This window comes from Caballeronia sp. BR00000012568055 (genome assembly GCF_029439455.1).
GTDB lineage: Bacteria > Pseudomonadota > Gammaproteobacteria > Burkholderiales > Burkholderiaceae > Caballeronia.
The window spans coordinates 1-49,951 of record NZ_JAQFVG010000300.1 but is presented as its reverse complement, the minus strand read 5'-3'; the positions used below and the strand labels follow the sequence as shown (position 1 = coordinate 49,951).

Sequence of the window (49,951 nt, the reverse complement as noted above, 5' to 3'; positions counted from 1 at the left end):
AACTATCTTCACGTATCGACTGCGTTTCAAGACTCAAACCACCCGTCTGAACCGCCCCAGCAAAACATCCTGTTCCCGCTTCCTTCGCGTTCGTTGAATCGCGAAGGAACGGAATTCTAGTGGCCGCACGCCTTACATGCAAGGGGGTTACCGAGAAAATTTCAGCGATGTTTGAACGCCGGTTTCCGCTTTTCGACGAAAGCCGCCATTCCTTCCTTTTGATCTTCCGTAGCGAATAGCGAATGGAACAGCCGGCGCTCGAAATGCACGCCCTCGGAAAGCGTCGTTTCGTACGCGCGGTTGACTGCCTCCTTCGCCATCATCACGGCCGGAAGCGAGAATCCGGCGATGATCGTTGCTGCTTCGACGGCTTCGTCGAGCAATCGGTCGGTGGCGACTATGCGGGACACTAAGCCCGCTCGCTCTGCTTCGTTCGCGTCCATCATGCGGGCTGTGAGGCACAGGTCCATCGCTTTGGCTTTCGAGACTGCGCGCGGGAGTCGCTGGGTGCCGCCCGCGCCGGGAATGACGCCGAGCTTGATCTCCGGCTGACCGAACTTGGCTGTGTCGGCGGCAATAATGATGTCGCACATCATCGCGAGTTCGCAGCCGCCGCCGAGTGCGAAGCCGGCAACCGCTGCGATGATCGGCTTGCGGATCGTGCGGATCGTTTCCCAGTTGCGGGTGATGTAGTCGGTCTTGTAGACATCCATATACGAGTACTTCGACATCATCCCGATGTCGGCGCCCGCCGCGAACGCCTTTTCGCTGCCAGTCAACACGATCGCGCCAATGTCTTCATCGGCATCGAAGGCTTTAAGGGCTGTGCCGAGTTCGTCCATCAGCGCGTCGTTGAGCGCGTTCAACGCCTTCGGACGGTTCAACGTAATCAGTCCAACCCGACCTCGTGTCTCGACCAGCAGATTCTCGTAAGTCATTCAATTCTCCTCTCGATCCTCAGGTAAGCCCTAATAAAAAGACGTCGTCACGGCATCTCGATAATGCTACCATCACCAACCAACCGGTCGGTTAATTAATCGACCCGTACCCGTCCCACGATCTTCTCTTCCGACCATGACACATCCGCTATTCACGAAGCATCAAGCGACGCTCGACAAAGGGCTCGCCGCCATTGAAACGCGCGGCTACTGGAGTCCGTTTGCCGAAATGCCCAGTCCCAAAGTGTACGGGGAAACGGCCAATGCTGACGGAGAGGCGGCCTTCAAAGCTCATCTCGGCCAAGCGTTCGAGATCGATCAACCTTCGAGTGGCGAAACGGTCGGAAAGGAGCGTTCGCCCTTCGGCATCGCGCTCGACATTCGTTATCCGAAGAGCGATCCGGACGCGCTCATTCAGGCCGCGGCAAAGGCTCAGGCAAGCTGGCGCGCCGCCGGTCCGAAAGCGTGGGTCGGCGTTAGTCTCGAGATTTTGTCCCGGCTTAATCGCGCCAGTTTCGAGATCGGTTACAGCGTCATGCATACGACCGGCCAGGCTTTCATGATGGCGTTCCAGGCAGGCGGCCCGCATGCACAGGACCGCGCGCTCGAGGCGGTCGTGTACGCATGGGACCAGTTGCGTCGCATTCCGTCCGAAGCGCACTGGGAAAAGCCACAGGGCAAGAATCCGCCGCTCGCCATGCAAAAGCGCTTCGCGATCGCGCCGCGCGGCACGGGACTGGTGCTCGGCTGCTGCACTTTCCCGACCTGGAACGGCTATCCCGGACTCTTCGCCGATCTCGCCACAGGCAATGCCGTGATCGTCAAACCGCATCCGGGCGCGATTCTGCCGCTCGCGATTACCGTTCGCATCGCGCGTAACGTGCTTCGTGAAGCCGGTTTCGATCCGAACGTCGTCACACTGCTCGCGACCGAACCGAACGATGGCGCGCTTGTGCAGGACCTCGCCGTGCGCCCCGAAATCAAACTGATCGATTTCACCGGCAGTACGCAAAACGGCACGTGGCTCGAACGTAATGCGCACCAGGCGCAGGTCTACACCGAGAAAGCAGGCGTCAATCAAATCGTGGTCGATTCGGTTGACGATCTAAAAGCGGCCGCGCGCAATATCGCGTTCTCGCTTGCGCTTTACTCGGGCCAGATGTGCACGGCACCGCAAAACATTTACGTACCGCGTGACGGCATTCGCACCGCTGAAGGCCATCTGAGCTTCGACGACGCCGCGAAAGCGCTTGCCGGTGCCGTCGAAAAACTTACTTCCGATGCATCGCGCGCCGTGGAGCTGACTGGCGCGATCCAGAACGACGGCATTGCAGCTCGTATCAACGAAGCGCGCGGCCTTGGCGACGTGCTGCTCGACAGCCAGACGCTGACGCACCCCGCTTTCGCCGATGCCCGCGTGCTCACGCCGCTGATTGTCAAACTGGACGCGCGCAACGACGCAGCCAAGTTCACGAAGGAATGGTTTGGCCCGATCTCGTTCGTCGTCGCAACCGATTCGACCGCACAGTCGCTCGATCTCGCGGGTTCGATCGCGCAGACGCACGGCGCGCTTTCCTTCTCCGTCTACAGCACCGACGACGCCGTGATCGAGTCCGCACACGACGCGGCGATCCGCGGTGGCGTGGCGCTGTCGATCAATCTGACGGGCGGCGTTTTCGTCAATCAGACGGCGGCGTTCTCGGATTTCCACGGTACGGGCGCAAATCCCGCTGCCAACGCAGCGCTTTCGGACGCAGCCTTTGTCGCCAATCGGTTTCGCGTGATTCAGAGTCGTGTCCATGTTGCGCCGAAGGCCGCGCCGGCGGAAGTCGGCCAGACGGCATAGGCAAAAACGACAAAACCGGCATAACCGGCGTTTTGTCCATTTGACCTATGCCATTCGACCGAATGGAAAGCGCCTGGCCACGCGACTAGTATCGACGTGTGACCAATCCAATCGATTACGACGAGAGATGCCATGCCCGGAAAGTCCGTCCTGTTTCACATCGACGATGAAACGCGCGTCGCTACGTTGACGCTTAATCGGCCCGATAAGCTCAACAGCTTCACGCGCGAGATGCATCGTGAGATGAGCGAAGCGCTTGGGCAGATTGAAGCGAGCGCCGCGCGCGCGCTGATTATTACCGGCGCGGGACGCGGCTTTTGTGCCGGGCAAGATCTTGCCGATCTCGACTTCACGCCCGGTTCGATGTCCGATCTCGGTGGTCTGATCGAAGAGTTTTTCAACCCGCTCGTGCGCCGGCTCGAAGCGTCGCGATTGCCCATCATCGCGGCAGTGAATGGCACGGCAGCGGGTGCCGGCGCGAATCTGGCGATGGCCTGTGATCTCGTCATCGCTGCGCGCTCGGCCAGCTTTATTCAGGCGTTCGTGAAGATCGGCCTCGTGCCGGATTCGGGTGGAACGTGGCTGTTGCCGCGTCGGGTTGGCGAGGCGCGTGCGTTGGGGCTGGCGTTGACGGGCGAGAAGCTGAGCGCGGAGAAAGCGGAAGCGTGGGGCATCGTTTGGCGCGTCGTCGAAGATGGCGAATTGCAGCAGGCCGCCGCGCAAATCGCGTCGCAACTTGCGCAGCAACCAGCGCGTGCCGTCACCGCCATCAAGCGCGCCATACGCGCCGCCGCAACCAATACCTTCGATCAGCAACTCGATCTCGAACGCGACATGCAGCGCGAACTCGGCGCATCGCCCGATTACATCGAAGGCGTTGCCGCATTCAAGGAAAAGCGCGCGCCGCGCTTCGAGGGCCTGTAATAACCGCACTCATCCGGAGAGATTCGTGACGCCTCAACAACTCGCGGAAGCAACCGCTCACGCCATGTACGAAGCGGACGCATGCTCGCGCGCGCTCGGTATCGAACTTGTGGAAGTGCGGCCGGGTTACGCGCGGCTGCAAATGGATGTGCGCCCCGATTTTTTGAACGGCCACGCGATTTGCCACGGCGGCCTCATGTTCACGCTCGCCGATTCGGCCTTCGCCTTCGCGTGCAACTCGTACAACATCAGCACCGTCGCGGCGGGTTGTTCGATCGAATTCCTGCGGCCGGTCAAAGGCGGCGATCGGCTGACGGCGGAGGCGATCGAACAGACATTGAGCGGTCGTACGGGAATTTACGACATCCGCGTCACGAACCGCGAAGGCGAAGCCGTCGCGATGTTTCGCGGCAAGTCGGCGCAAATCAAAGGCACGGTGATTCCGGCCTGAACGAAAAAAGCGGACGCATCGATCCACAAAACAAATGCGCCGCGCAACGACATGACGGAGACGACCATGACCACATCGCTGCCACTCGATCCGATCGAGAAGGCGAGCCGCGACGAACTTGTCGCGTTGCAGCTCGAACGTCTGAAATGGACGTTGAAGCATGCGTATGAGAACTCGCCGGTGTATCGGCGAAAGTTCGATGAAGCCGGCGTGCATCCGGATGAAGTGCAGTCGCTCGCGGATCTCGCGCGCTTTCCGTTCACGACCAAAAAGGATCTGCGCGATAGCTATCCGTTCGGCATGTTTGCCGTGCCGCAGGATCAGGTTTCGCGCATTCACGCCTCGTCGGGGACGACGGGCAAGCCGACGGTTGTGGGTTACACCGCGCGAGACATCGATACCTGGTCGAATCTAGTCGCGCGTTCCATTCGCGCGGCGGGCGCGCGACGCGGCGACAAGGTGCATGTGAGTTATGGCTACGGTCTGTTCACCGGCGGTCTCGGCGCGCATTACGGTGAGGAACGCGCGGGTCTTACCGTGATTCCATTCGGCGGCGGCCAGACCGAAAAGCAGGTGCAGTTGATCCAGGATTTCCGTCCCGACATCATCATGGTGACGCCGAGCTACATGCTGTCCATCGCGGATGAACTGGAGAAGCAAGGCGTCGATCCCGCGCAGTGCTCGCTGCGAGTCGGCATCTTCGGCGCGGAGCCGTGGACCAACGACATGCGACGCGCGATCGAACAGCGCATGGGTATCGACGCTGTAGATATTTACGGTCTCTCCGAAGTGATGGGTCCGGGCGTTGCGTCCGAGTGCGCGGAAACCAAAGACGGTCCGACGATCTGGGAAGACCACTTCTACCCCGAGATCATCGATCCCGACACGGGCGAAGTGCTGCCCGATGGCGAATTCGGCGAACTGGTGTTCACGTCGCTCACGAAAGAAGCGCTGCCGATCATCCGGTATCGGACGCGCGATCTCACGCGTTTGCTGCCCGGCACCGCGCGCACGATGCGTCGCATGGAAAAGATCACGGGCCGCTCGGACGACATGATGATCGTGCGCGGTGTGAACGTGTTCCCGACTCAGATCGAAGAGTTGCTGCTGAAGCGCCCCGTACTCGCGCCGCATTATCAGATCGTGCTGACGAAGGAAGGTCCGCTCGATGTGCTCACGCTGAACGTGGAGCCGTGCCCGGAATCCGCGGCCGATATCGCCACACTCGACAGCGCGAAAGAAGCGCTGACCTACGATATCAAAGCGCTGATCGGCGTGAGTGCGGTTGTGAATGTGCTCGCGGTGAACGGCATCGAGCGATCGGTGGGGAAGGCGCGACGCGTTGTCGATAAACGCGCCGCGAAGAGCTGAATTACGAGTTCGGCACCAGCAGCCACATGCGGCCGCCCTGCTTCATGCGGCCCGCTAAATCGCCGGCATCGTCGCCGAGGCCCCAGAAGTAGTCGGCGCGCACGCCGCCTTTGATCGCCGAGCCGGTGTCTTGCGCAAAGACGAGGCGGTTCATCGGCTGATTGCTGAGCGGACGCGTGGTTTGCAAGAAAACGGGTGTGCCGAGCGGAATGGCGGAAGGATCGACGGCGATCGAACGTTCGGGCGTCAGCGGCACACCGAGCGCGCCGACAGGACCATCGCCCTGACTTGCCGACATCGGATCGTTCGACGGCATCTCGCGGAAGAACACGAAGCGCGGATTCACGTCGAGCAGCGCATCGACACGCGCCGGATTTGCTTTGGCCCACGCTTTGATGCCCTGCATGGTCGCTTGCGCAGGCGTAAGTTCACCGCGATCGAGCAACTCCCTGCCGATGGACCGATACGGCTGATTGTTCGTCCCGCCGAAGCCCACTCGCATCACGCTGCCGTCTTCCATGATCACGCGGCCCGAGCCTTGCACTTGCAGGAAGAACACTTCGATCGGATCGTCCACCCAGACGAGTTCGTTGCCGGTCAACACGCCCGAACGTTCGAGCTGCGCGCGCGTCGGCAGCGTGGTGCCCGTTTTGTACCGATACGGAAATCGATACAGCGCGTACTGATATTGCCCGTGCCGCGTGCGCGAGCCATGCAGCAGCGGCTCGTAATAACCGGTCACGAGACCGTCGAGCGTGCCATCGTTATTGGCGAGTTGGAACGGCGTGAAATAGCTCTCGAAGAAACTGCGCGCCGCCGACATATCGAGATCATCGAGACCGAGCGCCGCCGCGCACGCCCGCTGCCACTTCGGTTGAGTTGCGAGCCGCGCGCAATTCTGGCGCAGCGCGGCCGTCGCGCCGATCAGCGAATCGTCATTCCAGCCGGGAACTTGCTGCCAACTCACCGCCGTCAGGCGCGACGCAGCGCGTTGCCCCGGCACGATCGGTGTCCCGCTTGGCGCACTCGCGCTCGTGCCCGGTTTCGTATAGCTGCCGCCGCCGCATGAAGCAAGCAAAACAGCGGTGACGATGGATGCGGACCAGGCCGCGACTCGTGTTGCCCGCGCCGCTCGTGTCGAGGGCTGAGCGAAACGCATACAATGCTCGTTCTTGATGGGAACCGCCATGTCAGATCTGTTCGACGAATATCCAATGCTGGTTTTTGGGCTCGAAGCGCTCGTCGCGCTCGGCCTCTTGATCTTTATCGTCGTGTGGACGGCGTCGGGAAAGAAGAAACACCAGAACCGCACGAGCGATACGGCCAAGCGCCGCTGAAACCGTTCGGCCTGCCTGACCTAGTGGAGCGTGCGCGGCATATGCAGCGCAAACTCCGCGACCGGCGCCTCGAAACGCTCACCGTCTTCCGCTACGCAGAAATACTCGCCGCGCATGGTGCCCACCGGCGTCGCGATCACCGCCCAACTGGTGTATTCGAACTGCTCGCCCGGTGGAATAAGCGGCTGATGCCCGACGACACCCAGCCCTTTCACTTCCTGCACGTGATCCTCGCTGTCCGTAATGATCCAGTGACGCGAGATTAATTGCGCCGCGACCTGGCCCGTATTGCGGATGGTCAGCGTGTAGGCGAAAGCGTATTGGCGGCTATCCGGGTCCGACTGTTCAGGCAGAAACCGCGTCTCCACGGATACGCTGAATTCGTACTGGCTCATCGTAGTTCCATTCAAAGTGCCGCGGCAGCAACGAAACGCGCCGCGCATGTGCGCCATTGCTGGTCACGCATTCTGCTTGATGCAGCGCGCGCCCGCAACATTCCAGACGATTCGACCAAAAAGCCTATGCCATTCAGCCGAATCACGCCCGCAAAAAACGCGGGGTAAAATCACCTATCCGATCGAATTCCAATCGAAATCCCAATCAAAGGCCGCATTTCGGGCCGTTACCCGCATACGTCCATGGCGCAATTTCATATCGCTCCCAGCATCCTGTCCGCCGACTTTGCCCGTCTCGGCGAGGAGGTCCGCAATGTCGTCGCAGCCGGCGCGGACTGGATCCACTTCGACGTCATGGATAACCACTTCGTGCCGAACCTGACGATCGGCCCGATGGTCCTTGAAGCCATTCGTCCGCATACGGATGTTCCCATCGACGTGCATCTGATGGTGGAACCGGTGGATCGCATCGTGCCCGATTTCGCAAAGGCCGGCGCCAATGTGATCAGCTTTCATCCGGAAGGTTCGATTCATATCGACCGGACTTTGTCGTTGATCAGAGATCACGGTTGCAAAGCCGGTCTCGTGTTCAATCCGGCGACGCCGCTGAACTATCTCGACCATGTGATGGACAAGCTCGATCTCGTGCTCATCATGTCGGTGAACCCGGGTTTTGGCGGACAGTCGTTCATTCCCGAAGCGCTGAACAAGGTGCGCGAAGCGCGTGCACGGATCAACGCGTATCAGGAGCGCACGGGCCGCAAGATTCATCTCGAAGTCGATGGTGGCGTGAAGGTTGAGAATATCGGTGAAATCGCGGCGGCGGGCGCGGACACGTTCGTCGCTGGCTCGGCCATCTTCGGCCATCCGGACTACAAGCACATCATCGACGCGATGCGAACCGAACTTGAAAAATCCGGAGCGCAGTCATGAGCGAAATCGCGGCGGCGCAGGCCCCATTCGTCAATCGGCCGATCCGCGCGGCCATCATCGATCTGGACGGCACCATGGTCGATACCGCGGATGACTTCGTCGCCGCGTTGAACGGTATGCTCGCGCGCATTGGTATCGAGCAGATCGTGACGCGTGATGAAGTGACGGGTTATATCGGCAAGGGTTCGGAGAATTTGATTCGCAGCGTGCTCGCGGTGCGCTTGCCGCACACGCAAGCTACCGCGCAGTTCGACGACGCGCTCGCCATCTATCAAAGCGAATACGCGAAGATCAACGGCAAGCATTCCACGCTCTTTCCCGAAGTGAAGGAAGGTCTTGCCGCCATGCGCGAGCTGGGCATTCCGCTGGCGTGCGTGACGAACAAGCCGCATCGCTTCGCGGTGGAATTGCTCGGGCATTTCGACATCGCGGAATACTTCAAGGTGATTCTCGGCGGCGATTCCTTGCCCGCGAAGAAACCCGATCCGCTGCCGATGACCACGGCCTGCGAACGGCTCGACGTCGATCTGAAGGAAGCAGTCGCCATTGGCGATTCGGAAAACGATGCGCTCGCAGGCCGCGCCGCCGGGCTTGCGACGCTCACCGTACCCTACGGCTACAACCACGGGAAACCTGTGCAATCGGTGAAATCCGATGGTATAGTTTCTTCGCTGCGAACCGCAGCCTTGGCGATAGCCGCAACCCTTGCGCCGCCGAGCACCACACTGACTGAATAAGTCCATCCAATTCATGTTTCTCAACAGAAAACGGAGTCTGAGCAGCATCGACCGGGGAGCCTGGCCCTGGCGTCGCTGGTCGCGCTAACCTCGCCCGAGGTTCGCTGAACGCATGATCGTTTGATCCCGCTTCAGCATCCGTTTTTTGTTTCGCTGCATCGTTCCCTAAGATTCGCTTTACGCCGCGTCCCGTGCTTGCGGGAAGTTCGCGTAGCCGTGGCCACTTCGTTTGCGCGAAGCGGCGCGGCCGCCGTATGCGATCATCTCGGAATACGACCGCCCGCAGCGCCCGCTTTTCCCGATGCCGCGCCACGCACACACGCTGAAGACGCGCGTCGATCAAGGATCGCAACATGACCGAACTCGAATTCCAATCGCTGGCCAACGAAGGCTTCAACCGCATTCCGCTGATCGCGGAGGCGCTCGCCGACCTCGAAACGCCGCTCTCGCTCTATCTCAAGCTCGCGCAGACCGAACGCAACGGGGCCAACTCGTTCCTGCTGGAATCGGTGGTGGGCGGCGAGCGCTTCGGGCGCTACTCGTTCATCGGCCTGCCGGCGCGCACGGTGGTGCGCGTGCAGAACGGCGTGTCGCAAGTCGTGACTGACGGCAACGTGATCGAAACGGACGAAAGCGATCCGCTCACGTTCATCGAAAACTTCCAGAAGCGCTTCAAGGTGGCCACGCGCCCCGGTTTGCCGCGTTTCTGCGGCGGTCTTGCGGGCTATTTCGGTTATGACGCGGTGCGTTACATCGAAAAAAAGCTGGCAGATTCCGCGCCGCACGACGATCTCAACTTGCCCGACATTCAATTGCTGCTGACCGAAGAAGTCGCGGTGATCGACAATCTCGCGGGCAAGCTCTATCTGATCGTGTACGCCGATCCGACCAAGCCCGAAGCATATGCAAAGGCCAAGCATCGGTTGCGCGAACTGCGGGCGCGTCTGCGTGTGACGGTCGAGCCGCCGGTGACATCGGCCAGTGTGCGCACCGAAACGTTCCGCGAGTTCAAGAAGGACGATTACCTCAACGCCGTCCGCAAGGCCAAGGAATACATCGCGGCGGGCGAACTGATGCAGGTGCAGGTCGGCCAGCGCCTCATCAAGCCGTTCCGCGATAACCCGCTTTCGCTGTATCGCGCGTTGCGTTCGCTGAATCCGTCGCCGTACATGTACTACTACAACTTCGGCGGCGATGTTCACGTGGTCGGCGCATCGCCGGAAATTCTGGTGCGGCAGGAGAAGCGCGCGGAGGATCGCATCGTGACGATTCGCCCGCTCGCCGGTACGCGTCCGCGCGGCAACACGCCCGAGCGAGATGCCGATCTCGCCACCGAATTGCTCAACGATCCGAAGGAAATCGCCGAACACGTCATGTTGATCGACCTGGCGCGCAATGATGTCGGCCGGATCGCGCAGACGGGTTCGGTCGCGGTGACGGACAAGATGATTATCGAAAAGTACTCGCACGTTCAGCATATCGTGAGTTCGGTCGAAGGGAAGCTGAAGCCGGGCATGAACAATTACGACGTGCTGCGCGCCACGTTTCCGGCAGGCACGCTGTCGGGCGCACCGAAGGTTCGCGCAATGGAACTGATCGACGAACTCGAACCGGTCAAACGCGGTTTGTACGGCGGCGCTGTGGGTTATCTGTCGTTCAGCGGTGAAATGGATCTGGCCATTGCCATTCGCACGGGCCTGATTCACAAGGGCAATCTCTACGTTCAGGCGGCTGCGGGCGTCGTTGCGGATTCGGTGCCGGAATCCGAATGGCAAGAGACCGAGAACAAGGCGCGCGCCGTGTTGCGCGCCGCCGAGCAAGTGCAAGACGGCCTCGACAGCGACTTCTGAGGAGATAAGACCATGCTGCTGATGATCGACAACTACGATTCCTTCACCTACAACCTGGTCCAGTATTTCGGCGAACTCGGCGAGGACGTGCACACGTATCGCAACGACGAAATCACGCTCGATGAAATCGCGAAGCTGAATCCGGCGCGCATTTGTCTGTCGCCCGGACCGAGCAATCCGCAGCACGCGGGCATCACGCTCGATGTGCTGCGCGAGTTTTCCGGCAAGCTGCCGATTCTCGGCGTCTGCCTCGGCCATCAGGCGATCGGCGAAGCGTTCGGCGGTCGCGTGGTGCGCGCGCAGACCATCATGCACGGCAAGGTGAGCCAGATCGAAACCGACTGTAAAGGCGTGTTCTCCGATCTGCCCAAACACTTCAACGTGACGCGCTATCACTCGCTGGCAATTGAGCGCGAGTCTTTGCCCGACTGTCTGGAAGTGTCCGCGTGGACGCCTGACGGTGAAATCATGGGTGTTCGTCACCGTGAGCTCGAAGTGGAAGGCGTGCAGTTCCATCCGGAATCGATTCTTTCCGAGCACGGCCATGCGCTGCTCGAAAATTTCGTGAAGCACTCGTCCACCGGCAAGCGAGCGTAACTCATGACGATCACCGCACAAGAAGCGCTGCAGCGCACGATCGAGCATCGCGAGATTTTCCACGACGAGATGCTGCACCTCATGCGCACGATCATGCGCGGCGAGATGTCGCCCGTGATGGCCGCTGCGATCATCACTGGTCTGCGCGTGAAGAAGGAAACCATTGGCGAGATTGCGGCGGCGGCAACCGTGATGCGCGAGTTCGCCAATCACGTCGAAGTCGCGGACAACTCCAATTTCGTCGATATCGTCGGGACGGGCGGCGACGGCTCGCATACATTCAACATTTCCACCGCGTCGATGTTCGTCGCGGCGGCGGCCGGCGCGAAGGTCGCCAAGCACGGCAATCGCGGGGTATCGAGTAAATCGGGCAGCGCGGATGTGCTCGAAGCGCTCGGCGTGAATATCGATCTGTCGCCGGAACAAGTGGCGGCGTCGATCCACGAAACCGGCATGGGTTTCATGTTCGCGCCGAATCATCATCCGGCGATGAAGAACATCGCGCCCGTGCGACGCGAACTCGGCGTGCGGACCATCTTCAATATTCTCGGGCCGTTGACGAATCCGGCCGGCGCACCGAATCAGCTTCAGGGCGTGTTTCATGAAGATCTGGTCGGCATTCAGGTCCGCGTGATGCAGCGTCTCGGCGCGATGCACGTGCTCGTCGTGTATGGAAAAGACGGCATGGACGAAGTCTCGCTCGGCGCGGCGACCAAAGTCGGCGAGCTGAAGAACGGCGAAGTGACTGAGTACGAAATTCATCCTGAAGATTTCGGCTTGCAGATGGTGTCGAATCGCTCGCTGAAAGTGCAGGACGCGCAGGAATCCAAGACGATGCTGCTCGGCGCGCTGAACAACAAGGCGGGCGTCGCGCGCGAGATCGTCACATTGAATGCGGGCACCGCGCTTTATGCTGCGGACGTGGTGGATTCGATCGAAGCCGGTATGCACGCCGCGCGCGAGGCGATCGTCAGTGGCGCGGCGCGCGAGAAAATCGACGTGCTCGTGAAGTTCACGCAGCAGTTCTCGAAGAAATAACGGAATCGGACATGAGTGACATTCTGGATCGCATCATCGCGGTCAAGCGCGAGGAAGTGCGTGCGGCGGAACTGAGCGCGCCGCTCGAAGAACTGAAACTTCAGGCGAGTTCGCGCGATCTGCGCGATTTCGTCGGCGCGTTGCACGCGAAACACGCTGACGGCAACGCGGCCGTAATCGCGGAAGTGAAGAAAGCGAGCCCGTCGAAAGGCGTGCTGCGCGAAAACTTCGTTCCCGCCGAGATCGCCTGTTCTTATGAGCAAGGCGGCGCCGCGTGTCTTTCCGTGCTGACGGACGTGCAGTTTTTCAAAGGCAGCGTCGCGTATCTTCAGGAAGCGCGCGCGGCGTGCAGCCTGCCGGTGCTGCGTAAGGATTTCATCGTCGATCCTTATCAGGTGATGGAAGCGCGTGCGATGGGCGCGGACTGCATTCTGCTGATCGCCGCCGCGCTGGAACTCTCGCAGATGCAGGACCTCGAAGCCTACGCGCACTCGCTCGGGCTCGCGGTGCTGGTCGAAGTGCACGACGCCGACGAATTGCGCGATTCGCTTACGTTGAAGACGCCGCTGATCGGCATCAACAATCGCAATTTGCGCACGTTTGCTACGTCTATCGATACGACGATCGGCATGCTGGAATCCGTGCCGGAAGATCGGATCGTGGTGACGGAATCGGGCATTCTGTCGCGACACGACGTCGAGCGCCTTCGTGCGATGCGCGTTCACACCTTCCTCGTCGGCGAGGCGTTCATGCGCGCGGACGATCCCGGCGCGGAACTCGCGCGCATGTTCTTCTGAATATTCTGACGAGGTCGAGAGTTGGGCATCGAAAAGGAACTCAAGCTGGCGCTTTCGCCGTCGGATCACGACGACGTCGCGCGTTTCTTTGACGAACGCACGGGTCCGGGCAAGCCGATCGCGCTCGCCAATGTGTACTTCGATACACCGGATTGCGCGCTCGCCAAGGCAAAAGGCGCGCTGCGTCTGCGTCGCACGCCGGAACAATGGCTTCAGACGTTCAAGACGCTCGGCGTGTCGCGCGCGGGGCTGAGCAATCGGCATGAATGGGAATTGCCGGTGGCGGGCGAGGCGCTCGAAATCGACAAACTGCTCGCTTCGTGCGACGAAGAAGCCGCGCACAAGGCGTTGCAGGAAGCCGCGCCCGATCTGATCGCGCTGTTCAAGACGGACTTCAAGCGCATCGTGTGGAATATCGAACGTGAAGGTTCGATGATCGAAGTCGCGCTGGATCGCGGCGAAATCACCGCCGATGTCGATGGTCAAATGCGAAGCGCGGAAATCAGCGAACTCGAACTGGAATTGAAATCCGGTGAAGAAAGCTCGCTTTCCTTGCTGGCCGCCGAACTGCGCGGCGCTTTCCCCGGTCTCGATCCGGAAGATTTGAGCAAGGCGGAACGCGGTTATCGCCTGCGCACGGAGCCGGAAGGAAAAGACGCCGAAGCATGAACCGCCAGCCTTCCCTCTTTGCTGAAACCGAACCGCAAGCCGATGCGTCGAATATCACGACGCTCGAAAGCCAGTTCAAAGCCTTGCCTGCCGATTGGCGCAAGCATCTGAAGCCGTTTATCGAGAGCCCGCGTTATGAAACGCTATGCGCGTTCGTCGATCAGGAGCGCGCGTCAGGCAAAACCGTCTATCCCGCCGATGTTTTCCGCGCCTTGCGCCTCACGCGCCCCGCCGATGTGAAAGTCGTGATTCTCGGGCAGGACCCGTATCACGGCGAAGACAAAGGTGCGCCGCAAGCGCACGGGCTCGCGTTCTCCGTGCCTGCGCCGGTGCGCCCGCCACCATCGCTGAAAAATATCTTCAAGGAAATTCAGGCGAGTCTCGGTTTCGAAGCGCCGTCGCACGGCTGTCTGGATTCGTGGGCGAAGCAAGGCGTGTTGCTACTCAACACATCGCTGACGGTCGAGCGCGATAAAGCCGGCAGTCACGCGAAGAAAGGCTGGGAGCAATGCACGGACACGCTCATCCACGAACTGGCGATGCGCCACGACGGACTCGTGTTCATGCTGTGGGGCGCGCACGCGCAAGCCAAACGCGCCTTGATCGATGGCACGGCGAAAGCGCATTGCGTGCTGGAATCGGTGCATCCGTCGCCGTTGTCGGCGTATCGCGGATTCTTTGGATGCGGGCATTTCAAGCTCGCCAACGAGTATCTGACAGAGCACGGCCGCGAGCCGATCGACTGGCGCTTGCCTTTACCTGAAGCGCAGACGTAAAAAACCCGCCTTGGCGGGTTTTTCTTCAAGCGCGAAACCAAAAACTCAAACCGCAGCAATCGCCTCACGCGCCGATGCCAACGCCGCGCCTGCCGCGTCCGGGCCCATATTCAGGCCTTCTGCGTAGATGAAGTTCACATCGGTCATGCCGAGGAAGCCGAGGAACGTCGTGAGAAACGGCGTTTGCGAATCGTTCGGCGTGCCGGCGTATTTGCCGCCACGTGCCGACACGACATAGACCTTCTTGCCCTTGACCAGACCTTCCGGGCCATTCGCGCCGTACTTGAACGTGATGCCAGCGCGCGCGATCCAGTCGAAGTACGCCTTCAGTTGCGACGAAATACCGAAGTTGTACAGCGGCGCCGCGATCACGACGATATCAGCCGCTTGCAATTCGTTGATGAGCGCTTCGCTCTTGGCGTTGATGGCCGCTTGTTCGGCGCTGCGCTGATCGGCGGGCGTGAAGAACGCGCCGAGCGTGGCGTCGTCGAGATGGGTCAGGTTGTCGGCAAGCAGATTGCGCACGACCAGCTTAGCGCCCGGATTGCTTTGTTGCAGCTTTGCCGTCAGTTCATCGGCGAGCAGCGTGGATTGAGCACCTTGCGAGCGCGCGGCGGAGTTGATTTGCAGAATCGTCGTCATGATGGCTTCCTTCCTTGAGAGGTTTCGGGCGCCGTTGGCGTCCGCTTGGGAAGCATTCTTCTTTCTTTGACGCTCCGGAAAAAGCCGCGCGCTCGTGACGCATTGTTGCATCAGCGGAACAATCGGCTGGAATCAGCCTCGGAGCCAGCGTTCGCGCCATTGTTTGGACGGTCCGCGCCCGTCGATGGCCGTCAGCACGTAGCGCGACACTTCCGGCGCGTCCAGCTTCAATTCCGTTCGACGCAGTTCGTCGCGGCGGAACGAATGCACTTCGATCTTCGCGCCCGGAAGATAACGCGACAGCAAACCGTCGAGATTCGATCCCGTCACACGCAGCCCGTCGATGGCGACAAGCACATCGCCCGCCGATAAACCCGCTTTCTGCGCCGCGCTGCCGTCATGCACGACCGCCAGCGTGCAATCCGCGCCGCCACGCACGCGCGCGCCCAGCGATGGCTTGCCCGCCGTGCCATTCGTCGGCCGATCCGGCGTCAGCGCAATGCCGAAGGGTTCCAGCAGCGCATCGAGAGGCAGATCGCGGGTGCCGCGCACGCCATCGCGGAACAGCGCGCGCAGATCCGCGCCGGTTGCTTCGGCAAACAGCGCTTCGACATCGTCTTCGTGGATGCCGCGCGGCTTGCCTTTGTAGAAATCGCGTCCGTAGCGCTGCCACAGCAGGCGCATCACATCGTCGAGCGATTTGCGATTGTCGGTTTGCGCGCGGATCGACAGATCGAAAGCCAGCGCGACCAGCGAGCCTTTCTGGTAATAGCTGACGATCGCATTCGATGCGTTTTCATCCGCGCGGTAGTACTTGACCCAGGCATCGAACGAACTTTGCGCGACGGATTGCTTAAGCCGCCCGCTTCCACGCAGCACGCCGCCGACGGTCTTGCCGAGCAAATTGAAGTAATCGCCGACGTTGATCAGCCCGCTGCGCACGAGCATCAAGTCGTCGTAGTACGACGTAAAGCCTTCGAACAGCCACAACAGCGTCGTGTAATTTTCTTGCGAGAGATCGTACGGCGCGAACGCGGCGGGCTTGATGCGCTTCACATTCCACGTGTGGAAATACTCGTGGCTGCACAGCCCCAGATACGTGCGATACCCCTCGGTCACTTCCGGCCGCCCTTGCACCGGCAAGTCACCGCGATTGCAAATCAGCGCCGTCGATGCGCGATGCTCCAGCCCGCCGTAACCATCGCTGACGGCGACGGTCATGAACACATAGCGATCCATCGGCGCTTTCTTCGTGCGCGGCTCGAACAGCGCGATCTGCGTCTCGCAAACGCGCTTCAAATCCGCTTCCAGCCGACGCATATCGAGCGCGATCACGCGCCCCGAAATCACGATGTCATGCTTCACGCCATGCGCGGTAAATCCGCCCAACGCGAATTCGCCGAGCGTGACGGGATGATCCGCGAGTTCATCGTAATTTGCGGCTTCATACGTGCCGAAGCCATAACGCTTCGTTCCGCGCGCTTCGCTGAGCGCCGTCGCCACGCGCCAGTTGCGATACGCCCCGCCCTGCGGCGCTTGAATATCGACGATGCACGGCGCGTTCGATTGCCCTTCGACCGCGAGAAACGTGCTCGTCGCGTTGAAGAAACCGATGGTGTCATCGAGATGCGCGGCGCGCACGGACATGTCCCACGCGTAGACCTCGTAGCGCAGCGTGATCGGCCCTTCGGTCGGCGCGGCCTGCCACGCATGCTTGTCGATTTTCTCGATCGATACGCGGCGGCCCGTCGCGCTGAACGCCTGCAGCGTCACGATGTTGCGCGCGAATTCGCGGATCATGTAGCTGCCGGGAATCCACACCGGCAGCACGAAACGCTGGCCGGCCGGGTCCGGTTCGGCGACAGTCAGCGTCACCTCGAAAACATGCGCTGCCGGATTCTTCGGAACGATGCTGTAACGCACCGGTTGAAGGGATGGTGTCATCGCGTTGTCCTTTGTTCTTGTTCTGGCCGCGCGGAATGCGGTCCTGAAAACGGCGAAGGCGCATAACGCGCCTTCGTATTCGTCGTGCGACCGAGGTTCAGTGCAGAGCCGACAGTTCCTTCTCCAGCCGATCCGCCGGCACCGCGCCCGGCAGACGCCTGCCATCGACGAGGAACACGGTCGGCGTGCCGGTCACGTTCATCGACCGGCCGAGCTTCAGATTCTTGTCGATGGCGGTGGTGTCGCAGGTGCCCGCAGTGCTCGGCGCCTTGTGGTCGAGCATCCAGCTTTCCCACGTCATGCCGCGATCCTTCGAACACCAGATCGATTTCGACTTGGCGGTCGAATCCGGCGAAAGCACCGGATACAGGAACGTGTACACAGTCACGTTGTCGATGGACTTCAGCGTCGTTTCGAGCTGCTTGCAGTACGGGCAGTTCGGGTCCGAGAACACCGCGATCTTGCGGCTGCCGTTGCCCTTCACCACCTTCACCGCGTCTTCCAGCGGCAGCTTGGCGAAGTCGATCTTGTTGATCTCCGACATGCGCGCTTCGGTGAGATTCTTGCTGTTGCGCGTATCGACGAGATCGCCGAGCAGAACGTAGTTGCCGGTTGCATCGCTATAGACGATCTGCGTGCCGAGATTCACTTCGTAGAGACCGGGAATCGGCGTTTTATCGACGCTCTTGATGGTCGCGTCGCCCATGCGCGATTCGAGCGTGGATTTGATCTTGTCGGTGGTTTGATCGGCCTGCGCCGAGCAGCCGATGCCGAGCATCGCGGCAAGCGCGGTGGCCGTGGCGATCGCAGTGCGAAGTTTGGTTTTCATGCCTATTCCTATTGATTCCGTTGATTCTGTTATTCGTTCAACCCAGCGCCGCCGATACCAGCCAGCGCTTGACCAGCGGCTGCGCGCCGACCAGCGCCATGCCGGTGTTGCGCACCGCGCGAGCCAGCGTGCCGGGCACGGAAAACAGCCGTTGCAGACCATCGGTTGCGACCATCAGCTTCTGGATGTCTTCGCGACGCGCGCGTTCGTAGCGGCGCAGCAAAATCGGATCGCCGAGATCGCGGAACGATTCCTTGTTGGCGATGACATCCGCGAGCGCGGCGACATCGCGCAGACCGAGATTCATGCCCTGACCGGCGAGCGGATGAATCAGATGCGCCGCGTCACCGACGAGCGCGACACGCGGCGCAATCAGCTTATCGACCGTTTGCAGCGCAAGCGGGAAACCTTGCGCGGGCGTCACGCATTCGAGCGCGCCGAGCGTATTCTGCGTGGCTTGTTCGACTTGTGCGGCGAGTTGCGCGGGATCGAGCGCGAGCAATTCGTCCGCGTGCTCCGTGCGCGCCGACCACACGAGCGACACGTAATCGCCCGGCAAAGGCAATAACGCGATGATTTCGGTATCGCGGAACCATTGATACGCGGCCTCGCCGCGCGCCTTTTCCGCCTTGAAATTGGCGACCACGCCCGTCTGCCGATAATCCCGCCGATCGACCTTCGCGCCCATTTGCGCGCGTACCCAGGAATGCGCGCCATCCGCGCCGACGATCAGATCCGTTTGCAGCATTTCGCCGCTCGACAACGCGACGTGCGCGGCATCGTCTTCTACCGTCATGCCCTGCGCGCGCGATTCGAACCACGACAGACTCGGCTGAAACCGCAATGCAGCATCGAGCGATTGTTCGATCAACGTCGATTCGACGATCCACGCGAGTTGCGGTACGGAGGCCTGGAAAGCGGAAAAGTGAAGCTCGGCGTGGGCATCGCCGAACACGCGCATATCGAGCACCGGTCCGAGCCGCGCGCGATCCAGCGCCTGCCAGACGCGCAGCCGCTCCAGCAAGGACTGCGAACTCGACGACAACGCATAGATGCGCGAATCGAACCGAGCGCCGGGCGGAAGACCCACTGCGGCCGGCGCGAGCAAGGCCGTGCGCAAACCGGACTGCGCGAACGCGAGCGCCGCCGTCTTGCCGACGAGCCCGCCGCCGACGACCACGACGTGAAAATTGAGGGGATGAGAAGCCATGCGGGCATTATAGCTGCGGGGTTTGAAGCCGGTTTGAGGTCGATTGGACCGTGCTGCGGGCGTTTTGCGGCCATCTGCGGCCATCCGCGCGCCTGAAACTTACGGACGCGGCGCGGCGGTACAATAGCGGTTTGCCTGGCCGCGCGATGCGGCCGTCGCGCTGGCCGGCGGTTTCAGTGGTTCTGTCGTCTGCCCGGCGCGCATCATTTGACGAAACCTGCGCGGCCCGCGCCGTCTCACCAGTTCGAAGGATTCCATGAGCCTCCAATGCGGCATCGTCGGCTTGCCTAACGTCGGCAAGTCCACTCTTTTCAATGCGTTGACCAAGGCGGGCATTGCCGCCGAGAACTATCCGTTCTGCACCATCGAGCCGAATGTCGGCGTGGTCGAAGTGCCGGACGCGCGTCTTCAGGCGCTGGCCGAAATCGTCAAGCCGGAGCGCATTCTCCCGGCGGTGGTCGAATTCGTCGATATCGCGGGTCTGGTGGCGGGTGCATCGAAGGGTGAAGGGCTGGGCAATCAGTTCCTTGCCAACATCCGCGAAACCGATGCCATCACGCATGTGGTGCGCTGCTTCGAAGACGAGAACGTGATTCACGTCGCGGGCAAAATCGATCCGCTGGCGGATATCGAAGTCATCAACACAGAACTGGCGCTGGCGGATCTGGCGACGGTCGAAAAGGCGTTGACGCGTTATTCGAAGGCGGCGAAGTCGGGCAACGATAAGGAAGCGGCGAAGCTGGTCGCGGTGCTCGAAAGGGTTCGCGCGCAGTTGGATCAGGCCAAGCCGGTCCGCGCGCTGTCTTTCTCGGACGATGAGTTGCTGCTGATCAAGCCGTTCTGCCTGATTACGTCCAAGCCGACGATGTATGTGGCCAACGTGAAGGACGATGGCTTCGAGAACAATCCGTATCTCGACATCGTGCGCAAGCATGCGGAAGCGGAGAACGCGCCGGTCGTGGCCGTGTGCGCGGCGATCGAAGCGGAAATAGCCGATCTGGACGATGCGGATAAGCTCGACTTTCTCGCTGATATGGGCATGCAGGAGCCGGGGCTGAATCGTGTGATTCGTGCGGGTTTCAAGCTGCTTGGGTTGCAGACTTACTTCACGGCGGGTGTGAAGGAAGTGCGCGCGTGGACCATTCATATCGGCGATACGGCGCCGCAAGCCGCCGGCGCGATTCACACGGATTTCGAGCGCGGATTTATTCGCGCGCAGACGATCGCGTTTGATGATTATGTCGCGTTCAAGGGTGAGCAAGGCGCGAAGGAAGCGGGCAAGATGCGGGCGGAAGGCAAGGAATATGTCGTGCATGATGGCGATGTTATGAACTTCTTGTTCAACGTCTAAGAAACCGTCACGAACTGTCGCAGCGGCTTGCGTCGAAAAGCGGAGTGCCCGATAAAGGCATTCCGCTTTTTTCATGGGCGGACATATAACAACGAGAGAGACTCCGCATGAAGACATACACGCTCGCGCTTGCCGCGCTCATTTCCGTGAGCGCATTGTGGATGCCCGCTGCATCCGCGTATCAGAGCTACGGCTACCAACAGCAACCCGACGAATCCGACCTCGACAGCCACGGCCACTACGTGAACCGCGACGGCAATTCAGTCCACTCCCCCGCGCACTCCCGCTCCGGCGCAAAACCACAAGGCGCGACCGCCCAGTGTCGCGACGGCTCCTACAGCTTCAGCCAGCACCACAGCGGCACCTGCTCGCGGCACGGCGGCGTAGCGCACTGGGAGTAGGCCGCCAGCGCCCGAAGTACAATGTCAGTCACTCCCGCCCGAAGCTCAACGCTTAACGCGGCGGGAAGCGCACAGCATTCGCGCCCTTCATCCGAACATCACAGACACACATCCACATGGCCCAATACGTCTTCACCATGAACCGCGTCGGCAAGATCGTGCCGCCGAAGCGCCAGATTCTGAAAGACATTTCCCTCTCGTTCTTCCCCGGCGCGAAAATCGGTCTGCTCGGGCTGAACGGCTCGGGCAAATCCACGCTGATCCGCATCATGGCCGGCGTCGATAAGGACATCGAAGGCGAAGCCACACCGATGCCCAATCTGAACATCGGTTACCTGCCGCAGGAGCCGCAGCTCGATCCGCAGCAAACCGTGCGTCAGGCCGTCGAAGAAGGTCTCGGCGATGTCTTCCAGGCACAGAAGAAGCTCGACGAAATCTACGCCGCCTACGCCGAACCCGACGCCGATTTCGACGCCCTCGCCGCAGAACAAGCCAAATACGAAGCCATCCTCTCGACCTCCGATGGCGGCAGTCCCGAGCAACAACTCGAAGTCGCCGCCGATGCGCTGCGCCTGCCCGCGTGGGACGCGAAAATCGAACACTTGTCGGGCGGTGAAAAGCGCCGCGTCGCGCTGTGCAAGCTCTTGCTGCAAAAGCCCGACATGCTGCTGCTCGACGAACCGACCAACCACCTCGACGCCGAATCCGTCGAATGGCTCGAACAGTTTCTGACGCGCTATCCCGGCACCGTCGTCGCCGTGACCCACGATCGCTACTTCCTCGATAACGCCGCCGAGTGGATTCTCGAACTCGACCGCGGTCACGGTATTCCGTGGAAGGGCAATTATTCGAGCTGGCTCGATCAGAAGGAAGATCGGCTGAAGCAGGAAGAAGCCACCGAATCCGCGCGTCAGAAGGCGATCAAGAAAGAACTGGAATGGGTGCGCCAGAATCCGAAGGGCCGTCAGGCGAAGTCGAAGGCGCGTATCGCGCGATTCGAGGAACTGAACAGCCAGGAATATCAGAAGCGCAACGAGACGCAGGAAATCTTCATTCCGGTCGGCGATCGGCTGGGCAATGAAGTCATCGAGTTCAAGAACGTCAGCAAGGCTTATGGCGATCGTCTGTTGATCGACAATCTGAGCATGAAGATTCCGGCGGGCGCGATCGTCGGCATTATCGGGCCGAACGGTGCGGGTAAATCGACGCTGTTCCGCATGCTCACCGGGAAGGAACAACCGGATTCGGGCGAAATCGTCAAAGGGCCGACCGTCAATCTGGCCTATGTCGATCAGAGCCGCGACGCGCTCGGCGCCGATAAAACCGTCTTCGAAGAAATTTCCGGCGGCGCCGATGTGCTGACGGTCGGCAAGTACGAAACGCCGTCGCGTGCGTATATCGGCCGATTCAACTTCAAAGGCAGCGATCAGCAGAAGCTCGTCGGCAATCTGTCGGGCGGTGAGCGCGGTCGTCTGCACCTGGCGAAGACGCTGATTGCGGGCGGCAATGTGCTGCTGCTGGACGAACCGTCGAACGATCTTGACGTCGAAACGCTCCGCGCGCTCGAAGACGCGCTGCTCGAATTCGCCGGTTCCGTGATGGTGATTTCGCACGATCGCTGGTTCCTGGATCGGATCGCGACGCACATTATCGCGTTCGAAGGCGATTCGCACGTCGAATTCTTCGACGGCAACTATCAGGAATACGAGGCCGACAAGCGCAAGCGTCTGGGCGAAGAAGCCGCCAAGCCGAAGCGCCTGCGTTACAAGCCGATCACGCGTTAATCCCCTGACGAAAGGTGCGCGCCTATGCGGGCGCGCGCACCGACATCGGCGAAACAAACGGCGACTCTGTACGATGCGGGTCGCCGTATTCATTTCTACGACACTCTTCAATAAGCAGACACCGGGGGACAGTGCAGATGGCAACGAGCGCGCGGCGGGGAGCGCTGTGGGCAATCGGAATCGTCGTGGCGCTGGTCGTCGTGGCGACGGGCGGCTGGCTGTTCGTCGTGCATCAGATCAAGGAACGCATCACCGAGACGCTCGGGCCGATGGGTTCCGTCGAAGAAATCGATGTCGGATATGGCCACGTCACGATGTCGCGCGTGCGCATTCGCGGTCCGCAAAACTGGCCCGCCAGCGATGCGATGCGCGCCGAACGCATTCTGCTCGACGTCGATATGCGCTCGCTGCTCACCAAGCCGATCCATCTGCGCAGCGTGAGCGTGGACAATTACTATCTTGCGATCGTCCGTTCCGCCGATGGCCGCATGCGCGTGCTGCCCGGCCTGCGCGAAACCGCGAGTCTGGCCGACGCCAAATCCAACGACCGAGAACCGCCGCACGCGACGGAAGAGAAGGTGATCGACCGCGTATCGTTCGAACGCGGGTCGATGGAGTTCTTCGATGAGACCGTGCAGAAGCCGCCGTATCGCGTGCTGATCAGCGATGCGCGCGCGACCATCGATCGTCTGCACTTGCCCGCGCTCGACGAGCGCACCGATCTGTCGATGTCCGGCTCGATCAAAGGTCCGTCGCATACGGGCGCGGTGTCGTGGAACGGCTGGATGGTGATCGCCAACAAGGATTCGCAGACGCGCGCGACGCTGAAGAATGTCGATATCGCCACGCTCGATCCGTATCTGCTGAAAAAGGCCGGCGCAAAAGCGGCCGTGACGGGCGGCACGCTCGACATGACCGTCGATGCAACCGTGAAGGACTATCGCATTCATGCGCCCGGTTCCATCGTGTTGAATCATCTGCAACTGAGCGATACCGGCAATGCACTCGACACCTTCATGTCGATTCCGACCAAAGCCGCGATTGCCGCGCTGAAGGATCGCAAGGATCAGATCAAGCTCGATTTCGTGCTCGACGGCGATTTGCGCGATCCGAAGTTTTCGCTGTCGGAGAGTTTGTCGAAGAGGCTCGCGGCGGGATTCGCGAAGGCGCTCGGCGTGAGCGCGGAAGGCGTGGCGAAAGGAACGTCGGATACGGTGCGGGGAATCGGCAACGCGCTGAAGAATCTGCTCGGGCAGTAGCGCGTTGCCTTTTTCACGCCTTAAATTTTGATGCCTAATTCGCGCAGCTTCGTTTCCGTTTCCATCGCGCCGGTGTAGTGAACGCCGTGCCAGCCGAGCGACGTGGCGGCTTGCGCGTTCTTCAGGTTGTCATCGATAAAAACGAGTTCGGACGGCTGAATTTCCGGCAGATGCTTTTTGATCTCCGCGAGCATGAGCGCGAAGATCTGCGGATCGGGCTTCACCAGACCGACGCGTCCCGAGACGATCACTTCGCGGAATCCACGCAGCACATCGAAACGCTCCCACGCGTACGGAAACGTCTCCGCCGACCAATTCGTGAGGCCGAACAGCGGCATTTCCACCGCTTTCAGCCGATCCACCAACGCGACGCCCTCTTCCAGCACGCCCGACACCATTTCCGGCCAGCGCGCATAGAACGCGCGGATCAGCGCTTCGTGCTCGGGATACTGCGCGATCAGTTCGGCCGTGCCTTCCTCGATCGTCTGCCCGCCGTCCTGCTGCACGACCCAGTCCATTTTGCAGACGTTGTCGAGAAACCAGCGGCGCTCGGTTTCATCGGGAATCAGTTGCTTGTAGAGATACTCGCGATCCCAGTCGATCAGCACGCCGCCGAAATCGAATACGACTGCTTGGATGGTCATGCAAAACACTCCGTTCGAAGGATTTCCGCGCGCGACATGAGCTTCACGCCATTGCCCGACATCGACGAATGCGACCAGACGAAATTCTGGTGTTCGACGATTTTTTCGGCGCTGAGGTGAGGCTTGTCGGCAGTCGTGTGAAGGTCGGACGCGATGATCGTGTGCAAGCCAAGCAATTCCGCGCGGCGCGCGGTCGCGTTGACGCAAAACTCCGTGGCATAGCCGCACAGCACCACAGTGTCGATATTCTTCTCGCGCAACATGTCCGCCAGCGGCGTGTGCTGGAAAGAATCGCCCACGTTTTTGTGGATGCTTTCGTCGCTGGCTTCACGCACGAGCGTCGCGGGAAGTTGCCACGCGGCACCGCCACGCGCGAGCGGTCCATTCGCGTCACTTTCGTGCTGAACGATGAAAACGGGCGTGTTTGCACGGCGCGCGGCATCGGTAAGCGCGTTGATGCCGTCGATCACTTCAGCCGCGCGGTACGCCGGTTTCTCACCGCCGAAGAACATCTCCTGCACGTCGATCACGATGACCGCGGTTTTCGCCATGTTCAGATCGCCTCGGTGCGCTTGTTGAGCCACGCCAGCGCCTCACCCGTCACGAGCGGCGAAACCCGCGCGCGCACCGTCTCGTGATACGCGTTCAGCCACGCGCGTTCATCGTCACGCAACAGCGACAGATCGATGCAACGCGTATCGATCGGGCACAGCGTCAGCGTTTCGAACGACAGAAAATCGCCGAATTCGGTTTTGCCCGCCGCCTGATTCATCACCAGATTTTCGATGCGGATGCCCCACTTTCCGGGCCGGTAAATGCCCGGTTCGATCGACGTGATCATGCCTTCTTCCATCGCCGTCCACGGCTCGGCGGGCGCGTAGTGCGAGATGACCTGCGGGCCTTCGTGCACGTTCAGGAAGTAGCCGACGCCGTGGCCCGTGCCGTGTCCGTAGTCCGCGCCCGCTTCCCAGATCGGCGCGCGCGCGATGGAATCGAGCATCGGCGAACGGATGCCGCGCGGGAAGCGCGCACGCGATAGCGCGATCGTGCCTTTGAGCACCGTCGTGTAATCGCGCTTGTGTTCGGGCGTGATCGTGCCGATCGGGACCACGCGCGTGATATCCGTCGTGCCGCTCAGATATTGACCACCGGAATCGATCAGCAGCAAACCATTGCCTTCGATCACCGAATGCGACACGTCCGTGGCGCGGTAATGCGGCATCGCGCCGTTCGCATTGAAACCGGCGATGGTGCCGAAACTCAGCGTCACGAATCCCGGCCGACGCGCCCGCGCCGCCGTCAATTTCTCGTCGATGGTCAGTTCCGTGATGCGCTCGCCGCTTTCCAGCGCGCTTTCGAACCACGCGAGAAATTCCGCCAGCGCCGCGCCGTCCTGCGCCATCGTCGCGCGGATATGCTCAGCTTCCGCCGCCGTCTTGCGCGATTTCGCGAACGTCGACGGATTCACCGCTTCGATAACCTTCACCGTCGCGGGCACTTTCTCCAGCAAGCCATGTGTGATGCGGCGCGGATCGATCAGCAGCGTCGCGCCCGCTTGAAGCGCCGCGAGCGATTCGGGCGCTTGCGCATAAGCGGCGACTTTGACGCCATCACGCGCGAGCGACTGCTTCAGCGCTTCAGGCACTTTGCCATCGGCGACGAAGACGGTGGCGTCGTCCACGCCGATCAACGCGTGCGCGACGAACACCGGGTTGTAGCTCACGTCGCCGCCGCGCAGATTGAAGATCCACGCGAGATCGTCGAGTGTGGAAACGAAGTGCCATTGCGCGCCCTTCTCGCGCATCGCGTCGCGCACTTGCGCGAGCTTGTCCGCGCGCGTGACGCTCGCGTGCGGCGCGGCATGTTCGTAGACGGGCGCATCGGGCAGGCCGGGACGCTCGGGCCAGACGGCTTCGAGCACGTCGGCGTCGGTGCGAAGGAGAATGCCGCGCGCGGTGAGCGCATCGGACAAGGCACGCGCCGCCGCGACGCCGAGCACGGCGCCATCGACGGAAACGACGTTGCCTTCGGCCACGTTCTGCGCGAGCCAGTCCACGTGCGGCGCGGTTTGCTGACCGCCCATCATCTTCATCAATTGGATGCCGGTGCCGGCGAGTTGCGCTTCGGCTTGCGTCCAGTAGCGGCTATCGACCCAGACGCCCGCGAAATCCGCCGTCACGACCAGGGTGCCGACCGATCCCGTGAAGCCCGACAGCCACTGCCGGCCCTGCCAGCGTTCCGGCAGATATTCCGACAAATGCGGATCCGCCGATGGAATCAGCACAGCGGCAATCTGATCGCGCGCCATTTGCTTGCGCAGCGCGTCGATACGGCCGGCGAAAGTCGCGGCGTCGGGAATTGCGATTCGGTCGTTCATGAAGTCACCTGCCTGGAGCTTTGATTGCAGAGCGGCGAAACGGTCCCGCCGCCCGAAGAAAGAGAGTCAGCGACGCGCGGCCAGCGCGACCGTGAGCGTCACCACGACGAGCGCAAACAGCGAACAGACCAGCCATTCGAGCGTCTCGCCATCGTGATAAAGATCGATGATATTGCCGAACATGCGCGCGACGACAATCGCCAGTATGCCTGCGGGAATCGCGGTCCAGATGCGTCCTGCCGCGCCGCCGCCCACGCGCCCCGCCCGCCGCAGCGGATGCAGCCACCAGCCCGCCGCGCCGATCACCGCGCCAAGAAAGATCAGTCCGATCCAGCCCATCAGCGACGCGTCTCCATGCGGTTCAAAGCTGAGTTTCCGTTGGACATGGCGTAATTCGGTATGAAGGAGCGGTCGAGTTTAGGGGCCGGAATTGGCGATGGCAAGCGTATGAAGCGCCCGCTAAGAAGGCTCCAGCGTTGTAGATCGACGCGAATTTTCTGCGGCGATGCACAAATATTGCCGATCAACAGCTTGCGGTCGATTGTCGCGGCTAAAGGCAACGACCGCCCGATGCGCCACCGCGATCCGCCCCCGGAATGCCGCGTATAAATGTACGGATGGCCAAAACGCTATAATATTGGACTATCTGAAAGGCCATCAGCTTAGGCCCAAAGCATAAGACCGCACATGCAGCTCCTCACGATCGGAATCAACCACCACACTGCGCCAGTCGCTCTGCGCGAACGCGTGGCGTTTCCGCTCGAACAGCTCAAGCCCGCACTGGGCGCGCTGAAGGATATCTGGCTGGGGCCGCTGGCGAAGGTATCGCCCGAGGCGGCGATCCTTTCCACTTGCAATCGCACCGAACTCTACTGCGCCACCGACGACTCCGCCGCGCGCGATGCCGCCATTCAGTGGCTGTCGCAGTACCACAGCATTCCCGTTCCCGAACTCGCGCCGCACGTCTACGCGCTGCCGCAGTCGGAAGCCGTGCGCCACGCGTTTCGCGTCGCGTCCGGGCTGGATTCCATGGTTCTCGGCGAAACGCAGATCGTCGGACAAATGAAGGATGCGGTGCGCACCGCGTCCGAAGCCGGCGCGCTCGGCACGTACCTGAATCAGTTATTCCAGCGCACGTTCGCCGTCGCCAAGGAAGTGCGCACGACAACCGAAATCGGCGCGCAATCCGTGTCGATGGCCGCCGCCGCCGTGCGCCTGGCGCAGCGCATCTTCGAAAACATTTCGAGTCAGCGCGTGCTGTTTATCGGCGCGGGCGAGATGATCGAGTTGTGCGCGACGCACTTTGCCGCGCAAAGTCCGCGTGAACTCGTGGTCGCGAATCGCACCGCCGAGCGCGGTGAGAAGCTCGCCGAACGCTTCAACGGCCGCGCAATTCCGCTTTCCGAGTTGCCCACGCGCATGCACGAGTTCGACATCATCGTGTCGTGCACGGCATCGACCTTGCCGATCATCGGGCTGGGCGCGGTGGAGCGTGCGGTGCGTGCGCGGCGGCATCGGCCAATTTTTATGGTCGATCTCGCCGTGCCGCGCGATATCGAACCGGAAGTCGGCGATCTGAAGGACGTGTTCCTCTACACCGTCGATGACCTCGGCGCGATCGTGCGCGAAGGCAACGCGTCGCGGCAAGCGGCGGTCGCGCAAGCCGAAGCGATCATCGAAACGCGCGTGCAGAACTTCATGCAATGGCTCGATGCGCGCAGCATCGTGCCGGTGATCCGCCATATGCACACGCAGGCGGACGCGCTGCGCCGCGCCGAAGTCGATCGCGCGCGCAAGATGCTCGCGCGCGGCGACGATCCCGCCGCCGTGCTCGAAGCGCTTTCTCAGGCGCTCACCAACAAGCTGATTCACGGCCCGACGCACGCGCTCAATCGCGCGAGCAGTGAAGAGCGCAATCAGCTCATCGATCTGATGAGCGGTTTCTACCGTCACGGCGCGGATAAATCGTCCGACCGTTAGCGGCCTCGCCTTTGTTATTCTGAAATGCTCCGCGCGTCCTGCGCGGCGGCCTCCCCTGATTCGCAGTTTCTCCGGAGCACCCAGGCTCCAATCCGTCCGATGAAAACGAGCATGCAAAGCAAGCTCGACCAGCTTGCAAAACGCCAGGTCGATCTCAACGAGTTGTTGAGCCGCGAGGACGTCACGTCCGATATGGACCAATACCGCAAGCTCACGCGCGAGCACGCGGAAATCAGCCCGATCGTCGAACAATACGCGCTGTGGAAACAGGCGCTGACCGATGAATCGACCGCGCAGGAACTGCTCACCGATCCGTCGATGCGCGATTTTGCGGAAGAGGAAATCGGCGAGGCGCGCGAGCGGATGGTGAAGATCGAAAGCGATCTCCAGACGATGCTCTTGCCGAAAGATCCGAACGACGATCGCAATATCTTTATCGAAATTCGTGCGGGCACGGGCGGCGATGAATCCGCGCTGTTCGCGGGCGATCTGCTGCGCATGTATCTGCGTTATGCGGAGCGCAATCGCTGGACTGCGGAGACGATGTCGGAAAGCGTGTCCGATCTCGGCGGCTACAAGGAAGTGATCGTGCGGATCGCCGGGCAAGGCGCGTTTTCGCGGCTGAAGTTCGAGTCGGGCGGGCATCGCGTGCAGCGTGTGCCGGCGACGGAAACGCAAGGCCGGATTCACACGTCGGCGTGTACCGTCGCGGTGATGCCGGAAGCGGATGAAATCAGCGAAGTCGTGATCAATCCGGCGGATTTGCGTATCGATACATTTCGCGCGTCGGGCGCGGGCGGGCAGCACATCAACAAGACGGATTCGGCCGTGCGCGTCACGCACTTGCCGACGGGTATCGTCGTCGAATGTCAGGATGATCGCTCGCAGCACAAGAACAAGGATCGCGCGCTGAAGGTGCTGGCCGCGCGTATCAAGGACAAGCAGTATCACGAGCAGCACGCGAAGGAAGCGGCTACGCGCAAGAGTCTGATCGGTTCGGGCGATCGTTCGGAACGCATTCGCACGTACAACTTTCCGCAAGGGCGCATGACGGATCATCGGATAAATCTGACGCTCTACAAGCTCGAATACATCATGGATGGCGATATCGATGAATTGATCGCCGCGCTGGTTTCCGAGCATCAGGCGGAATTGCTGGCGGCGCTCGGGGAAGCGGAGTGACGGTCGCCGAGTTGCTTCAGGCGTCCGCGCTGCCTGCTTTGGAAGCGCGCATTTTGCTGATGCATGTGCTCGGCTGGCGGCGCACTGAACTCATCACGCGCGATCATGAATTATTGGGCGATGAGGCCGCAGCGCAGTTCGAAGCGTTGTCTCAGCGAAGACTCGATGGTGAACCCATCGCGCAACTCACAGGCAAACGCGAGTTCTTCGGACTCGATTTCGATGTCACGCCCGATGTGCTGATCCCGCGCCCGGAAACCGAATTGCTTGTGGAACTCGCGCTCGAAGCCATCGACGGAAAATCGGACGCGCGTGTGCTCGATCTCGGCACCGGCACCGGCGCAATCGCGATTTCGATCGCGCATGCGCGGCCCGATGCGCGGGTTTGGGCGGTGGATCGATCGCCGGAAGCGTTGGACGTCGCGCGAGGAAACGCCGCGCGCTTGCTGGATCAAAACACCGTCACGTTCATCGAAAGTGATTGGACCGCGAAGCTCGATCCGTCGCTGCTGTTCGAAGTGATCGTCAGCAATCCGCCGTATATCGCCAGCGACGATCCGCATCTCGAACAAGGCGATCTGCGCTTCGAACCGCGCGGCGCGCTTACCGATGACGCCGACGGTTTATCGGCGATTCGCAAGATCATCGAGACCGCGCCGTTTCTGCTCGCGAAGAACGGCGCATTGTGGATCGAACATGGCTACGATCAGGCCGATGCCGTGCGCACGCTGCTCCGGGCGCGCGGCTTCACCGAAGTCCATTCGATGTGCGATCTCGCGGGCATCGAACGATGTTCGGGCGGCTTGTTCACCGCGTGAGCATGAAAGCCTGTAAAAGCGAAATCCGCTATCATTTCAACAGTTAACCCACCGAATACAACGCGCAGGAACGCCATGGATACGCAAGAACGCATCAAGCAGATCGTCGATCAAAACCCGGTCGTCCTTTTCATGAAAGGCACCGCGCAGTTCCCGATGTGCGGCTTCTCCGGCCGCGCGATTCAAGTGCTCAAGGCATGTGGCGCGGATCAGATCATGACCGTCAACGTACTCGAAGACGATGCCATTCGCCAGGGCATCAAAGAATTTTCGAACTGGCCGACCATTCCGCAGCTGTACGTGAAGGGCGAGTTTATCGGCGGCTCGGACATCATGATGGAGATGTATCAGTCGGGCGAACTGCAACAGCTTTTCGCTGCTGCTTAAGTTTTTGTCTTGCACGTGAACGCGCCTGTGGCTTCCGCCAAGCGACGTCTGATCGTCGCCATCACCGGAGCAACGGGCGCTATCTACGGCGTGCGTTTGCTGGAAACGTTGCGTCGGCTGGGCGGTGTGGAAACGCATCTGCTCGTCTCCAGCGCGGGCTGGCTCAATATCCAGCACGAACTCGAACTCGATAAAGCCACCGTTCACGCGCTCGCCGATGTCGTCCACAGCGTGCGCGATGTCGGCGCGAGCATCGCGTCCGGCTCGTTCGCGACCGACGGCATGATCGTCGCGCCCTGTTCGATGCGCACGCTCGCCAGCGTCGCGCACGGTCTCTCCGATAATCTCATCACGCGCGCGGCGGATGTCGTGCTCAAAGAGCGGCGTCGTCTGGTGTTGCTGGTGCGCGAAACGCCGCTCAATCTCGCGCATCTGCGCAATATGACGGCGGTCACCGAAATGGGCGGCGTGATTTTTCCGCCGCTGCCGGCGTTCTATCAAAAACCGCAGACAATCGACGAAATGGTCGATCACACCGTCGATCGCGTGATCGATCTCTTCGGTCTGAGCCAGCCGATTTCGCACGCGTGGCAGGGCATGCGCGGCGGCGAAAGCGACTGATTAACAACATCGGCGACACAATTCGTTGCCGATCGAGCCGTTTATCAACGCGCATAACGGCCTTACATTCGATGGCAACCAAGCTAACTTTGCCGCCATCATGAGCCTCCCGACCGTTTTCATCTCCCACGGCGCTCCGACGCTGCCCATCGACCCGTCGATGCCCTCGCGCGAATTCGCATCGCTTGCGCACACGCTGCCTCGCCCGCGCGCGATTCTGATGCTTTCCGCGCATTGGGGCACGGCGCAACCCGTCGCGAGCGTTGCCGAGCGTCCCGAAACCATCCACGATTTCTACGGTTTCCCGCGCGCGCTGTATGAATTGCGCTATCCCGCGCCCGGCGCACCCGATCTCGCCCGCGACGCCGCCGCCATGCTCGACGCGCACGGCATTCCCGCCGCGACCATTGAACACGGACTGGACCACGGCGCGTGGGTGCCGCTCCTGCTCATGTTCCCGGACGCCGACGTGCCCGTCGCGCAACTGTCGATTCAGCCGCGTCTGGACGCCGCGCATCACTTCCGTCTGGGCCGTGCGCTGCGTGAGTTGCGCAAGGACGGCGTGATGATCGTCGGTTCCGGGCAGATCACGCATAACCTGCGCATGGCCGATTTCGGCGCGCGTCCGGAAGATGCCGATCCGCGCGTCGCCGAATTCACGGACTGGTTCGAAGATCGCCTCGAAGCGCGCGATATCGACGCCCTGCTCGACTATCGCGCCCGCGCGCCGCACGCCGCGCTGATGCATCCGACTGACGAGCATTTGCTGCCGGTTTTCAGCGCGCTCGGCGCGGCAGCGGATGATTATCGGCTCGGCATTCAATCGCTCGGCACGTTCCAGCGCGCGCTCGCCATGACCAACTACGTCTTCTCCGACGCGCAATGAAAAACGCCCGCCTGATTGCTCAGGCGGGCCTTTTCGCTTGCTCGCGAAACCGGCTTACGCGCCGACTTCGTTGAGAATGTCTTCGTGGCTTTCGCGCTCGTCCAGATAGTCCGTGCGATAGCCGGTGTGCACGCCCCAGTAGTAGAACACCAGCGCGCACACGCCGACGACCGCCATGTCCCAGCCGTACGGCAGCACGCCGCTGCCGCCGAATTCTTTGCTGCCGATCAGCGACAGCACCGCCATCGTCGGCAAATAGGCGATCAGCCACCACGCGGCCTTCAGATCGCGGCCCCAGCCGGCGAAACCGGTCTTGCCCTGAAAGTAGAAGTACACCGGCAGCGCGACGACCATCAGCAGGATGATTTCGCCAGTCAGCGGCCACTTCGCCCAATACAGCACCAGCGACGCACACACGAACGCGAACGGCGCAACCGCGCCCATCAGCGGCAGACTGACCGGGCGATCCAGATCCGGCGCGGCGCGGCGCAGCGCCATCAAGCTGACCGGACCCGTGAGGTATGAAATCACCGTGGCCACCGAAATCACCGCCGCCAGCGTGCCCCAACCGCGGAAGAAGAACAGGAATATGAAGGACACGAGCAGGTTGAACCACATCGCCTGACGCGGCACGCCGTAGAACGGATGCACGTTGCCGAACATCTTGGGCATCGTGTTGTTGCGCTCCATCGCGTAAATCATGCGGGTGGTGGTGGCCATGTAGGTCGTGCCGGTGCCGCTCGGGCTGACGAAGGCATCGACATAAAGGAGCACGGCGAGCCAGTTCAGGCTCAGCGCCAGCGCCAGTTCCGCGAACGGCGACGCGAAGTTGAAGTGGTTCCAGCCCTTCAGCACGTCAGCCGGATTCACCGCGCCGATGTACGCGACCTGAAGCAGCACGTAAATCACGAGCGCGAGCAGAATCGAGCCGATCACCGCGAACGGAATGCTCGTCGAAGGATGACGCGCTTCGCCCGCCAGATTCACCGGGCTCTGAAAACCGTTGAAGCTGAATACGATGCCGCTGGTCGCCACGGCCGTCAGCACCGCTGGCCAGCCGTACGGCGCGAATGTCGTGCTCGTGCCGAAGTTCTGCGAGTGAAAGCCGGTGTAGATCAGCCCGGCGATGGTCGCGCCGGGAATCAGGAATTTGAAAATGGTGATCGCGGTATTGGCGCGCGCGAACACCTTCACGCCCCAATAATTCAGCATGAAATACACAATCACTAGCAACGCCGATAACGCGATGCCCGTGGTCGTTAACGTTTCGTTGACAAAGAGCGCATGCGCCCAGTCATACGGCCACGTGCTCATGTACTGAATGGACGCTTCCGCTTCGATCGGAATCACCGATACGATCGCGATCCAATTCGCCCACGCGCTGATAAATCCGACCAGCGCGCCGTGCGAATAGCGTGCGTATCGAACCATGCCGCCGGATTCCGGGAACGTCGCGCCGAGTTCGGCGTAAGTCAGCGCAATCGCCATGATGACGACCGCGCCGATCACCCACGCCAGCAGCGCAGCCGGCCCGGCGATCTTCGCAGCCTCCCACGCGCCGAACAGCCATCCCGACCCGATGATGGACCCGAGACCCGTCAGCATGAGCGCCCACGGGCCGATGTTTCGTTGTATCGAACTAGTCGTCACATTCTTCTCCTATGTCTCGCATCGCAGGCAATTCTTGATTTCGGGGACAAATCCCGCCCTCGGACGCCAGAATCGAGCCCGACGCCCGGCGATGCCGGTGCAACCAAAATTTGGCGCGTAGTTTAACGGTTGCACCTTTCGATTGCAGCCACGGCGACGACAAATTGCATAAATGCTGCTTAATCTCAGGTCAGTTTTGTGCTGTGAGGATCTGATGGCGTAACGTTTTCGCCGATCATCTCAAAAAAACCCCTTCAGCCTGGTCGGATATTATTTGACCGCGAAATGGATTAGCCGTATAAAGCTTCTTGCAGGATTTCAAGTGGCGAGTGAAGTGGTTCTTTCGTAGGTTCGCCATCACGGTATTCCGGTTGGTCCCATTGCCCCTTCCTTGATTTTCATGCACCCCTGGCTTCGGCCTTATTCATCAATTTTTTGGAACAAGTAACATGGAAACCGGTACCGTCAAGTGGTTCAATGACGCAAAGGGCTTTGGCTTCATCACTCCGGATGGCGGCGGCGAAGATCTGTTCGCGCACTTCTCGGAAATCCGCATCGAAGGCTTCAAGACGCTTCAGGAAAACCAAAAGGTTACCTACGAAGTGAAGACTGGCCCGAAGGGCAAGCAAGCAGCGAACATCAAGCCGGCCTAAGGCTCGCGAGAATTCCGCAAGAAAAACCCCGCTTCGGCGGGGTTTTTTGTTGTTGACACCAAATATGACTGTTTCAGCCAAAGACTCGTTGGGCGTAAATACCGAGTCCTGTCGCGACGCTGGCGAGACGATCGCCGAAAACCGGCTGAGCGGCCGGAAACGCGGCTGAGAGCGCCTCGGACAGAAAACGCAGGCCAGTGGTGCCACCCGTGAAATAAATCGCGCTGACGTCCGTTTCCGCGATTCCCGCGCGCTTCACCGTCTCACGCGCCGATTGCACGATCCGCTGCGTCTCATCGCGCCCCGCTTCGATCAGCTTTTGCTCGTCGAAGGCCACGCGCAACGCTTCTTCCACCTCTTCCATATCGATTTCGGTCGTGCCGCCAGCGGCGACATCGATCTTGGCTTCTTCCGCGTGCGCGGTCAGCGCGTGCCCGAGCCGGCGATCGACGACGCGCATCAGGCGATCGTGGAAATGCGTGTCCGGGTAAAGATGGCGCATCAACTGCAATTCGCTGACGCGCTTGGGCGTGTAGACCGTGTTGATCAGATGCCACGTCGCCAGATCGAAATACACGCGATTCGGCACCTCGCGGCCCTGCGGATCGAGCGTCTGATAGCCAAGCTCACGCAGAATGGTCGATAACTCCACGCGGCGGTCGAAGTCCGTGCCCGCGACGTGCACGCCGTGATGCGCCAGCACATCGCTTTTGCGATCCATATGCTTCGCGCGTTCGGGCCCTACGCGGACCAGCGAAAAGTCCGACGTACCGCCGCCGATATCCGCGACGAGCACCAGCCCTTCCTGCGTCAGACGCGCTTCGTAATCGAACGCGGCGGCGATCGGTTCGTACTGGAAGTGGATTTCCTTCAAACCGACGGCGTGCGCGCACGCTTCGAGTTGCTTCTGCGCCAGATTGTCGGCACGCGGGTCGTCATCGACGAAAAAGACCGGGCGGCCCAGCACGGCGCGCGTAAGCGGCTCCGCGGCGAGCTTTTGCGCCTTCTGCTTCAGATGCTGAAGGAACAGCGTGATGACGTCGGTGTATTTGATTGCCGAGCCGTCGCCGAGATCGGTACTGGTGTCAGCGAGCGGCGAGCCGAGAATGCTCTTCATCGAGCGCATCAGACGGCCGTCGAATCCGTCGATATACGCCTCGAGCGCCGCGCGCCCGTACGACTGGTTATTCTCGTCAGTGTTGAAAAAGACGGCTGTCGGCAGCGTGACGGCGTCGCCCTCGACCGGCGCGAGCCGGATTTTCAGGCCATCGGGCAAGGCGACGGCGGAGTTCGACGTGCCGAAATCGATCGCACAGTAAGTCATGGCGTGAGGCGGCGCAGCAACGGCGCGCCGCGTGCAAAGTGGATCGCGTTTTTAACACGTAAGAAGTCCTGCATCAACCGCGATCGCAGTAATTCTCAACCGGCAGCGTCATTCGACAGGTTTCGACCAAAGCGGAATGCAACTTGCTGTCGGAGCGGCAATTTCTTCTCTTTCATCGGTGCGTGAGTGAGCAGCAGAAAGCGCGCCCAATCTTATGAGCGAAACCGCATCGACAGAACGATCCGACGTGATCGAAACCGATCTTCCCGGCCGCCTCGACCGCCTGCCGTGGGGCCGCTTTCACACGCTGATCGTGTTCGCGCTCGGCATCACTTGGCTGCTCGACGGACTCGAAGTGACGCTGGCGGGCGCGGTGGCGAGCGCGCTGAAAGCGAGTCCGGCGCTGCATTTTTCGAACGCGGATGTGGGAATTGGCGGGAGCGCGTATATCGCGGGGGCGGTGCTCGGCGCGCTCGGTTTCGGCTGGCTCACAGACCGTCTGGGACGCCGCAAGCTGTTTTTCATCACTTTGTTCCTCTACGTCGCGGCGACCGCTGCAACGGCGTTTTCGTGGGATTTGGCGTCGTTCGTGCTGTTTCGGTTTCTGACAGGCGCGGGGATCGGCGGCGAATATACGGCCATCAATTCGACGATTCAGGAATTCACGCCCGCGCACTATCGCGGCCGCACCGATCTCGCCATCAACGGCACGTTTTGGGTTGGCGCGGCGATCGGCGCGGGTGGATCGCTCGTGCTGCTCGATCCGGGTCTGATGCCGCCCGATTGGGGCTGGCGCGCGTGCTTTCTGATCGGCGCGGCGCTCGGTTTGTCGATTCTCTTTATGCGGATGTGGGTGCCGGAGAGTCCGCGCTGGCTTATTACGCATAACAGGCTCGACGAGGCGAAACAGGTCGTCGAAGAGATCGAGGCGCACTTCCGCGAACACGGCGGCCAGATTCCGGATACTCCCGTCAAACCGCTGCGGCTGAAGGCGCGCGAAGGCACGCCGTTACGCGAAGTCGCGCATTCTCTGTTCAAGGTGCATCGGCGGCGCTCGCTGGTCGGGCTGATGCTGATGACCGCGCAGGCGTTCTTCTACAACGCGATTTTCTTCACCTACGCGCTCGTGCTGACCGACTTCTACAAGGTGCCGGGCGATCACATCGGCTGGTACGTGCTGCCGTTCGCGGCAGGCAATTTCCTTGGTCCGGTGCTGCTCGGCAAGCTGTTCGATGTGATTGGCCGGCGACGCATGATCGCGTTCACGTACGCGATTTCCGGCATTTTGCTGACCATCAGCGGATGGATGTTCATGCAAGGCATGCTCACCGTGACGACGCAGACCATCGCGTGGATGGTGATTTTCTTCTTCGCGTCGGCGGCGGCGAGTTCGGCGTATCTGACAGTGAGCGAAACCTTTCCGCTCGAAATTCGCGCGCTGGCGATTGCCGTTTTCTATGCGTTCGGCACGGCGCTCGGCGGCATCATCGGGCCGACGCTATTCGGGCATTTGATCGATACACACGAGCGCGGCGCGGTGTTTATCGGCTATCTGATCGGCTCGGCGCTGATGATCGCGGCGGCGATTGTCGCGGGGATTTGGGGTATCGCGGCGGAGCGGAAATCGCTCGAAGAAATCGCGCGGCCGCTGTCGGCCGCGGATGCTTCCGCCGACTAAGGCTGGATTATTCGAACGCGCGATTCCACGCGCCTTCGAATGCCGATTCACCCAGCGGCTTGCGCGCACGCGGCGCGGCTTCGCGTTCGCGCAGCGTGTCGTCGAGCTTATCGACGTCGCCGAAATGGCCGAGCGCGATCACCGCGATGATTTGTATGTCGGAGGGAATCGAGAAAGCGCTGCGGAACGCGTCGCGGTCGAAGCCGCCCATTTGATGCGTCGCCAGGCCGAGCGCGTGGGCTTGCAAGACGAGCGCCATCGCGGCGGCGCCGGTGTCGTAGGCGGCGGTTTTGGCGGGATCGCCCTTTGGCGTGACCGTGGTCGCCGTGACGCAAATCAGCACCGGCACGGTCACGTTCCACGCCTTGTTGCCGGGCATCAGCGTGTCGTACGCGCGCTGGAATTCGGCGGCGTGGCGTTGTCGATCGAATACGAGGAATCGCCACGGCTGCAAATTGCTCGATGAAGGCGCCCAACGCGCCGCTTCGAGCACCTGATGCAGTTGCGCACGATCCACCGGCTGATCGGAAAACGCACGCGGGCTCCAGCGGCCCGAGAAAAGCTCGTGGATATCGATGTCGGTCGGAGCAGGTTTTGCGGTCATGGCTTTGTCCTTGTCGGGAAGCGGAAAAACAAACGGTGCGCATCGACAAAAATGCGCGCCGCGTTTGCGACAAGGATAACAAGGACGCCCGATCCGGATCAGGTCGCCGCCACGCCCGCCGATCGCCCGATACGATGAATCCGCAGCACCGTCACCGCCGCGACGAGGCACAGACCGCCCGAGATCATCGTCGCGACCGTGTAGCTGCCGAGGCTCGTGCGCAGCATGCCCGCGCCGAGCGCCGCGAACGCCGCGCCAAGCTGATGCCCCGCGACCACCCAGCCGAACACGATCGGCGCGGTGTCGCGGCCGTAGACATCGGTGGCGAGACGCACGGTCGGCGGCACGGTGGCGATCCAATCCAGCCCGTAAAACACGGCGAACAGCGGCAAACCGAAGAAGTCGATACCAAATGCGTACGGCAAATAAATCAGCGACAAGCCGCGCAGACCGTAGTACCAGAACAGCAGATAGCGCGCGTTGAAGCGGTCCGACAGCCAGCCCGACAGCGTCGTGCCGAACAAATCGAAGATGCCCATTGTGGCCAGCAACGTCGCGCCTTGCACTTGCGTCATGCCGTAGTCGGAGCACATCGCGATCAGGTGCGTGCCGACATAACCGTTCGTGCTTGCGCCGCAGACGAAGAAACTGAAGAACAGCAGCCAGAAATCGCGCGTTTTGCTCGCCATCGCCAGCGTGCCGAATGCGACCTTGATCGGATTCTTCGGCGGCGGCAGCGCGGCGGGCGGTGTATCGGCGGATTGGCCAACCGGATGCAGACCAACGTTCACCGGACGCTCGGGCAGCAGCCACGCGACCAGCGGCACCACGATCGCCGCCGCGATTGCCACCACGAACACGACCGGACGCCAGCCGTGATGTTCGGAAATCGATGCAAGGAACGGCAGGAACACGAGCTGGCCGGTCGCTGAACTCGCGGTGAGAATGCCCATCGCCAGACCGCGATGCGTGGTGAACCAGCGATTCACCACCGTCGCCGACAGCGTCAGCGCCGCGACGCCCGTGGCGCTTCCGACCATCACGCCCCAGACGAGCACCATTTGCCACGGCGCGGTCATCATCGACGAAATGGCGACGCCAGCGGCCAGCGTGGTCAGCGCGGCGAGCAGCGTAGGACGCACGCCGAAACGCTGCATCGCGGCTGCGGCGAACGGGCCGGCGAGACCGTACAGCGCGAGGTTGAGCGAAATGGCCAGCGAGATCGTGCTGCGGCTCCAGCCGAATTGTTTCTCGAGCGGCAGCATCATCACGCTCGGCGTGGCGCGCGTGCCCGCCGCCGCGAGCAGCACCAGAAACACCACGCCGACCACGATCCAGCCGTAGTGCATCCGGCCTTCAAACCGCTTCGCTACCCAATTCATCGCTGCTCCGTTCGTCTGATAAGTTGGCGACGTTACCGCTCGGTCACAATTGAAGTTGCGAGCTTAGTTACCGATCGGTAACATGTCAAGCATGCACGCACGACTTTTAAGGAGATGACTGTGACACGATCATCCGCCGACCAGCCTAAAATCCCTGCCCGCCGCAGTGTCCGCACCGACGGCGCGACCGCGCAGGCGCAATTGCTCGACGCCGCGCAGGAGTTGTTCTATCGCGACGGCATCCGCGCGATCGGCATCGATGCCGTCGTGGAGCGCGCGGGCGTCAACAAGATGAGTTTGTATCGACGGTTCGCGTCAAAAGATGAACTCGTGACTGCGTATCTTGATCGCATGCACGAGAATTATCAGAAGCGATTCGAGGCGAGTGTCGCCAAACATCCGGACGATCCCGCCGCGCAGCTTTTGCAGGCGCTCGACGATCTTGTTGCGCGCGCGTCCGCAGTGGATTATCGCGGCTGTCCGTTTTTGAACGTGGCGTGCGAATTCCGCGATCCGGCGCATTCGGCGCGTCTTTCGGTCGAACGGAATAAGCAATATTTGATGCGGCGCCTCACCGAAATCAGCACGGCGGCGGGCGCGGCGAATCCGCGCGAACTGGCGGAATCGTTCGCGCTGCTGGTGGACGGCATTTACGCGACGAGTCAGACTTATGGTCCCGGCTCCGGGCCGATGCTCGCCGCGCCGCGCATCGCGCGAATGTTGTTGGATGCGGCAATCGCATTAAAGAAAACTCAGGAAAACGTATGAATGACAGCAGTACCCGCGATGAAGTGATCGCGGCCACTCAGCATTGGCTCACGCGCGCGGTGATCGGACTGAATCTGTGTCCGTTTGCTAAAAGCGTGCACGTGAAAGGACAAGTGCGCTACGTCGTTAGCGATGTGCGCCGCGTGGAAGATTTGGTAGTCGAACTAACCGATGAATTGCGCTTGCTCCACGACAGCAATCCCGAACAAATCGATACAACGCTATTTATCACGCCGCACGCCTTCGCCAATTTCACCGATTACACCGACGCGCTGTTCTTCGCGGATCGTTTGCTCACCGAATTGAAATTATCGGGCGATCTGCAAATCGCGAGTTTTCATCCGCATTATCAATTCGAAGGCACCGAACCGGACGATATCAGCAACTACACGAATCGCGCGCCGTATCCGATTTTTCACTTGCTGCGCGAAGCGAGCATCGATCGCGCGGTCGCCGCGTTTCCCGATGCCGCCGATATCTACGAACGCAATATCGAAACGCTCGAACGCCTTGGGCACGATGGCTTCAAGGCGTGGATGCAACAATCCTGACGGGATTATTGAGTAAAGAAACGCTCGCGCATTTCTTCGAGTCCGAGCGTTTCAAGCACATCTGACAAACGCTGCGCAGGCCGTCCACGCGGCAAGTCCTTGAACTGGGCGATGATCAGTTCGTTCTTCATCGAATGTTCCCAGCCGACGAGTTCCGTCACGCTGACCTGATATCCGTGCGATTCGAGTTGCAGGCAGCGCAACACATTCGTGATCTGGCTGCCGAATTCGCGCGTATGCAGCGGATGCCGCCACATTTCCGTCAGCACATTTTTCGAAAGCGACTGTCCCTTATTTTTGCGCAGCACCGCCGCCACTTCCGCCTGACAACACGGCACCACGACGATGTACTTCGCCTTCTTTTGCAGAGCGAAGTGGATGGCGTCGTCGGTTGCGGTATTGCAGGCATGCAGCGCGGTGACGATATCGATCGAATCAGGCAGACGATCTGAATCAATTGATTCGGCCACCGACAGATTGAGAAACGACATTCCATCGAAGCCGAGTCGCTTTGCCAATTCTTCGGACTTGTGGACGAGTTCTTCTCTCGTCTCAATTCCAAAGATGTGTGACCGATCGCGCAGAGTCTTAAAGAACAGATCGTAGAGAATAAACCCAAGGTAAGACTTCCCCGCGCCGTGATCCACCAGCGATACGGAACCCTGGCGCGCGTGAACGTCGGCAAGCAGCGGTTCAATGAACTGATACAAGTGATAGACCTGTTTCAGTTTTCGGCGGCTGTCTTGATTCATCTTGCCGTCGCGCGTGAGGATATGAAGTTCCTTGAGCAGTTCGATCGACTGGCCAGGACGGATTTCGTGTTTGGCTGATGGGTCGGGTTTGTTTTCGGCCGACGCCGAAGTCTTGCTGTTCATCGTGGGAAGGATGGAGTGAATGAAAAGCGGAGCATGTTCGCGCTGAATGTGCGCTAACCGCTGGTTCTTCCGTCTCAAAAGGGGAAGTTTACCCAAAAGCGCAAAGACGCTCTTGTTCCAGCCATCGGACGCTCGGTGTGCATGCGAGCAGCAACGCGCATGGAACAGTTCGTGCATCGCCCGACAATGAGGCCATTGGAAGGACGACACACAAGCGTGGGCAGCGCCCGCCACGCGCCGAATGCAGCAGGGCAGAAGCAATAAGCTGGTAACGAGCCCGCGCTTCGACACGCAACTGCGTCGTCACCGCGCTCAGGCTTTGTTACGTAACACCTAACGCACAGCGCCGCGAATGCGACTCGCAGCGCCATGAGATCTAGAGAGGACGGCGATGGATGCGATCCCGGACAAGAAAGCAGAGAAACAGTTTCAGGACATGCTGGCGTTACTGACCGCAATGCCGGCGTGGAGCGAGAAGCAGCAACTCGAACTCGAAATGGCCCGAGAGATTTCCGTGGAAATGTTGCGCCTCGCTGAATCGATGCGCGACGGTTCCACCGATATCGAATCGTGTCTGACCATGCTGAAGTACGCGAAGGTAATGGACTTCGTACTGACGACGCTCGCCTCGCGACGTGAAATCGCGCCGCAGACGCTGCGCGTGATCTTCAAGCTCGCGGGTTTGAAGGTGGACGAAGCCTATCCTGGCTGACACGGGCAGACTCTCCGAGCCGGCGCGTTTCGCAAGGATGCGCCGGCTTTATTGTTTCTTGCGCGTCATCAGCCGTTCGGCCGACTTTCGCATGTGACGCTGCATCGCGGCTTGCGCCTGGACGGGATCGTGCGCTTCGAGCGCCTCGAGAATCTCCAGATGCTCGCCGAGTGCAGCGGCCCAGGTTTCTTCGCCCTCGAAATGTCCGCGCAACGTTGACGACAACGGACTATGCCGTTCGTCATAGAGACTGCCGACCGTTCGCGCTAAAACATCGTTGCCCGACATCTGCGCGATCGCCACGTGGAACGCGCGATCGGCGCTGTTCGGAATTTGGCCGTTTGCGACTTCGCGGGCCATTGAATCGTAGAGTGCGCGCAGCGTTTTGAGCGCCTTCGGTTTGGCGAACGGCGCGACGCTCGCGGCAATTCCGCCTTCGATCACGCTGCGCGCGTTCATGATTTCGATCGGACTTTCACCAAGTTCCGCCTCCTCGCGCGGCGCTTTCGCCTCCGGCCCGGCAACGATATACACGCCCGAGCCCATGCGAATTTCCACCCGCCCTTCCAGTTCCAGCGCCACCAGCGCCTCGCGCACCGATGGCCGCGACACGCCCAGCGTCTGCGCGAGTTCACGCTCCGATGGCAACCGGCCATTCGGCGCGAAATCCTGCTGCTCGATCAATCCACGCAGCTTGTCGGCAATCTGAAGATACAGACGACGCGTTTCAGCGGGCTTTACGCTCAAGGGCAGACTCCTGCTCAGGCTCGGGGAAAACGTGAATTGTAATCAACGGAAGCGTTGACGGGCCGTGCCACGGGCGTCTGCCCGATTTCGACGCCTTTCAAGTGGCTTGACCAATTTGTTTTCATGCCTCTAGTATGCGATCTGGTAAGGCCGCGTGGCCGAATTTTTTTGCGGCGATCTGGAACCGTTCCCAACGATAAACCCCGCGATGAGCAATCCGATCCTCCAGTTCGGCACCAGCCGATTCCTCCAGGCGCACGTCGATTTTTTCGTCGCGCAGAATCCGGCGAAGGCGCTCGGCAAAATCACCGTCGTGCAGACGACGACCAGCGCCGACAGCGCCGCGCGCATCGATGCGCTGCGGGCAAACGGACGCTATCCGGTGCGCATCCGCGGTCGTCAGCGCGATGAAACCATCGACGTGACACTTGAGTGCGATTCGATTACGGAAGCGCTGAATGCGAACGAAGACTGGCCGCGGCTGCTGGAACGCATCGAGCGCGACGTGAAGGTAATCGTGTCGAACACGGCTGATGCCGGTTACGCCGTCTTCGATGAAGACACCGCCGATCTGCTCGATGGCCAGCGCACGCCGCGCGGCTTTGCGGCGAAGCTCGCGGTTCTGCTGCACGCGCGCCATCAAGCGGGTGGCGATGCCATCACGCTGCTGCCCTGCGAACTCGTCTCGCGCAACGGCGATACGCTCCGCGATCTCGTGCTCGGCATCGCGCGCGGCTGGAATGTGGACGACGCGTTCATCGAATATCTGACAACGCGCTGCGTGTGGGTGAATTCGCTGGTCGATCGGATCGTTTCCGAGCCAATTCTGCCGGTCGGCGCGATTGCCGAACCCTACGCGCTGTGGGCCATCGAGCGGCAGGCGGGCATGACGCTGCCGTGCGAACACGAAGACATCGTCGTGACGGACGATCTCGCGCATTACGAGCGCCTCAAATTGCTGCTGCTGAACCTCGGCCACACGATGCTCGCGGAAATCTGGCGCAAGCGCGACGGCGCACCCGACATGACCGTTCTCGACGCCATGCACAATCCGTCGTATAGCGATCCGGTGGAAGCCGTCTGGGGCGATGAAGTGCTGCCGGTTTTCAACGCGCTCGGCCAAGGCGACGTCGCCAGCGACTATCTGGCCAGCGTACGAGATCGCTTCGAAAACCCGTTCCTCGTGCATCGGCTCGCGGACATCGCGCGCAATCAAGATGAAAAGAAAATCCGCCGCTTTCAGCCGGTGATCGACATGGCGCGCGAACTCAAACTCGATATCGAACAAAAGCAACTGCGCGAAGCACTGAAATCCGCCTGAGAGCGGAACGCGTCCCCCCTTTTTCCAGCAAATCGTTCACGGAGACAAACGATGCGCAAAATGCGTTGGGTAGTGATATTTTTGGCCTTTCTGGCCATCGCGATCAACTATATCGATCGCGCAAATCTCGCGGTTGCCGCGCCGCAGATCGAAAAGGCGCTCGGCATCGGGCCGGCGGAAATGGGCTTTATCCTGAGCGGCTTCTTCTGGACTTACGCGCTGATGCAGATGCCCTTCGGCTGGTTCGTCGATCGCGTCGGCGCGCGGATCGCATTGCCGCTGGCGGTCGGCTGGTGGTCGCTGTTCACGGCGCTCACCGCATCCGCGACTAGCGTCGCGGGCATGTTCGGCTGTCGGTTGATGCTCGGCGTCGGTGAGGCGGGCGCGTATCCGTCTTGCGCGAAGCTCGTATCGCAATGGTTCAAGCCGGAGCAACGCGCGTTCGCCACCAGCATTTTCGATAGCGGCTCGCGCGTCGGCTCCGCGCTGTCGATTCCCGTCGTTGCGCTCATCATCAGTTCGTTCGGCTGGGAAGCGTCGTTCGTGATTACGGGCGTGCTCGGCGCGGTGTGGATTCTCGGCTGGTTCCTGATCTATCGCACCAAATCCAAGGGCGATATGACCGGCGCCGAAGATGCGCCGCCCGTCAAATCCGTCGCGCCGAAGAACAAAGTGTCGTGGGCCTCGCTGTTCAAGTACCGCACGCTGTGGGGCATGATGCTCGGCTTCTTCTGCCTGAACTTCGTGATCTACTTTTTCATCACCTGGTTCCCGAGCTATCTCGTACAGGCGCATGGCTTCTCGCTGAAATCGCTCGGCACGCTCGGCATGATTCCCGCGTTGATGTCGATTCCGGGCGGCTGGCTCGGCGGCATCGTGTCGGATTCGCTGTTCAAGCGCGGCTGGAGTCTCACCGCGGCGCGCAAGACGTGCATGGTCGGCGGCATGTTGTTGTCATCGGTGATTACGTTGTCGGCGTTCACGTCGAATGTTTATCTGATGCTCGCGTTTTTCGGCATCGCGTATGGCAGCCTTGCGTTCGCCGCTGCCAGCATCTGGTCGCTGCCGGGCGATGTCGCGCCGAGTCCCGATTACGTTGCATCGATCAGCGGAATTCAGAACTTCGCGTCGAATCTCGCGGGCATCGTTATTACGACGTTCACGGGCGTCATGCTCGCTATCACCAAAGGCTCGTTCACCATTCCGTTGTGCGTGGCGGGCGGATTCTGCTTTCTCGGCGCGTTCAGCTATCTTGTAATCGTCGGCAAAGTCGAACCGCTCAACAGTGCCGAAGCGGAATCGCTCCGCGACGAGCACGCCCCCTCTACGATCTGAGAAAAACATGTCCTCCACCATACGGCTGCATCCCAAGGACGATGTCGTGATCGCGACGCGTCAGTTGCTTTCGGGCGCGGAGATCGCCTCGGAAGATCTCGTCGTGACCGGGCTGATTCCGCCGGGACACAAGATCGCGACGCGCGCGATTGCGGCCGGCGAACCGGTCAAGCGCTATAACCAGATCATCGGCGTGGCGCGCGAGGCGATTGCGCGCGGCGCGCATGTCCACACCCACAATTTGTCGATGGCCGATTTCGCGCGCGAGCACGAGTTCGGTATCGATAAGCATCCGACGCCTTTCGTCGATACGCCCGCGACTTTCATGGGCATTCGCCGCGAAGACGGTCGGGTGGCGACGCGCAATTTCATCGGCGTGCTGACGAGCGTGAATTGCTCGGCGACCGTCGCGCGCGCGATTGCCGATCACTTTCGGCGCGATGTGCATCCGGAGGCGCTGGCGGAATATCCGAATGTCGATGGCGTGATCGCTCTGACGCATGGCCTGGGATGCGGTATCGATATGCAAGGCGATGGCTTGCAGATTCTGCGCCGCACGCTTGCCGGTTACGCCGTGCATCCGAATTTTCATTCGGTCCTGTTCGTTGGGCTGGGATGCGAGACGAATCAGATTTCGGGCGTGCTCGAATCGAGCGGACTGAAGGACGGCACGCATCTGAAAACCTTCACGATTCAGGATAGCGGCGGCACGCGCAAGACCATCGAACGCGGTATCGCGATGGTCGAGGAGATGCTTGCGGATGCGAATCGCGTGAAGCGTGAGCCGGTGCCGGCTTCGCATCTGATCGTCGGATTGCAGTGCGGTGGATCGGATGGTTACTCGGGCATTTCGGCGAATCCGGCGCTGGGTGCGGCCGTCGATAAGCTCGTCGCGCACGGCGGCACGGCGATTTTGTCGGAGACGCCGGAAGTATATGGCGCAGAGCATTTGCTGACGCGACGCGCAGTGAGCCGCGAAGTCGGTGAGAAACTGCTGGCGCGGATCAAGTGGTGGGAAGCGTATTGCGAGCGCAATGGCGCGGCGATGGACAACAATCCGTCGGCGGGCAACAAGGTCGGCGGGCTGACGACGATTCTGGAGAAATCGCTGGGCGCGGTCGCAAAAGGCGGCACGACGAATCTCGTCGAGGTGTACGAATACGCGCAGCACATCGACGCGAAGGGCTTCGTCTTTATGGATTCGCCCGGCTACGATCCGATGTCCGCCACCGGTCAGGTCGCATCGGGCGCGAACCTGATTTGCTTCACGACGGGACGCGGCTCGGCTTATGGCTGCGCGCCGTCGCCATCGCTCAAACTTGCGACGAACTCTGCGTTGTGGGAGCGGCAGGAAGAGGATATGGATATCAACTGCGGCGGCGTGATCGATGGCACCGCGACCATCGATCAGCTAGGCGAACAGATTTTCCAAATGATGCTGGATTGCGCTTCGGGTGTTGCATCGAAGAGCGAACTGCATGGGTACGGACAGAGTGAGTTCGTGCCCTGGCAGGTCGGCGTGGTCACCTGATTTGCTGGATTACGCGGTCGCTGCGTGCTGCTTCATCATGCTCAACGCGACCGCTTCAGCCACTTCGATACCATCGATTGCCGCTGAATAAATCCCGCCCGCATAGCCCGCGCCCTCGCCCGCCGGATACAAGCCTTCAGTATTGATGCTCTGATAATCGTCCTTCCGGCGCAGCCGCAACGGCGACGATGTGCGTGTCTCGACGCCGGTCAGCACGGCGTCGTGCATCGCGAAGCCTTTGATCTTCTTGTCGAGTTCGGGCAGCGCTTCGCGGATTGCTTCGATCACGTAATCGGGCAGCGCGGTACTCAGATCGGTCGGCTTCACGCCGGGTTTATACGACGGCACGACCGAACCCAGCGATGTCGATGCACGTCCCGCGATAAAGTCGCCGACGAGCTGTCCCGGCGCGGAGTAATCGCCACCGCCCAGCTCGAAGGCGCGCTCTTCCCACTTGCGCTGAAAATCGATACCCGCGAGCGGACCGCCCGGATAATCCTCCGGCGTAATCCCCACGACGATACCCGCGTTCGCGTTGCGCTCGGCGCGCGAGTATTGACTCATGCCATTCGTCACCACACGCCCCGGCTCCGATGTCGCCGCAACGACGGTTCCGCCGGGACACATGCAGAAGCTATACACCGCGCGCCCGTTGCTGCAGTGATGCACGACTTTATAGTCGGCCGCGCCGAGCTTTTCATGACCCGCGAACTTGCCGAACCGACTCCGATCGATCACACCCTGCGGATGTTCGATGCGGAATCCCAGAGAGAACGGCTTGGCTTCCATGTAGACGCCGCGATCGTGGAGCATCTGGAACGTATCGCGTGCGCTATGTCCTACGGCCAGCACGACGTGATCGCTTTTCAACGTTTCGCCGTTGGAAAGCTTGAGTCCGCGAACCTTGCCGTTATCGATCTCGATATCTTCGACACGATGTTGAAACCGCACTTCCCCGCCAAGCTGATGGATCTGCGCACGCATCTTCTCGACCATGCTCACCAGCCTGAACGTCCCGATGTGCGGGCGGCTCAGCCACAAGATGTCTTCCGGCGCGCCGGCTTTGACGAACTCATCGAGCACCTTGCGACCGTAGTGCTTCGGGTCTTTGATCTGGCTGTAGAGCTTGCCGTCCGAAAACGTGCCTGCACCGCCTTCGCCAAACTGCACGTTCGACTCCGGATTCAGCTCATTGCGACGCCACAGTCCCCACGTGTCCTTGGTGCGCTCCCGGACAGCCTTGCCTCGTTCGAGGATGATCGGACGGAAACCCATCTGCGCCAGAATTAACCCCGCGAACAACCCACACGGCCCCATTCCGATAACAACCGGTCGCTGCAAATTGGAACGCTCCGGCGCCTTCGCGACGAAGTGATACGCCATATCTGGCGTCGCTCCGCAGTGCGGTTGCGGATTCGCTTCCAATCGTTTTAGTACAGCTTGCTCATCCGTCAACTCGACATCGATGATGTATGTGAGCTTGATGTCTCCACGCTTCCGGGCATCGTGCGCACGACGAAACACGTCGAAGCGAACTAACTCATTCGCCGCCACGTCGATTTCTTTCAGACGCGCAAGGACAGCGACTTCGATGGCCGAATCGGGATGATCGAGCGGGAGCTTGATTTCGCTTAGACGTAGCATGGGAACTTGGTGAAGACGGTGGTGCGCGAGGCAAAGGGAAATTCTAGCGCTCATCGCATCAGTACAGGCGGTGCGCTTTATTCGACGCCCCAAACGCAAAAACCCCATCCGTGTGTGGATGGGGTTTTTGTTTGCAGCATGAGGAGCCTGACGATTACCTACTTTCACACGGGAGCTCCGCACTATCATCGGCGTGGAGTCG

At 60.9% G+C, this 49,951-nt stretch carries 49 protein-coding genes; 31 read left to right on the top strand and 18 right to left on the bottom strand.

The window, feature by feature from the left end:
• Positions 1–161 precede the first annotated feature (161 nt).
• Complete coding sequence (locus P7F28_RS19295; RefSeq protein ID WP_277186190.1) at positions 162–938, bottom strand: enoyl-CoA hydratase; 777 nt, start codon at positions 936–938, stop codon at positions 162–164.
• Between the two features lie 136 nt (positions 939–1,074).
• On the opposite strand from P7F28_RS19295, the gene paaN reads away from it, so the two are divergent.
• The 4 genes from paaN (at position 1,075) to paaK (ending at position 5,530) form a co-directional block, all read left to right on the top strand.
• A complete protein-coding gene (paaN, locus tag P7F28_RS19290; protein WP_277186189.1) occupies positions 1,075–2,784 on the top strand; it encodes a phenylacetic acid degradation protein PaaN in 1,710 nt (569 codons plus the stop codon).
• A 132-nt stretch (positions 2,785–2,916) separates the two neighbouring features.
• Complete coding sequence (paaG, locus tag P7F28_RS19285; protein WP_277186188.1) at positions 2,917–3,708, top strand: 2-(1,2-epoxy-1,2-dihydrophenyl)acetyl-CoA isomerase PaaG; 792 nt, start codon at positions 2,917–2,919, stop codon at positions 3,706–3,708.
• Between the two features lie 64 nt (positions 3,709–3,772).
• Positions 3,773–4,159 (top strand): hydroxyphenylacetyl-CoA thioesterase PaaI, encoded by a 387-nt coding sequence (gene paaI, locus P7F28_RS19280; RefSeq protein ID WP_277186193.1) that lies wholly within the window; start codon positions 3,773–3,775, stop codon positions 4,157–4,159.
• Between the two features lie 66 nt (positions 4,160–4,225).
• Positions 4,226–5,530: a phenylacetate--CoA ligase PaaK gene (paaK, locus tag P7F28_RS19275; protein ID WP_277186187.1), complete on the top strand. Its 1,305-nt coding sequence runs from the start codon at positions 4,226–4,228 to the stop codon at positions 5,528–5,530.
• Between the two features lies 1 nt (position 5,531).
• On the opposite strand, the gene P7F28_RS19270 is transcribed toward paaK, so the two are convergent.
• A complete protein-coding gene (locus P7F28_RS19270; protein WP_277186186.1) occupies positions 5,532–6,719 on the bottom strand; it encodes a murein transglycosylase A in 1,188 nt (395 codons plus the stop codon).
• Here P7F28_RS19270 and P7F28_RS19265 point away from each other — a divergent pair.
• Positions 6,718–6,867, top strand: a complete 150-nt coding sequence (locus tag P7F28_RS19265; protein WP_277186185.1) for a hypothetical protein — start codon at positions 6,718–6,720, stop codon at positions 6,865–6,867. The genes P7F28_RS19270 and P7F28_RS19265 overlap by 2 nt on opposite strands.
• A gap of 20 nt (positions 6,868–6,887) precedes the next feature.
• On the opposite strand, the gene apaG is transcribed toward P7F28_RS19265, so the two are convergent.
• A complete protein-coding gene (apaG, locus tag P7F28_RS19260) occupies positions 6,888–7,262 on the bottom strand; it encodes a Co2+/Mg2+ efflux protein ApaG (protein ID WP_277186184.1) in 375 nt (124 codons plus the stop codon).
• A gap of 243 nt (positions 7,263–7,505) precedes the next feature.
• Here apaG and rpe point away from each other — a divergent pair, with 243 nt between their 5' ends.
• The 8 genes from rpe to P7F28_RS19220 all read left to right on the top strand — a co-directional run bounded on the left by rpe (position 7,506) and on the right by P7F28_RS19220 (position 14,659).
• The gene (gene rpe, locus P7F28_RS19255) at positions 7,506–8,195 is read left to right on the top strand and encodes a ribulose-phosphate 3-epimerase (RefSeq protein ID WP_277186183.1); all 690 of its coding nucleotides are present in this window, start codon (positions 7,506–7,508) and stop codon (positions 8,193–8,195) included.
• Positions 8,192–8,932, top strand: coding sequence for a phosphoglycolate phosphatase (locus P7F28_RS19250; RefSeq protein WP_277186182.1), 741 nt, complete (start codon positions 8,192–8,194; stop codon positions 8,930–8,932). The genes rpe and P7F28_RS19250 overlap by 4 nt, the downstream gene beginning before the upstream one ends.
• Before the next feature lie 353 nt (positions 8,933–9,285).
• Positions 9,286–10,782 (top strand): anthranilate synthase component I, encoded by a 1,497-nt coding sequence (trpE, locus tag P7F28_RS19245; protein ID WP_277186181.1) that lies wholly within the window; start codon positions 9,286–9,288, stop codon positions 10,780–10,782.
• 12 nt (positions 10,783–10,794) lie between these two features.
• Positions 10,795–11,379 carry an aminodeoxychorismate/anthranilate synthase component II gene (locus P7F28_RS19240; protein ID WP_277186180.1) on the top strand — a complete coding sequence of 195 codons (585 nt, stop codon included), beginning with the start codon at positions 10,795–10,797 and terminating at the stop codon, positions 11,377–11,379.
• Positions 11,380–11,382: 3 nt separating this feature from the next.
• Positions 11,383–12,417 (top strand): anthranilate phosphoribosyltransferase, encoded by a 1,035-nt coding sequence (gene trpD, locus P7F28_RS19235; RefSeq protein WP_277186179.1) that lies wholly within the window; start codon positions 11,383–11,385, stop codon positions 12,415–12,417.
• A gap of 11 nt (positions 12,418–12,428) precedes the next feature.
• Positions 12,429–13,214, top strand: a complete 786-nt coding sequence (gene trpC, locus P7F28_RS19230) for an indole-3-glycerol phosphate synthase TrpC (protein WP_277186178.1) — start codon at positions 12,429–12,431, stop codon at positions 13,212–13,214.
• A 21-nt stretch (positions 13,215–13,235) separates the two neighbouring features.
• The gene (locus P7F28_RS19225) at positions 13,236–13,883 is read left to right on the top strand and encodes a CYTH domain-containing protein (protein ID WP_277186177.1); all 648 of its coding nucleotides are present in this window, start codon (positions 13,236–13,238) and stop codon (positions 13,881–13,883) included.
• Entirely contained in the window at positions 13,880–14,659 is a 780-nt protein-coding gene (locus P7F28_RS19220; RefSeq protein ID WP_277186176.1) for a uracil-DNA glycosylase, read from the top strand. Before P7F28_RS19225 ends, P7F28_RS19220 begins: the two co-directional genes overlap by 4 nt.
• A gap of 45 nt (positions 14,660–14,704) precedes the next feature.
• On the opposite strand, the gene P7F28_RS19215 is transcribed toward P7F28_RS19220, so the two are convergent.
• From P7F28_RS19215 to P7F28_RS19200, 4 genes are all read right to left on the bottom strand, one after another.
• Complete coding sequence (locus tag P7F28_RS19215) at positions 14,705–15,301, bottom strand: FMN-dependent NADH-azoreductase (RefSeq protein ID WP_277186175.1); 597 nt, start codon at positions 15,299–15,301, stop codon at positions 14,705–14,707.
• 132 nt (positions 15,302–15,433) lie between these two features.
• Positions 15,434–17,245: a M61 family metallopeptidase gene (locus P7F28_RS19210; RefSeq protein WP_277186174.1), complete on the bottom strand. Its 1,812-nt coding sequence runs from the start codon at positions 17,243–17,245 to the stop codon at positions 15,434–15,436.
• Positions 17,246–17,342: 97 nt separating this feature from the next.
• Positions 17,343–18,074, bottom strand: a complete 732-nt coding sequence (locus tag P7F28_RS19205; protein ID WP_277186173.1) for a DsbC family protein — start codon at positions 18,072–18,074, stop codon at positions 17,343–17,345.
• Positions 18,075–18,111: 37 nt separating this feature from the next.
• Entirely contained in the window at positions 18,112–19,284 is a 1,173-nt protein-coding gene (locus P7F28_RS19200; RefSeq protein WP_277186172.1) for a UbiH/UbiF family hydroxylase, read from the bottom strand.
• Between the two features lie 256 nt (positions 19,285–19,540).
• Between P7F28_RS19200 and ychF the strand changes: the two genes are divergently transcribed.
• From ychF to P7F28_RS19180, 4 genes are all read left to right on the top strand, one after another.
• On the top strand, positions 19,541–20,635 hold the full coding sequence (ychF, locus tag P7F28_RS19195; protein WP_277186171.1) for a redox-regulated ATPase YchF: 1,095 nt from the start codon (positions 19,541–19,543) through the stop codon (positions 20,633–20,635).
• A gap of 107 nt (positions 20,636–20,742) precedes the next feature.
• Positions 20,743–21,036, top strand: coding sequence for a DUF3761 domain-containing protein (locus P7F28_RS19190; RefSeq protein ID WP_277186170.1), 294 nt, complete (start codon positions 20,743–20,745; stop codon positions 21,034–21,036).
• Positions 21,037–21,152: 116 nt separating this feature from the next.
• Entirely contained in the window at positions 21,153–22,820 is a 1,668-nt protein-coding gene (ettA, locus tag P7F28_RS19185; protein WP_277186169.1) for an energy-dependent translational throttle protein EttA, read from the top strand.
• 137 nt (positions 22,821–22,957) lie between these two features.
• Entirely contained in the window at positions 22,958–24,079 is a 1,122-nt protein-coding gene (locus P7F28_RS19180; protein WP_277186168.1) for a DUF748 domain-containing protein, read from the top strand.
• A gap of 20 nt (positions 24,080–24,099) precedes the next feature.
• Here the strand turns inward: P7F28_RS19180 and P7F28_RS19175 are convergent, their stop codons facing one another.
• From P7F28_RS19175 to P7F28_RS19160, 4 genes are all read right to left on the bottom strand, one after another.
• The gene (locus P7F28_RS19175; RefSeq protein ID WP_277186167.1) at positions 24,100–24,723 is read right to left on the bottom strand and encodes an HAD family hydrolase; all 624 of its coding nucleotides are present in this window, start codon (positions 24,721–24,723) and stop codon (positions 24,100–24,102) included.
• Positions 24,720–25,274: an isochorismatase family protein gene (locus P7F28_RS19170; protein ID WP_277186166.1), complete on the bottom strand. Its 555-nt coding sequence runs from the start codon at positions 25,272–25,274 to the stop codon at positions 24,720–24,722. The genes P7F28_RS19175 and P7F28_RS19170 overlap by 4 nt, the downstream gene beginning before the upstream one ends.
• A 2-nt stretch (positions 25,275–25,276) precedes the next feature.
• On the bottom strand, positions 25,277–27,100 hold the full coding sequence (locus P7F28_RS19165; RefSeq protein WP_277186165.1) for an aminopeptidase P family protein: 1,824 nt from the start codon (positions 27,098–27,100) through the stop codon (positions 25,277–25,279).
• Between the two features lie 66 nt (positions 27,101–27,166).
• The gene (locus P7F28_RS19160; RefSeq protein WP_277186164.1) at positions 27,167–27,439 is read right to left on the bottom strand and encodes a hypothetical protein; all 273 of its coding nucleotides are present in this window, start codon (positions 27,437–27,439) and stop codon (positions 27,167–27,169) included.
• Between the two features lie 348 nt (positions 27,440–27,787).
• On the opposite strand from P7F28_RS19160, the gene hemA reads away from it, so the two are divergent.
• The 6 genes from hemA to P7F28_RS19130 all read left to right on the top strand — a co-directional run bounded on the left by hemA (position 27,788) and on the right by P7F28_RS19130 (position 32,974).
• On the top strand, positions 27,788–29,080 hold the full coding sequence (gene hemA, locus P7F28_RS19155; RefSeq protein WP_277186163.1) for a glutamyl-tRNA reductase: 1,293 nt from the start codon (positions 27,788–27,790) through the stop codon (positions 29,078–29,080).
• Positions 29,081–29,179: 99 nt separating this feature from the next.
• The gene (gene prfA / locus P7F28_RS19150; RefSeq protein WP_277186162.1) at positions 29,180–30,262 is read left to right on the top strand and encodes a peptide chain release factor 1; all 1,083 of its coding nucleotides are present in this window, start codon (positions 29,180–29,182) and stop codon (positions 30,260–30,262) included.
• Positions 30,259–31,080 carry a peptide chain release factor N(5)-glutamine methyltransferase gene (gene prmC, locus P7F28_RS19145; protein WP_277186161.1) on the top strand — a complete coding sequence of 274 codons (822 nt, stop codon included), beginning with the start codon at positions 30,259–30,261 and terminating at the stop codon, positions 31,078–31,080. Before prfA ends, prmC begins: the two co-directional genes overlap by 4 nt.
• Positions 31,081–31,155: 75 nt before the next feature.
• Positions 31,156–31,467, top strand: coding sequence for a Grx4 family monothiol glutaredoxin (gene grxD, locus P7F28_RS19140; protein WP_035509911.1), 312 nt, complete (start codon positions 31,156–31,158; stop codon positions 31,465–31,467).
• 15 nt (positions 31,468–31,482) lie between these two features.
• Positions 31,483–32,088 (top strand): UbiX family flavin prenyltransferase, encoded by a 606-nt coding sequence (locus P7F28_RS19135; RefSeq protein ID WP_277186160.1) that lies wholly within the window; start codon positions 31,483–31,485, stop codon positions 32,086–32,088.
• Positions 32,089–32,188: 100 nt separating this feature from the next.
• Complete coding sequence (locus P7F28_RS19130; protein WP_306805949.1) at positions 32,189–32,974, top strand: class III extradiol ring-cleavage dioxygenase; 786 nt, start codon at positions 32,189–32,191, stop codon at positions 32,972–32,974.
• Between the two features lie 54 nt (positions 32,975–33,028).
• Here the strand turns inward: P7F28_RS19130 and P7F28_RS19125 are convergent, their stop codons facing one another.
• Positions 33,029–34,624 carry an APC family permease gene (locus P7F28_RS19125; RefSeq protein ID WP_277186159.1) on the bottom strand — a complete coding sequence of 532 codons (1,596 nt, stop codon included), beginning with the start codon at positions 34,622–34,624 and terminating at the stop codon, positions 33,029–33,031.
• 449 nt (positions 34,625–35,073) lie between these two features.
• Between P7F28_RS19125 and P7F28_RS19120 the strand changes: the two genes are divergently transcribed.
• A complete protein-coding gene (locus P7F28_RS19120; RefSeq protein ID WP_016346375.1) occupies positions 35,074–35,277 on the top strand; it encodes a cold-shock protein in 204 nt (67 codons plus the stop codon).
• 73 nt (positions 35,278–35,350) lie between these two features.
• On the opposite strand, the gene P7F28_RS19115 is transcribed toward P7F28_RS19120, so the two are convergent.
• Positions 35,351–36,601, bottom strand: coding sequence for an Hsp70 family protein (locus P7F28_RS19115; protein ID WP_277186158.1), 1,251 nt, complete (start codon positions 36,599–36,601; stop codon positions 35,351–35,353).
• A gap of 214 nt (positions 36,602–36,815) precedes the next feature.
• Between P7F28_RS19115 and P7F28_RS19110 the strand changes: the two genes are divergently transcribed.
• Positions 36,816–38,279: an MFS transporter gene (locus tag P7F28_RS19110; protein ID WP_277186157.1), complete on the top strand. Its 1,464-nt coding sequence runs from the start codon at positions 36,816–36,818 to the stop codon at positions 38,277–38,279.
• A gap of 7 nt (positions 38,280–38,286) precedes the next feature.
• Here P7F28_RS19110 and P7F28_RS19105 read toward each other — a convergent pair whose 3' ends face one another.
• On the bottom strand, positions 38,287–38,883 hold the full coding sequence (locus P7F28_RS19105; RefSeq protein ID WP_277186156.1) for a nitroreductase family protein: 597 nt from the start codon (positions 38,881–38,883) through the stop codon (positions 38,287–38,289).
• A 98-nt stretch (positions 38,884–38,981) separates the two neighbouring features.
• A complete protein-coding gene (locus tag P7F28_RS19100) occupies positions 38,982–40,265 on the bottom strand; it encodes an MFS transporter (RefSeq protein WP_277186155.1) in 1,284 nt (427 codons plus the stop codon).
• A gap of 114 nt (positions 40,266–40,379) precedes the next feature.
• On the opposite strand from P7F28_RS19100, the gene P7F28_RS19095 reads away from it, so the two are divergent.
• Together P7F28_RS19095 and P7F28_RS19090 are read left to right on the top strand one after the other, a co-directional pair.
• Positions 40,380–41,033: a TetR/AcrR family transcriptional regulator gene (locus P7F28_RS19095; RefSeq protein WP_277186154.1), complete on the top strand. Its 654-nt coding sequence runs from the start codon at positions 40,380–40,382 to the stop codon at positions 41,031–41,033.
• Positions 41,030–41,584, top strand: a complete 555-nt coding sequence (locus P7F28_RS19090) for a DUF1415 domain-containing protein (RefSeq protein WP_277186153.1) — start codon at positions 41,030–41,032, stop codon at positions 41,582–41,584. Before P7F28_RS19095 ends, P7F28_RS19090 begins: the two co-directional genes overlap by 4 nt.
• A 5-nt stretch (positions 41,585–41,589) precedes the next feature.
• Here the strand turns inward: P7F28_RS19090 and P7F28_RS19085 are convergent, their stop codons facing one another.
• A complete protein-coding gene (locus P7F28_RS19085; RefSeq protein WP_277186191.1) occupies positions 41,590–42,459 on the bottom strand; it encodes an SAM-dependent methyltransferase in 870 nt (289 codons plus the stop codon).
• Positions 42,460–42,850: 391 nt separating this feature from the next.
• On the opposite strand from P7F28_RS19085, the gene P7F28_RS19080 reads away from it, so the two are divergent.
• A complete protein-coding gene (locus tag P7F28_RS19080) occupies positions 42,851–43,171 on the top strand; it encodes a DNA-binding protein (RefSeq protein WP_277186152.1) in 321 nt (106 codons plus the stop codon).
• A 48-nt stretch (positions 43,172–43,219) separates the two neighbouring features.
• Here the strand turns inward: P7F28_RS19080 and P7F28_RS19075 are convergent, their stop codons facing one another.
• Positions 43,220–43,918, bottom strand: a complete 699-nt coding sequence (locus tag P7F28_RS19075; protein ID WP_277186151.1) for a FadR/GntR family transcriptional regulator — start codon at positions 43,916–43,918, stop codon at positions 43,220–43,222.
• Positions 43,919–44,126: 208 nt separating this feature from the next.
• Here P7F28_RS19075 and P7F28_RS19070 point away from each other — a divergent pair, with 208 nt between their 5' ends.
• Genes P7F28_RS19070 through P7F28_RS19060 form a run of 3 tightly spaced genes read left to right on the top strand, consistent with a single transcriptional unit; the run spans position 44,127 to position 48,105 of the window.
• Positions 44,127–45,239: a mannitol dehydrogenase family protein gene (locus tag P7F28_RS19070; RefSeq protein ID WP_277186150.1), complete on the top strand. Its 1,113-nt coding sequence runs from the start codon at positions 44,127–44,129 to the stop codon at positions 45,237–45,239.
• A gap of 51 nt (positions 45,240–45,290) precedes the next feature.
• Positions 45,291–46,574: an MFS transporter gene (locus tag P7F28_RS19065; RefSeq protein ID WP_277186149.1), complete on the top strand. Its 1,284-nt coding sequence runs from the start codon at positions 45,291–45,293 to the stop codon at positions 46,572–46,574.
• A 7-nt stretch (positions 46,575–46,581) separates the two neighbouring features.
• Positions 46,582–48,105 (top strand): UxaA family hydrolase, encoded by a 1,524-nt coding sequence (locus tag P7F28_RS19060; protein WP_277186148.1) that lies wholly within the window; start codon positions 46,582–46,584, stop codon positions 48,103–48,105.
• Positions 48,106–48,114: 9 nt separating this feature from the next.
• Here P7F28_RS19060 and P7F28_RS19055 read toward each other — a convergent pair whose 3' ends face one another.
• Positions 48,115–49,749, bottom strand: a complete 1,635-nt coding sequence (locus P7F28_RS19055; RefSeq protein ID WP_277186147.1) for an NAD(P)/FAD-dependent oxidoreductase — start codon at positions 49,747–49,749, stop codon at positions 48,115–48,117.
• Positions 49,750–49,951 lie beyond the last annotated feature (202 nt).

Excerpts from the sequence above, each read along its gene's own strand:
- paaI (WP_277186193.1), top strand. The coding sequence starts at position 3,773 with ATGTACGAAGCGGACGCATGCTCGCGCGCGCTCGGTATCGAACTTGTG.
- P7F28_RS19210 (WP_277186174.1), bottom strand. The coding sequence starts at position 17,245 with ATGACACCATCCCTTCAACCGGTGCGTTACAGCATCGTTCCGAAGAAT.
- P7F28_RS19080 (WP_277186152.1), top strand. The coding sequence starts at position 42,851 with ATGGATGCGATCCCGGACAAGAAAGCAGAGAAACAGTTTCAGGACATG.
- prfA (WP_277186162.1), top strand. The coding sequence starts at position 29,180 with ATGAAAACGAGCATGCAAAGCAAGCTCGACCAGCTTGCAAAACGCCAG.
- P7F28_RS19115 (WP_277186158.1), bottom strand. The coding sequence starts at position 36,601 with ATGACTTACTGTGCGATCGATTTCGGCACGTCGAACTCCGCCGTCGCC.
- P7F28_RS19165 (WP_277186165.1), bottom strand. The coding sequence starts at position 27,100 with ATGAACGACCGAATCGCAATTCCCGACGCCGCGACTTTCGCCGGCCGT.
- P7F28_RS19270 (WP_277186186.1), bottom strand. The coding sequence starts at position 6,719 with ATGGCGGTTCCCATCAAGAACGAGCATTGTATGCGTTTCGCTCAGCCC.
- P7F28_RS19065 (WP_277186149.1), top strand. The coding sequence starts at position 45,291 with ATGCGCAAAATGCGTTGGGTAGTGATATTTTTGGCCTTTCTGGCCATC.
- P7F28_RS19205 (WP_277186173.1), bottom strand. The coding sequence starts at position 18,074 with ATGAAAACCAAACTTCGCACTGCGATCGCCACGGCCACCGCGCTTGCC.
- P7F28_RS19130 (WP_306805949.1), top strand. The coding sequence starts at position 32,189 with ATGAGCCTCCCGACCGTTTTCATCTCCCACGGCGCTCCGACGCTGCCC.
- P7F28_RS19100 (WP_277186155.1), bottom strand. The coding sequence starts at position 40,265 with ATGAATTGGGTAGCGAAGCGGTTTGAAGGCCGGATGCACTACGGCTGG.
- ettA (WP_277186169.1), top strand. The coding sequence starts at position 21,153 with ATGGCCCAATACGTCTTCACCATGAACCGCGTCGGCAAGATCGTGCCG.
- P7F28_RS19120 (WP_016346375.1), top strand. The coding sequence starts at position 35,074 with ATGGAAACCGGTACCGTCAAGTGGTTCAATGACGCAAAGGGCTTTGGC.
- hemA (WP_277186163.1), top strand. The coding sequence starts at position 27,788 with ATGCAGCTCCTCACGATCGGAATCAACCACCACACTGCGCCAGTCGCT.
- P7F28_RS19070 (WP_277186150.1), top strand. The coding sequence starts at position 44,127 with ATGAGCAATCCGATCCTCCAGTTCGGCACCAGCCGATTCCTCCAGGCG.
- P7F28_RS19200 (WP_277186172.1), bottom strand. The coding sequence starts at position 19,284 with ATGGCTTCTCATCCCCTCAATTTTCACGTCGTGGTCGTCGGCGGCGGG.
- P7F28_RS19105 (WP_277186156.1), bottom strand. The coding sequence starts at position 38,883 with ATGACCGCAAAACCTGCTCCGACCGACATCGATATCCACGAGCTTTTC.
- P7F28_RS19055 (WP_277186147.1), bottom strand. The coding sequence starts at position 49,749 with ATGCTACGTCTAAGCGAAATCAAGCTCCCGCTCGATCATCCCGATTCG.
- paaN (WP_277186189.1), top strand. The coding sequence starts at position 1,075 with ATGACACATCCGCTATTCACGAAGCATCAAGCGACGCTCGACAAAGGG.
- ychF (WP_277186171.1), top strand. The coding sequence starts at position 19,541 with ATGAGCCTCCAATGCGGCATCGTCGGCTTGCCTAACGTCGGCAAGTCC.
- rpe (WP_277186183.1), top strand. The coding sequence starts at position 7,506 with ATGGCGCAATTTCATATCGCTCCCAGCATCCTGTCCGCCGACTTTGCC.
- P7F28_RS19160 (WP_277186164.1), bottom strand. The coding sequence starts at position 27,439 with ATGGGCTGGATCGGACTGATCTTTCTTGGCGCGGTGATCGGCGCGGCG.
- P7F28_RS19175 (WP_277186167.1), bottom strand. The coding sequence starts at position 24,723 with ATGACCATCCAAGCAGTCGTATTCGATTTCGGCGGCGTGCTGATCGAC.
- P7F28_RS19265 (WP_277186185.1), top strand. The coding sequence starts at position 6,718 with ATGTCAGATCTGTTCGACGAATATCCAATGCTGGTTTTTGGGCTCGAA.
- P7F28_RS19240 (WP_277186180.1), top strand. The coding sequence starts at position 10,795 with ATGCTGCTGATGATCGACAACTACGATTCCTTCACCTACAACCTGGTC.
- P7F28_RS19295 (WP_277186190.1), bottom strand. The coding sequence starts at position 938 with ATGACTTACGAGAATCTGCTGGTCGAGACACGAGGTCGGGTTGGACTG.
- P7F28_RS19215 (WP_277186175.1), bottom strand. The coding sequence starts at position 15,301 with ATGACGACGATTCTGCAAATCAACTCCGCCGCGCGCTCGCAAGGTGCT.
- P7F28_RS19110 (WP_277186157.1), top strand. The coding sequence starts at position 36,816 with ATGAGCGAAACCGCATCGACAGAACGATCCGACGTGATCGAAACCGAT.
- P7F28_RS19180 (WP_277186168.1), top strand. The coding sequence starts at position 22,958 with ATGGCAACGAGCGCGCGGCGGGGAGCGCTGTGGGCAATCGGAATCGTC.
- P7F28_RS19170 (WP_277186166.1), bottom strand. The coding sequence starts at position 25,274 with ATGGCGAAAACCGCGGTCATCGTGATCGACGTGCAGGAGATGTTCTTC.
- trpE (WP_277186181.1), top strand. The coding sequence starts at position 9,286 with ATGACCGAACTCGAATTCCAATCGCTGGCCAACGAAGGCTTCAACCGC.
- P7F28_RS19060 (WP_277186148.1), top strand. The coding sequence starts at position 46,582 with ATGTCCTCCACCATACGGCTGCATCCCAAGGACGATGTCGTGATCGCG.
- paaK (WP_277186187.1), top strand. The coding sequence starts at position 4,226 with ATGACCACATCGCTGCCACTCGATCCGATCGAGAAGGCGAGCCGCGAC.
- paaG (WP_277186188.1), top strand. The coding sequence starts at position 2,917 with ATGCCCGGAAAGTCCGTCCTGTTTCACATCGACGATGAAACGCGCGTC.
- P7F28_RS19220 (WP_277186176.1), top strand. The coding sequence starts at position 13,880 with ATGAACCGCCAGCCTTCCCTCTTTGCTGAAACCGAACCGCAAGCCGAT.
- P7F28_RS19085 (WP_277186191.1), bottom strand. The coding sequence starts at position 42,459 with ATGAACAGCAAGACTTCGGCGTCGGCCGAAAACAAACCCGACCCATCA.
- trpC (WP_277186178.1), top strand. The coding sequence starts at position 12,429 with ATGAGTGACATTCTGGATCGCATCATCGCGGTCAAGCGCGAGGAAGTG.
- P7F28_RS19095 (WP_277186154.1), top strand. The coding sequence starts at position 40,380 with ATGACTGTGACACGATCATCCGCCGACCAGCCTAAAATCCCTGCCCGC.
- P7F28_RS19190 (WP_277186170.1), top strand. The coding sequence starts at position 20,743 with ATGAAGACATACACGCTCGCGCTTGCCGCGCTCATTTCCGTGAGCGCA.
- P7F28_RS19090 (WP_277186153.1), top strand. The coding sequence starts at position 41,030 with ATGAATGACAGCAGTACCCGCGATGAAGTGATCGCGGCCACTCAGCAT.
- grxD (WP_035509911.1), top strand. The coding sequence starts at position 31,156 with ATGGATACGCAAGAACGCATCAAGCAGATCGTCGATCAAAACCCGGTC.
- trpD (WP_277186179.1), top strand. The coding sequence starts at position 11,383 with ATGACGATCACCGCACAAGAAGCGCTGCAGCGCACGATCGAGCATCGC.
- P7F28_RS19250 (WP_277186182.1), top strand. The coding sequence starts at position 8,192 with ATGAGCGAAATCGCGGCGGCGCAGGCCCCATTCGTCAATCGGCCGATC.
- apaG (WP_277186184.1), bottom strand. The coding sequence starts at position 7,262 with ATGAGCCAGTACGAATTCAGCGTATCCGTGGAGACGCGGTTTCTGCCT.